The sequence below is a fragment of the Streptomyces sp. NRRL F-5630 genome, from assembly GCF_000719475.1.
GTDB lineage: Bacteria > Actinomycetota > Actinomycetes > Streptomycetales > Streptomycetaceae > Streptomyces.
Map to the genome: position 1 here is coordinate 1 of NZ_JOGO01000055.1, position 41,319 is coordinate 41,319.

Annotated in this window: 33 protein-coding genes; 24 read left to right on the forward strand and 9 right to left on the reverse strand. The window is 73.9% G+C overall.

Annotated elements, in window-relative coordinates:
• The 11 genes from panC to IF99_RS0122520 all read left to right on the forward strand — a co-directional run.
• Positions 1–924 (forward strand): pantoate--beta-alanine ligase (gene panC, locus IF99_RS0122470; RefSeq protein ID WP_051703626.1); only part of this gene is annotated, 924 nt, incomplete at its 5' end.
• Positions 921–2,693 carry an L-aspartate oxidase gene (locus IF99_RS0122475; RefSeq protein ID WP_051703627.1) on the forward strand — a complete coding sequence of 591 codons (1,773 nt, stop codon included), beginning with the start codon at positions 921–923 and terminating at the stop codon, positions 2,691–2,693. The genes panC and IF99_RS0122475, both read left to right, overlap by 4 nt.
• 326 nt (positions 2,694–3,019) lie before the next feature.
• Positions 3,020–4,072, forward strand: a complete 1,053-nt coding sequence (nadC, locus tag IF99_RS0122480; RefSeq protein ID WP_030998610.1) for a carboxylating nicotinate-nucleotide diphosphorylase — start codon at positions 3,020–3,022, stop codon at positions 4,070–4,072.
• A gap of 42 nt (positions 4,073–4,114) precedes the next feature.
• Entirely contained in the window at positions 4,115–4,912 is a 798-nt protein-coding gene (locus IF99_RS0122485; protein ID WP_030998612.1) for a type III pantothenate kinase, read from the forward strand.
• 267 nt (positions 4,913–5,179) lie between these two features.
• Positions 5,180–5,836 (forward strand): hypothetical protein, encoded by a 657-nt coding sequence (locus tag IF99_RS0122490; protein ID WP_030998614.1) that lies wholly within the window; start codon positions 5,180–5,182, stop codon positions 5,834–5,836.
• 19 nt (positions 5,837–5,855) lie between these two features.
• Positions 5,856–6,038 carry a hypothetical protein gene (locus IF99_RS0122495; RefSeq protein ID WP_030998616.1) on the forward strand — a complete coding sequence of 61 codons (183 nt, stop codon included), beginning with the start codon at positions 5,856–5,858 and terminating at the stop codon, positions 6,036–6,038.
• Positions 6,039–6,193: 155 nt separating this feature from the next.
• Positions 6,194–6,865 (forward strand): BlaI/MecI/CopY family transcriptional regulator, encoded by a 672-nt coding sequence (locus tag IF99_RS0122500; RefSeq protein WP_267882254.1) that lies wholly within the window; start codon positions 6,194–6,196, stop codon positions 6,863–6,865.
• Between the two features lie 10 nt (positions 6,866–6,875).
• A complete protein-coding gene (locus IF99_RS0122505; protein ID WP_030998618.1) occupies positions 6,876–7,424 on the forward strand; it encodes an amino-acid N-acetyltransferase in 549 nt (182 codons plus the stop codon).
• Positions 7,425–8,033: 609 nt separating this feature from the next.
• Complete coding sequence (locus IF99_RS0122510) at positions 8,034–8,366, forward strand: histone-like nucleoid-structuring protein Lsr2 (RefSeq protein ID WP_030998620.1); 333 nt, start codon at positions 8,034–8,036, stop codon at positions 8,364–8,366.
• Positions 8,367–9,035: 669 nt separating this feature from the next.
• Positions 9,036–11,561 carry an ATP-dependent Clp protease ATP-binding subunit gene (locus tag IF99_RS0122515; RefSeq protein ID WP_030998621.1) on the forward strand — a complete coding sequence of 842 codons (2,526 nt, stop codon included), beginning with the start codon at positions 9,036–9,038 and terminating at the stop codon, positions 11,559–11,561.
• Between the two features lie 1,434 nt (positions 11,562–12,995).
• On the forward strand, positions 12,996–13,667 hold the full coding sequence (locus IF99_RS0122520) for a M23 family metallopeptidase (protein WP_030998623.1): 672 nt from the start codon (positions 12,996–12,998) through the stop codon (positions 13,665–13,667).
• A gap of 182 nt (positions 13,668–13,849) precedes the next feature.
• Here the strand turns inward: IF99_RS0122520 and cseC are convergent, their stop codons facing one another.
• The 5 genes from cseC to IF99_RS0122545 all read right to left on the reverse strand — a co-directional run bounded on the left by cseC (position 13,850) and on the right by IF99_RS0122545 (position 18,907).
• A complete protein-coding gene (gene cseC / locus IF99_RS0122525; RefSeq protein ID WP_030998624.1) occupies positions 13,850–15,238 on the reverse strand; it encodes a two-component system sensor histidine kinase CseC in 1,389 nt (462 codons plus the stop codon).
• A 1-nt stretch (position 15,239) separates the two neighbouring features.
• A complete protein-coding gene (gene cseB, locus IF99_RS0122530; protein ID WP_051703628.1) occupies positions 15,240–15,956 on the reverse strand; it encodes a two-component system response regulator CseB in 717 nt (238 codons plus the stop codon).
• Positions 15,957–16,109: 153 nt separating this feature from the next.
• Positions 16,110–16,739: a hypothetical protein gene (locus tag IF99_RS0122535; RefSeq protein WP_030998629.1), complete on the reverse strand. Its 630-nt coding sequence runs from the start codon at positions 16,737–16,739 to the stop codon at positions 16,110–16,112.
• A gap of 377 nt (positions 16,740–17,116) precedes the next feature.
• Positions 17,117–17,716, reverse strand: a complete 600-nt coding sequence (locus IF99_RS0122540) for a SigE family RNA polymerase sigma factor (RefSeq protein ID WP_234340809.1) — start codon at positions 17,714–17,716, stop codon at positions 17,117–17,119.
• Between the two features lie 222 nt (positions 17,717–17,938).
• Positions 17,939–18,907, reverse strand: coding sequence for an A/G-specific adenine glycosylase (locus tag IF99_RS0122545; RefSeq protein WP_037827335.1), 969 nt, complete (start codon positions 18,905–18,907; stop codon positions 17,939–17,941).
• Positions 18,908–19,218: 311 nt separating this feature from the next.
• Here IF99_RS0122545 and IF99_RS0122550 point away from each other — a divergent pair, with 311 nt between their 5' ends.
• Positions 19,219–20,979, forward strand: a complete 1,761-nt coding sequence (locus IF99_RS0122550; protein WP_030998635.1) for a sensor histidine kinase — start codon at positions 19,219–19,221, stop codon at positions 20,977–20,979.
• Positions 20,976–21,686, forward strand: a complete 711-nt coding sequence (locus IF99_RS0122555) for a response regulator transcription factor (protein WP_199806537.1) — start codon at positions 20,976–20,978, stop codon at positions 21,684–21,686. Before IF99_RS0122550 ends, IF99_RS0122555 begins: the two co-directional genes overlap by 4 nt.
• Before the next feature lie 13 nt (positions 21,687–21,699).
• Here IF99_RS0122555 and IF99_RS0122560 read toward each other — a convergent pair whose 3' ends face one another.
• Positions 21,700–22,344 (reverse strand): phosphatase PAP2 family protein, encoded by a 645-nt coding sequence (locus tag IF99_RS0122560; RefSeq protein WP_030998639.1) that lies wholly within the window; start codon positions 22,342–22,344, stop codon positions 21,700–21,702.
• A gap of 517 nt (positions 22,345–22,861) precedes the next feature.
• On the opposite strand from IF99_RS0122560, the gene IF99_RS0122565 reads away from it, so the two are divergent.
• The gene (locus IF99_RS0122565; RefSeq protein ID WP_234340810.1) at positions 22,862–23,749 is read left to right on the forward strand and encodes a hypothetical protein; all 888 of its coding nucleotides are present in this window, start codon (positions 22,862–22,864) and stop codon (positions 23,747–23,749) included.
• 107 nt (positions 23,750–23,856) lie between these two features.
• On the opposite strand, the gene disA is transcribed toward IF99_RS0122565, so the two are convergent.
• Positions 23,857–24,981: a DNA integrity scanning diadenylate cyclase DisA gene (disA, locus tag IF99_RS0122570; protein WP_030998643.1), complete on the reverse strand. Its 1,125-nt coding sequence runs from the start codon at positions 24,979–24,981 to the stop codon at positions 23,857–23,859.
• Between the two features lie 180 nt (positions 24,982–25,161).
• Complete coding sequence (gene radA, locus IF99_RS31040) at positions 25,162–26,781, reverse strand: DNA repair protein RadA (RefSeq protein ID WP_234340811.1); 1,620 nt, start codon at positions 26,779–26,781, stop codon at positions 25,162–25,164.
• A gap of 423 nt (positions 26,782–27,204) precedes the next feature.
• On the opposite strand from radA, the gene IF99_RS0122580 reads away from it, so the two are divergent.
• Positions 27,205–28,893 carry an RNA polymerase sigma factor gene (locus IF99_RS0122580; RefSeq protein ID WP_030998645.1) on the forward strand — a complete coding sequence of 563 codons (1,689 nt, stop codon included), beginning with the start codon at positions 27,205–27,207 and terminating at the stop codon, positions 28,891–28,893.
• A 130-nt stretch (positions 28,894–29,023) separates the two neighbouring features.
• Here IF99_RS0122580 and IF99_RS0122585 read toward each other — a convergent pair whose 3' ends face one another.
• Complete coding sequence (locus IF99_RS0122585; protein WP_030998647.1) at positions 29,024–30,010, reverse strand: hypothetical protein; 987 nt, start codon at positions 30,008–30,010, stop codon at positions 29,024–29,026.
• A gap of 355 nt (positions 30,011–30,365) precedes the next feature.
• Between IF99_RS0122585 and IF99_RS0122590 the strand changes: the two genes are divergently transcribed.
• The 9 genes from IF99_RS0122590 to proC all read left to right on the forward strand — a co-directional run bounded on the left by IF99_RS0122590 (position 30,366) and on the right by proC (position 39,951).
• Positions 30,366–31,433 carry a Ppx/GppA phosphatase family protein gene (locus IF99_RS0122590; RefSeq protein WP_030998649.1) on the forward strand — a complete coding sequence of 356 codons (1,068 nt, stop codon included), beginning with the start codon at positions 30,366–30,368 and terminating at the stop codon, positions 31,431–31,433.
• 207 nt (positions 31,434–31,640) lie between these two features.
• On the forward strand, positions 31,641–32,624 hold the full coding sequence (locus IF99_RS0122595) for a sugar phosphate isomerase/epimerase family protein (protein WP_030998651.1): 984 nt from the start codon (positions 31,641–31,643) through the stop codon (positions 32,622–32,624).
• Between the two features lie 98 nt (positions 32,625–32,722).
• On the forward strand, positions 32,723–33,424 hold the full coding sequence (locus IF99_RS0122600) for a TetR family transcriptional regulator (protein ID WP_051703629.1): 702 nt from the start codon (positions 32,723–32,725) through the stop codon (positions 33,422–33,424).
• Between the two features lie 286 nt (positions 33,425–33,710).
• On the forward strand, positions 33,711–35,564 hold the full coding sequence (gene ilvD, locus IF99_RS0122605) for a dihydroxy-acid dehydratase (RefSeq protein WP_030998655.1): 1,854 nt from the start codon (positions 33,711–33,713) through the stop codon (positions 35,562–35,564).
• 90 nt (positions 35,565–35,654) lie between these two features.
• Entirely contained in the window at positions 35,655–36,218 is a 564-nt protein-coding gene (locus IF99_RS0122610; RefSeq protein WP_030998657.1) for a hypothetical protein, read from the forward strand.
• 81 nt (positions 36,219–36,299) lie between these two features.
• Entirely contained in the window at positions 36,300–37,142 is an 843-nt protein-coding gene (locus IF99_RS0122615; RefSeq protein ID WP_030998659.1) for a class I SAM-dependent methyltransferase, read from the forward strand.
• A gap of 298 nt (positions 37,143–37,440) precedes the next feature.
• A complete protein-coding gene (locus IF99_RS0122620) occupies positions 37,441–38,229 on the forward strand; it encodes an ABC transporter ATP-binding protein (RefSeq protein ID WP_030998661.1) in 789 nt (262 codons plus the stop codon).
• On the forward strand, positions 38,226–38,963 hold the full coding sequence (locus tag IF99_RS0122625) for an ABC transporter permease (protein WP_030998663.1): 738 nt from the start codon (positions 38,226–38,228) through the stop codon (positions 38,961–38,963). Before IF99_RS0122620 ends, IF99_RS0122625 begins: the two co-directional genes overlap by 4 nt.
• 181 nt (positions 38,964–39,144) lie before the next feature.
• Positions 39,145–39,951, forward strand: a complete 807-nt coding sequence (gene proC, locus IF99_RS0122630; RefSeq protein ID WP_030998666.1) for a pyrroline-5-carboxylate reductase — start codon at positions 39,145–39,147, stop codon at positions 39,949–39,951.
• The last annotated feature ends 1,368 nt before the right edge of the window (positions 39,952–41,319 follow it).

Here is a 41,319-nt window from a genome sequence, read left to right on the forward strand (position 1 = left end):
ACCCCCGACGCCCCCTCCGCACCCCCCTTCCTCCTCACCACCGCCGCGGCCCTCCACGCCCTCCCGCGCCCCGCCGGGCGCCGCGCCCTCGTCATGACGATGGGCGCGCTCCACGAAGGCCACGCGAGCCTGATCCGCGAGGCCCGCGCGCTCGCCGGGCCCGAGGGCCAGGTCGTCGTCACCGTCTTCGTCAACCCGCTGCAATTCGGCGCGGGCGAGGACCTCGACCGCTACCCGCGCACCCTCGAAGCCGACCTCGACATCGCGGGCTCCGCGGGCGCCGACCACGTCCTCGCCCCCTCCGTCGACGAGGTCTACCCCGGCGGCGCGCCCGAGGTGCGGATCAGCGCGGGCCCCATGGGCGAGCGCCTCGAAGGGGCGAGCCGTCCGGGCCACTTCGACGGGATGCTGACCGTCGTCGGCAAGATGTTCCACCTCGTACGCCCCGACGTCGCCCTCTTCGGACAGAAGGACGCCCAGCAGCTCGCGCTCGTCCGCCGCATGGTGCGCGACCTCGCCTTCGGCATCGAGATCGTCGCCGTGCCCACCGCGCGCGAGAGCGACGGACTCGCCCGCTCCAGCCGCAACCGCTACCTCTCCGAGGACGAACGCCGCAGCGCGCTCGCGCTCTCGCGAGCGCTGTACGCGGGCCAGGACGCCGCCGCGCGCGGCGAGGACCCCGCCTCCGTACGCGCCGCCGCGCGCCGGGTACTCGACGAGGCCGCGCACGGCGCGCCGCCCGTCGTCCTCGACTACCTCGCGCTCGTCGACCCCGCCGACTTCACAGAGATCACCGGCGCGTTCCCCGCGGAAGCGGTCCTCGCCGTCGCGGCCCGCGTCGGCACGACCCGCCTCATCGACAACCTCCCGCTGGCCTCCGCCCCCGGGCCCGCACCCTCTCCCGCCTCCGGAGCCAGACCATGAGCAGCGAACAGCCCCCGATACCTCCCGAGACCCTGCGCCTCCCCGCTCCCGCCCCCGGCTGGCACCGCGAGGCCGATGTCGTCGTGGTCGGCTCCGGCGTCGCCGGGCTCACCGTCGCGCTGCGCTGCCAGGCGGCCGGGCTGCGTACCGTCGTCGTCACCAAGGCGCGCCTGGACGACGGCTCGACGCGCTGGGCGCAGGGCGGGATCGCCGCCGCGCTCGGCGAGGGCGACACGCCCGAGCAGCACTTCGACGACACGCTCGTCGCCGGGGTGGGGCTGTGCGACGCCGACGCCGTGCGCCTCCTGGTCACCGAGGGGCCGGACGCCGTGCGTCGCCTCATCGGCACGGGCGCGCGCTTCGACACCGAGGACACCGAGGAGGGCGGTACGGAGATCGCCCTCACCCGTGAGGGGGGACACCACCGCCGCCGCATCGTCCACGCGGGCGGCGACGCGACCGGAGCCGAGGTCTCGCGCGCGCTCGTCGAAGCGGTACGCGCCCAGGCCATCCCGGCCATCGAGAACGCCCTCGCCCTCGACCTCCTCAAGGACGCCGGGGGCCGCACGGCGGGCATCACGCTGCACGTCATGGGCGAGGGCCAGCACGACGGCGTCGGCGCCGTCCTCGCCCCCGCCGTCGTCCTCGCGACGGGCGGCATGGGACAGGTCTTCGCCGCCACGACGAACCCGCCGGTCTCGACCGGCGACGGCGTCGCCCTCGCGCTGCGCGCGGGCGCCGAGGTCAGCGACCTGGAGTTCGTCCAGTTCCACCCCACCGTCCTCTTTCTCGGCCCCGGCGCCGAGGGCCAGCAGCCGCTGGTCTCGGAGGCGGTGCGCGGCGAGGGCGCCCACCTCGTCGACGCGGACGGCGTCCGCTTCATGACCGGGCAGCACGAACTCGGCGAACTCGCCCCCCGCGACGTCGTCGCCAAGGCCATCACCCGGCGGATGCGCGAGCAGGGCACGACGCACATGTTCCTCGACGCCAGGCACTTCGGCGCTGACATGTGGGAGAACCGTTTCCCCACGATTCTCGCCGCCTGCCGCGCCCACGGCATCGACCCCGTCACCGCGCCCATCCCCGTCTCGCCCGCCGCGCACTACGCCTCGGGCGGCGTGCGCACCGACACCGCGGGGCGTACGACCGTGCCGGGGCTCTACGCCTGCGGGGAGGTCGCCTGCACCGGCGTCCACGGCGCCAACCGGCTCGCGTCCAACTCGCTCCTCGAAGGGCTCGTCTACGCGGAACGCATCGCCGCGCACCTCATCGCGGGCCACGCCACGGCGGCGGAACGTTCCGGCGCCGCGGACGACGGACGGCAGACCCTCCGCGAGCCGGTTCGCGAGCCGGCCAGTGAACCGGTCGGCGCCCCGGTCCGCGCCGAAGTCCTGCAAGCCGCGGAGGACCGTTTCGCCGTGCAGCGCGCGATGAGCGAGGGCGCGGGCGTGCTCCGCTCGGCCGCCTCGCTCCGCGGCGCCGCCGAAGCGCTCGACGCCCTGCGCGCCCGCGCCACCGACGCCAAGCCCGCCGAACCCGGCGTCGACACCTGGCAGGCCACCAACCTCCTCACCGTCGCCCGCGTCCTCACCGAGGCCGCGCTCGCGCGCGAGGAGACCCGCGGCTGCCACTGGCGCGAGGACCACCCCGAGCGCGACGAGCCCGCGGGCGCACGGCATATCGTCGTCACCCTGGACGCCTCGACGCACACCCCGCGCCTGCGCCCCACGAGCGGCACCACCTTCCCGCCGACCCGCCCGCACGACTGACCTCACCCACTCGTACGGGTGAGACGTCCGCCCGACCCGGGCGCCCCGCCCGCCCGTACCCGGTCCCGCGTTCCGTACGACTGTCGTACGTACCGGTCCGTACGCCCGCACGAGCAGCCGCCTGTCCGTGCGAGCGCGTACTGTCCGTACGCACGCACGTACCCGTACCGCCCGACGCGCCACGCCCGGCGCTCCGGGCGGTCACACTCGTACGTACCGCACGACGCGCACCCCGGCCACCACCCGAGGCCACGCGCACCACCCGCGGGCGCGACCACGCCGCCCGCGGGACTCGTACCACCCGTACCGCACCAGGAGCCCCGACCGTGAGCACCAGCCCCGAGCAGCCCGAGCCGACCGAGCCCACCCCCGCAGCCGTGCTGCCGCTGCTGCCCGCGGACGACGCGGGCGCGAGCGGCGGCTGCGGCGCGGGCTGCGCCTGCGGCGGCCACGACGCCGAGGACCACGAGGACGACGAGGACGTCTGCGGCCTCGATCCCGCGCTCGCCGCGCTCCTCGCCGCCGGCGGCCTGGACCCCGTCCACGTCGAGGACGTCGCGTACCTGACCCTGGCCGAGGACCTGGACGGCGGCGAGGACGTCACCTCGCTCGCGACCGTCCCCGCCGACGCCGTCGCGACCGCCGACTTCACCGCGCGCGAGAACGGCGTCGTCGCCGGCCTGCACATCGCCGAGGCCGTCATCTCGCTCGTCGCGACGGAGGAGTTCGAGGTCGAGCGGCACGTCGCCGACGGCGACGCGGTGCACGCCGGGCAGAAGCTGCTCAGCGTCACGACCCGCACCCGCGACCTGCTCACCGCCGAGCGCAGCGCCCTCAACCTGCTCAACCGGCTCTCCGGCATCGCGACGGCGACCCGCGCCTGGGCCGACGCGCTCACCGGGACGAAGGCCCGCGTCCGAGACACCCGCAAGACCACGCCCGGCCTGCGCGCCCTGGAGAAGTACGCCGTGCGCTGCGGCGGCGGCGTCAACCACCGCATGTCCCTCTCGGACGCCGCGCTCGTCAAGGACAACCACGTCGTGGCCGCTGGAGGCGTCGCCGCCGCCTTCGAGGCGGTGCGGAAGATGTTCCCCGGGCTGACCGTCGAGGTCGAGGTCGACACGATCCACCAGCTCCGCGAGGTCCTCGACGCCGGCGCCGACCTCGTCCTGCTCGACAACTTCACCCCCGCCGAGACCGAGGAGGCCGTCGCCCTCACCGCCGGGCGCGCTCTGCTCGAATCCTCGGGCCGCCTCACCCTCGACAACGCCCGCGCCTACGCCGGGACCGGTGTCGACTACCTCGCCGTGGGCGCGCTCACGCACTCCGCGCCGATCCTCGACATCGGCCTCGACCTGCGCGAGCCGGCCAACGGCTGACCCCGCCCCCTTGCCCCCGCCTCCCCCCTCAGGACACTCGCGATGCTGCTGACCATCGACGTCGGGAACACCCACACCGTGCTCGGTCTCTTCGACGGTGAGGAGATCGTCGAGCACTGGCGGATCTCCACGGACCCCCGCCGCACCGCCGACGAACTGGCGGTCCTCCTCCAGGGCCTCATGGGCACCCACCCGCTGCTCGGCATGGAACTCGGCGAGGGCATCGACGGCATCGCGATCTGCTCCACGGTGCCCGCCGTGCTCCACGAACTGCGCGAGGTCAGCCGCAGGTACTACGGGGACGTCCCCGCGATCCTCGTGGAGCCCGGCGTGAAGACGGGCGTGCCGATCCTCATGGACAACCCCAAGGAGGTCGGCACGGACCGCATCATCAACGCCGTCGCCGCGCAGCACCTCTACGGAGGCCCCGCGATCGTCGTCGACTTCGGCACGGCGACGACCTTCGACGCGGTCTCCGCGCGCGGCGAGTACACCGGCGGCGTGATCGCCCCCGGCATCGAGATCTCGGTGGAGGCGCTCGGCCTGCGCGGCGCCCAGCTCCGCAAGATCGAGCTGGCCAGGCCGCGCAGCGTCATCGGCAAGAGCACCGTCGAGGCGATGCAGTCCGGCATCCTCTACGGCTTCGCCGGCCAGGTCGACGGCGTCGTCCAGCGCATGGCCCGCGAACTCGCCCCCGACCCCGCCGACGTCACCGTCATCGCCACGGGCGGCCTCGCCCCGATGGTCCTCGGCGAGGCCGCGGTCATCGACCACCACGAGCCCTGGCTGACGCTGATCGGGCTGCGGCTCGTGTACGAGAGGAACGCCGGGCGGCGGTGAGATGAGGGGGTACGGGGCGGATCGCGGGGCGTAGGGGTACGGCGAGCGGGGGACGCCGGGACGGGGCGCGGCGTCAGCTCCTCCGGCCGCGCGCGCATGGCGCCTCCGCTGGTGCGCGGCGCACGCCCCCCGCTGGCGCGTGGCGCCTCTGACCGTGGGCGGCGTCCCCCCGCCCGCGAGACGCCACCGCCCCAATAACCACATTTTCGCCCGTTATGTGCGTATCGTCCTTCCATGCCCACGCCATACGGATCTTCCCGGGGCGGCATGGTCTTCGGCGCGGACGAAGTGCGCGTCGTGCGCCGTGCCCTCGCCCTCGCCCTGCTGCCAGGACCCGCCCGTGCGGACGATGTCCGCGACTGCCTCCGCCTCTCGCAGGCGGTCGACGCCGCCGTGGACGAGGCCGCGCGGCTGCGGGCCTTCCTCGTGGCCGACCTCGCGCGCTACCGCGCCGCCCTCCCCGGCAGCCTCGCCGGATTCCTCCCGCTCCTGGCCGAGGCGCTCGACGCCGGGTACCAGCCGGGCCCCGACGACCTCGCGGCCCTGCGCGCCCTGCGCCACGAACCCGCCGCCGCGCGCCTCCTCGTGCGCTGCCAGGCCCTCGCCGAGCAGGCGGTACGGGCCCGCCTCGCGGGCCGCGCCCTCGCCCCCGGCCCGCGTACCCCGCTGCGCGCCCTTCCCGGGGGCCGCGCGGCCGACGAGCCCGCGAAGCCGGCCCCCGCCAAGCCCGCCCCCGCGAAACCGGCGACCCCCGCCCGCAAGCCCGACCAGCCCGCCCGCCGCCCCGGCGCCGTCCCCACCCCCGCCGAGGTCTTCCCGCCCAAGCGCCGCCCTTCTCCTCCCGGCTCCCGGTACGCCTTCCTGGACCCGGACCTGAATGCGGACACCGCGGACACACCACCCCAGAAGCTCGCGGCCGGTTGAGCCGGTCTACTCTGAGCCCATGGACTACGTCTCCGCACTCGTGCCGCCCGTGGTGATGGCCGTCTTCTTCATCGGTCTCGTCAGGGTCATCGTCAAGACCCAGGGCGGCGCGGCCAAGAACAAGGAGGACGCCGCCGTCGACGCGGCGTTCGCCCGCGCCGAGAGCGGCCCCCGTACGGAGCACGGCGCCGCGCGCGACTGACGCCCCGCGCCTCGCGCGGCCGCCGTCACGAGGGGTGCGTGTCCCCGGACCCGTTGACGGGTTCCCGCCGGGACACGCACCCCTTTTGCCGTGTGGCGGCGGGAATTGCCGTGAATCGACGAGATGGTGACGCTTTGTGCACGTAGAGTGCACGCGTGGTCCGTCCTTTGGGAGAACTGGAAGACGCGGTGATGACCCGCGTATGGAAGTGGAACCGTCCGGTCACGGTCCGCGAAGTCCTGGAAGACCTGAAGCTGGAGCGTTCCATCGCTTATACGACCGTCATGACGGTCATGGACAACCTCCACCAGAAAGGCTGGGTCCGCCGCGAGTCGGAGGGCCGCGCCTACCGCTACGAGGCCGTCTCCACGCGCGACGCCTATGCGGCCTCCCTCATGAACGAGGACTGGGGCCGCAGCGACAACCGCGCCGCGGCGCTCGTCGCCTTCTTCCGCATGATGAGCGCCGACCAGCAGGAGGCGCTGCGCGACGCGGTGCGGATGGTGCAGGGACCTGAAGGGACAGCGCAGCGCCCTGCCGCGGAGGCCGCGCCCACCGGTGAGTCCGCGCCTTCCGCCGCGCCCGCGCCGCCCGCCCAGCCCCAGCCCGCCGACGGGTCCCAGCCTGCCGACGGGTCCCAGCCCGCCGGGTCTCCCGCCGAGCCCGAGCCCAAGTCCTCCGCCGAGCCCGAGCCCTCCGCAGAGCCGGACCCCTCCGCAGAGCCGGACCCCTCCGTCGAGTCCGAGCCCGACTCCCAGCCCCCCGCCGAGCCCGAGCCCCCCTTTCCCTCGGCACCCGGGACCGTGGGCGGTGACGGCGAGCGGTAGCGTCGCGATCATGTCCAGCGAAGCCGTACCGCCCGTCCCAGGCCCCCACCCCGCGCCCGCCGTCTCGGTGCGCCGCGCCCGTACCGCCGACGTGGCGGCCGTGCGCGCGCTGCTCGACCCCTACACGCGGCGCGGCATCCTGCTCGACAAAGCGACCGTGACCCTTTACGAGGACATCCAGGAGTTCTGGGTCGCGGAACGCGACGACAACGCGGAGGTCGTCGGCTGCGGGGCGCTGCACATCATGTGGGAGGACCTCGCCGAAGTCCGTACGCTCGCCGTCGACCCCGCGCTCAAGGGCGCGGGAGTGGGTCATCTCCTGCTGGAGAAGCTCCTCCACACCGCGCGCTGGATCGGGGTCCGGAGAGTTTTCTGCCTCACCTTCGAAGTGAACTTCTTCGCCAAGCACGGCTTCGTCGAGATCGGCGAGACCCCCGTCGACACCGAGGTCTACAGCGAACTGCTGCGTTCCCCGGACGAGGGCGTCGCCGAGTTCCTCGACCTCGAACGAGTGAAACCCAACACCTTGGGCAACTACCGGATGCTGCTGCATCTCTGAACGCGCCGGGTCTTCCCGCCATCCTCATCCGCTGGACGTCCCGTTCTCCGCGTGCCGCGCATCCCGCGTTTTCCGTACGAACAGTGCGCGCGCGGGGACGCGGCGCAGTCGCCGCGCCCTCTGACGTGCGAGGAAGGGGGACGCCGCTGCTCGTACCCTCGCCCTTCGCGCGGGTCCTGGCGGGCACGCGATAGACGCGGCTTTGCCTGCGCCTCGGGCTTGTCTATCGGTACGCCTATCACTCCGCCTATGGCCGCGCGTATGCCCACCCCTATGCCCGGAGCTATGCCCCGCCGTAAGCCCAGCCCTATGCCCGCACGTATGCCAAAGGGAGGCGCTGGCCAAAGCTTGTCCCGCCTTCCGGCCCCTTGCCGTCCCTTCGGCGTCCGTTCCCCGGGGTCTTCCCCTCCTCTTCCCGTGCTGTTTGGGGACGGCAATCCCGGCCCATTCCGCGGCCCCGGACCTGCTGTGGCCTATGTCCGAAACGCGCATGTTTCCCGTGCGTCGGCTCTGCGCAGTCTCTCCTCAGCATCTCCGAGGGGTTTGTGTTTTCCCGGAAAAAGCGGTTTGCTTTCCGGCGTACTGCATTTAGGGATGAAAGGAAATCCAGTGGCCCAGAAGGTTCAGGTCCTTCTCGTCGACGATCTCGACGGCGGCGAGGCCGATGAGACGGTGACGTTCGCGCTCGACGGCAAGAGCTACGAAATCGACCTCACCACGGCGAACGCGGACAAGCTCCGCGGCCTGCTTGAGGACTACATCAAGAGTGGCCGCCGCACCGGCGGGCGCGGCGGCGCCCGTGCGAAGGCGCGCTCCTCCGCAGGCAGCAGCGAGGAGACCGCGGCGATCCGCGCCTGGGCCAAGGAGCAGGGCCTGGACGTCAACGACCGCGGCCGTGTGTCCCGCGCCGTCCGCCAGGCGTACGAGGACGCGCACCGCTGAGCCCCTCGCGTGCGGTACGGGAGAGGGCGCGGCCCGCGCGGTACGGGAGAGGGCGCGGCCCGCGCTGTACGGGGGCTCGCGGGCCCGACGTACGCGCCCGGCGGCGCCCCCGTACGCGTCGGCGCGCCGCCGGGACGTGAGCCGGGCCTCCGGCGGTCGTCCCTGAGCGCCCCGCCGCGCACGCCTTTCGGTCCTCCCTCTCCGCCCCGCCGGATACGCGCCCCTTTTCCCGTGCTTCGCGGGAACTACGCGGACCTCCCCGTAGTTACGGGGAGTGCGTGCGTGCGGACAGGGCGTGCGCGTGGTGGTGCGGTGACGGGAGCCGGGGGCGCGCAAGGGTGTTCGCCCGTAGCGGAGGGGGTGGGGTCGTGCCGCATGGACTGTCCCTGCTCGGGGGTAAGACATTCCTCGTAGGGAGGGGCGACGCGGCGGCCCCGGGCCCCGGCGTTCGCCATCGGCGTAGCGATGGAGCGGGTATCGGCTTGGCCCGGGGGAACATCGTCTCGCACCATCAGTGTTAGTGAGTTCGTTCAGCAGTTCAGGAAGGACGCTGGTCCCCGCGGAGGCGGGGATGGACCCGAGCGGTCCCCGCTTGCGGGACTAAGCTGCGGAAGGACAGAGAGGGGACCGACCCCTTTACTGCCTGACCGCTCTGAGGAGCGATTAACGATGTTCGAGAGGTTCACCGACCGCGCGCGGCGGGTTGTCGTCCTGGCTCAGGAAGAAGCCCGGATGCTCAACCACAACTACATCGGCACCGAGCACATCCTTCTGGGGCTGATCCACGAGGGTGAGGGTGTCGCCGCTAAGGCCCTGGAGAGCCTCGGGATCTCTCTGGAGGCGGTCCGCCAGCAGGTGGAGGAGATCATCGGCCAGGGCCAGCAGGCCCCGTCCGGGCACATCCCCTTCACCCCCCGGGCGAAGAAGGTCCTGGAGCTCTCGCTCCGCGAGGCCCTCCAGCTCGGCCACAACTACATCGGCACGGAGCACATCCTGCTCGGCCTGATCCGCGAGGGCGAGGGCGTCGCCGCCCAGGTCCTCGTGAAGCTCGGCGCCGACCTGAACCGGGTGCGTCAGCAGGTCATCCAGCTTCTCTCCGGCTACCAGACCGGCAAGGAGACGGCGACGGCCGGCGGCCCCGCCGAGGGCACGCCCTCGACCTCGCTGGTCCTCGACCAGTTCGGCCGCAACCTGACGCAGGCCGCCCGCGAATCCAAGCTCGACCCGGTCATCGGGCGCGAGAAGGAGATCGAGCGGGTCATGCAGGTGCTCTCGCGCCGCACCAAGAACAACCCGGTCCTCATCGGCGAGCCCGGCGTCGGCAAGACCGCCGTCGTCGAGGGCCTCGCGCAGGCCATCGTCAAGGGCGAGGTGCCCGAGACCCTCAAGGACAAGCACCTCTACACCCTGGACCTCGGCGCCCTGGTCGCCGGCTCCCGGTACCGCGGTGACTTCGAGGAGCGCCTGAAGAAGGTCCTCAAGGAGATCCGCACCCGTGGCGACATCATCCTGTTCATCGACGAGCTGCACACGCTCGTCGGCGCGGGTGCCGCCGAGGGCGCGATCGACGCCGCCTCGATCCTCAAGCCGATGCTCGCCCGCGGCGAGCTCCAGACGATCGGCGCGACGACCCTGGAGGAGTACCGCAAGTACCTGGAGAAGGACGCGGCCCTCGAACGCCGCTTCCAGCCGATCCAGGTCGCCGAGCCCTCCCTCGCGCACACCATCGAGATCCTCAAGGGCCTCCGCGACCGCTACGAGGCGCACCACCGGGTCTCCATCACCGACTCCGCGCTCGTCGCCGCCGCGACCCTCGCCGACCGGTACATCTCCGACCGCTTCCTTCCCGACAAGGCGATCGACCTCATCGACGAGGCCGGCTCCCGGATGCGCATCCGCCGCATGACCGCGCCGCCGGACCTCCGCGAGTTCGACGAGAAGATCGCCGGTGTCCGCCGGGACAAGGAGTCCGCGATCGACTCGCAGGACTTCGAGAAGGCGGCCTCGCTCCGCGACAAGGAGAAGCAGCTCCTCGCCGCGAAGGCGAAGCGGGAGAAGGAGTGGAAGGCCGGCGACATGGACGTCGTCGCCGAGGTCGACGAGGAGCTGATCGCCGAGGTCCTGGCCACGGCCACGGGCATCCCGGTCTTCAAGCTCACCGAGGAGGAGTCCTCGCGCCTGCTGCGCATGGAGGACGAGCTCCACAAGCGCGTCATCGGCCAGGAGGACGCCGTCAAGGCGCTCTCGCAGGCGATCCGCCGCACGCGTGCCGGGCTCAAGGACCCGAAGCGCCCCGGTGGCTCGTTCATCTTCGCCGGCCCCTCGGGCGTCGGTAAGACGGAGCTGGCCAAGACGCTCGCCGAGTTCCTCTTCGGGGACGAGGACGCGCTGATCTCCCTCGACATGTCGGAGTTCAGCGAGAAGCACACCGTCTCGCGTCTCTTCGGCTCGCCTCCCGGCTACGTCGGGTACGAGGAGGGCGGCCAGCTCACCGAGAAGGTGCGCCGCAAGCCGTTCTCCGTCGTCCTCTTCGACGAGGTCGAGAAGGCACACCCGGACATCTTCAACTCGCTGCTCCAGATCCTGGAGGACGGTCGCCTGACCGACTCCCAGGGCCGTGTCGTGGACTTCAAGAACACGGTGATCATCATGACCACCAACCTGGGGACCCGCGACATCTCCAAGGGCTTCAACCTGGGCTTCGCCGTCCAGGGCGACACGAAGACCGGCTACGAGCGCATGAAGGCCAAGGTCAACGAGGAGCTGAAGCAGCACTTCCGCCCCGAGTTCCTCAACCGTGTCGACGACACGGTGGTCTTCCCGCAGCTCACCGAGAAGGACATCACCCGCATCGTCGACCTGATGATCACCAAGGTCGACGAGCGGCTGAAGGACCGCGACATGGGCATCGAGCTCAGCCAGCCGGCCCGCAAGCTCCTCGGCAAGCGCGGTTACGACCCCGTGCTCGGTGCCCGTCCGCTGCGTCGCACGATCCAGCGCGAGATCGAGGACGTGCTCTCGGAGAAGATCCTCTTCGGCGAGCTGCGCCCCGGTCACATCGTGGTGGTCGACACGGAGGGTGAGGGCGAGAACGAGAACTTCACCTTCCGCGGCGAGGAGAAGTCCACGCTCCCCGACGCACCCCCGGTCGAGTCCGCCACCGGTGGCGGCCCCAACCTGACCAAGGAGAGCTGAGCCCCCACAGGGAGCCCGGCCCCCAGCGCGAAGGCCCCGCCTTTTCCCGTACGGGAGGAGGCGGGGCCTTCGCGCTGTGTCGTGCGCGGTGCCGCTGAGACGCGTGTCGTGCGCTGTCGCCTGTGCGGCTGGGCGTGCCGACCCGGGTGGACGACGGTGCGGGCGCTGGGGCGCGCCGCCCGGCGTGGGCCCCGGCGCCGCTCTTGTCTGTGGCCCCCGCCGCCTTCGCTCAGCCAAGGTGGCGTGCCTCCCGGGAGGTCTCCGCGCGGGCCCCGCCGCCGTCGTGCTCCTCACGGAGGAGGTGGCCTCGGGGAGTGCGGGTGACGGCCTCGTACGGGCCGGGGGCCGGTGATCGGGAGACGTACGGAGAGGCGGGCCGCCGCTCCGTCGTCCAGCCGCCCAGCCATCGACAGCGCTTCAGCGGCGATGGCGGCGCGGGAGGCGGGGCGGCAGGCCGCCTCGTAGCCCGTAGTGCGGACAGAGAGCCGCCCGAGGTGCCCAACGCCCTCGTCACAGGGGGCGAGTGGGCCGTACACGTCGGTGAGCGGGGCGTACGGCCCGGCGGTTCGCCCCCGTCCAGACGCCGCAGACCAGCGCGCCACGCGAGGCCGCCTCCCGCATCGGCCAGTGCACACCGTGCACCCGCCACACGGCGAGGAAGCGCGCCATGCACCCGCCGCCCCCCGGCGAGGACGTCCGCGCGAGGACCTGTCCCCGCAGGGCCGCCGCGCCTGGTCCCGCCCGAAGACCGAGAGCGCACCCGGCTCTCGGCCGAGGCGCCCGACGGCCGTACGCAAGGCGCCCGCGTACGCCACGGCCCCGCCGCTCGCGGTCGGGCACGAAGCAGCCCCCGGGCGGGTGCTTCCCGCGCGCCCCGAGCCGCCAGCCCGTCGAACGCCGTGTCCCCGCCACGGAGCAGTCCCCGAGCACGGCCGTACGGACTGTCGAGAGGGGGCCTTCTGACCTCACCGCGTGACCGTAGCTTCACTCTCGGCCGCCCGCGTAGAGGCGTCCGAGGGCCTTTCCGGCGTCTTGGACGTGGTCGCGGTCACTCCCGCAGGGAGTGGAGAAGGCCCGGAAAAGGGGCTGCGCGTGACGTGAGGCACAGGACCTGCGTCACGTACTACGTGTATTAGTGGATAAATGCGGACAAAGCACCTCAATTGGTTCCGGGGGTATTCCGGGCGGCAGTCGGCGTTTCCATCGCGCATCCTGTCCCATACCGCCGTTCACCTGCGCTTTCTCCTTGTGGGCGGCGTCACGTAAGCCAGCTCACAGGCGCGAGAAGGGGCTGTTCCGGCGCCGAGAAAGAGTCTGAGGGCTACGTAATTTCGTAGTAGATGCCCTGTTTTGGATGCTCTGGGGGGCTTGTTACCAATGGGGTTGTCGCCCCGGCAATCCGCCGGAATCCCCCCACTCGGAGGTACTCACCCCATGCCGAAGAGCACCACGTCCTCGAACGCCCGCACCACTGCCCGTCTCCGCAACCGCGCCGCCTTCATGGCCGCCGGTGTGGGTGCCGTCGCGGTGCTCGGGGCGGGGGCCGCGGTCGCCGCCGACACGGGCACGCAGACCACCAAGGTCATCCCGACTGTCAGCGCGGCCGGCGTCACCGCCCAGGCCGACGCGCAGTCGAAGGCCGCCGAGCACACCGTCAAGACCAAGGCCGCCGGTGCCAAGACCGCCAAGTCCTGGATCGACCCGGTCAAGAAGTACGAGCTCTCCGCGAGCTACGGCAACGGCGGCTCCCGCTGGGCGCACAAGCACTCCGGCCAGGACTTCGCCGTGCCCACCGGCACCAACGTGATGGCCGCGCACTCCGGCACCGTCGTCAAGGCCGGCCCGATCGGCGCCGGTGACGGCCCCGCCTACGGCAACGCCATCGTCATCAAGCACGGCTACAAGCTGTACTCGCAGTACGCGCACCTCTCGAAGATCGACGTGAAGGTCGGCCAGACCGTCAAGACCGGCCAGCACCTCGCGAAGTCCGGCAGCACCGGTAACTCCAGTGGGCCGCACCTCCACTTCGAGATCCGCACCACGCCGAACTACGGCTCGGCCGTCAACCCGGTCAACTTCCTCCACAAGATGGGCGTGACGGTCTGACCGGACCCCCTGAGCACCACCCAGGGAGCAGTACCGCGGAGCGGCACCACGGAACCACACACCGCACCGCACCACGGGAGCGCCGCACCACCGCTCCCCAGGGCCCCGGCCCGGCGACACACCGTGTCGACCGGGCCGGGGCCCTTCCCGTCCACTGGGCCGGATCCCTTCCGTGGACGGGATCAGCCTGCGTCGGGCGCCCCACCGCCGTCCGTCGGGGCGTGCTCGGGCAGCCACAGGACCGCCACCGCTCCCTCGGCCGGGGCGTCCGGCCCGGCGCCGGGCGGCAGCAGGTTGCGGAAGGTGAGCCGCGCCCCGAGCACCCGCGCCTGCCCCGCCGCGATCGTCAGCCCCAGACCGTGCCCGCCCCCGGAGCGGTCCGCGCTGCCGGTACGGAACCGGCTCGGGCCCTGCAGCAGAAGCTCGGTGGGGAACCCGGGACCGTGATCGCGCACCCGCACCACCCGGCCCTCCACCATCACCTCGACGGGGCCCTGGCCGTGCCGCCCGGCGTTGGCGAGCAGATTGCCGAGGATGCGCTCCAGGCGCCGCGGATCGGTCACCACCTCCGATTCCCGCAGCACCCGCACGGAGACGCCCGCGTCGAAGGTGCGGACCCGCCGTTCCACGAACTCCCCGAGCATCAGTTCTTGCAGCTCGGCCCGCTCCGCCGCGCTGTCCAGCCTTGCCACCTCCAGGACGTCCTCGACGAGCGTGCGCAGCAACTGCGCCCTGTCCTTGACCAGCTCGGTGGGCCGCCCCGGTGGCAGCAGCTCCGCCGCCGTGAGCAGCCCGGTCACCGGGGTCCGCAGCTCGTGCGCGATGTCCGCCGTGACCCGCCGCTCCGCCTCAAGACGCTGCCGCAGGGCGTCCGCCATGGCGTCCACGGCCCGGGCCAGGTCGTCCGTCTCGTCCCGTACGATCCCCCCGATCGCCTGCCGCACCTGCACGTCCCGCCGCCCGCGCGCCACCTCGCGCGCCGCTGCCGCCGCCTTGCGCAGCCGCCGCGAGAGCTGCCCGCCGATGAGCACCCCGAGCGCGCTGCCCCCGAGCACCACCGAGATCGAACCGATCACGAGAGCCTGGTCGAGGTCCCGCATGATCCGCTGTTTCCGCGGCGACCAGCGGGTGTGCAGGGACAGGACGTGCCCGTTGCTGAGCGGGAGCGCCGCCCAGATGTCGGGCCGTCCGCCGGGCCCGGAGGCGAGGTAGGTCGCCCGCCGGTTCTTCGCCACCCGCTCGCGCAGCTCCTTCGGCAGCCCCGGGTCGTCGAGGGTGGCGCCGAACTGGAGCCGCCCGGTCGTCTCGTAGATGCGCTGCGCGAACTGCACCCGCTGGTCCTGCACGTCACGAGCGCTGTCGAGCATCGAGAGCTGCGCCGCGTTGTGCACGACGAGGCTCAGCGCGATCGCCACGAGCGCTCCGACGAGGGCGATCGCCGCGCTCAGCTTCCAGCGCAGACCGGTATGGAACACGCTGCGCAGGCGCTCCCGCCACGGCGCCTTCGCCCGCCCCGCCGCGGTGTCCTCCGGCCGCTGCTCCTTGTCGGGGTGCCGCTCCGTCTCCGTCACGCTAGGCCCGCAGTTTGTAGCCGAAGCCGCGGACCGTCTCGATCCGGTCCTGGCCGATCTTGGCGCGCAGCCGCTGCACATGGACGTCCACGACCCGTGTGTCCCCGCCCCAGCCGTAGTCCCAGACCCGCTCCAGGAGCCGGTCCCTGCTGAGCACGGTGCCCGGGGCCGCCGAGAATTCGAGGAGCAGCCGCATCTCGGTGGGGGTGAGCGCGATCCGTTCCCCGCCGCGCCGGACCTCCATGCCCTCGGTGTCCACCTCCAGGTCCCCGAAGCGCAGCAGCCCCGTGGTCTCCGGCTCCTCCGGCTGCCCGAGACCGCCCCCGGCGTGCCCGAAGCGGCGCATCACCGCGCGCAGCCGTGCCACCAGGACGGACACGTCGAAGGGCTTCGTCACGTAGTCGTCCGCCCCGGCCTCCAGGCCGAGCACGACATCGATGCTGTCCGCGCGCGCCGACAGCATGATGACCGGCACCGTGGACTCGTCCCGGATGCGCCGGCAGAGGCTCACCCCGTCCATGCCGGGCACCATCACGTCCAGCAGCGCGATGTCCGGCGCCCCCGCGCGGAAGGACTCCAGGCCCTGGAGGCCGTCCGGGACCGCCGTCACCCGGAAGCCCACCCGCTCCAGCGCGAGCTGTGTCGCCTCCCGGATCACGTCGTCGTCCTCCACGAAGAGGACGCGCGCCCCCGCACGCCGTGGTGTCTGCTCTTCCATGTCCGTCTGCTCGTCTTCCCGTCGTTCCCCGCCCACTCGCCCGGCCCCGCCTGCGCCCGGCCCGGCACCGCGGGACCCCGCAGCAGGGGCCCGGCGCCGCGGGCTCCCGCCCTCCACCGCCCGCGCCCAGCGGTTCCCGGGCGGTGCGTGCCGTCACCCCGGGGGAGTGGTGGGGACGGCGACGCCGTCGTCCTCCCCGGTCCCGTTGTCCCCGTTGTCTCCGCCGACCGCCTTGCTGTAGTCGTTCCGCATCCGGTACGACTCCGAGAACTCGCCCCCGTGCCAGCCGTACGTGATGACCTCCTCGCTCGACGGGTACGAGACCGGGTCACCCTTCTTGTACAGCTGCCGGGTCACCACCAGATCACCCCGGTCGATCTCCGCGTAGACCGGGGGGTCCTCCGCCCGGAAGACGCTCACGTACCCCGACTTCTCCTTGCGGTAGACGTAACTCGCCACGCCCACCGCGTCCCCGCAGGTCATGACGTTGACCAGGAGGTCGGGTGCGCCGGCCCCCGTGAGGTCGCCCGAGGAGACGTCCACCGGGTATTCGTGCCCGCCGCACGGCTTGAGGTCCTTCTTGGTCTCCGCGCTCACCGAGGCGTCCGAGAGCAGCAGCCGGACCACCGTCTGCTGGCTCATGACCGGCACCGAGGCGCGCTCCGAGGCGCTCGGCGCCGGACTGACCCGCGCCGCCGACTCCGGCCGGGCGGGCCCCTCGTCCCGCGTACCGGTGCCCCCGACGGCGCAGCCACCGGCCGCGAGCAGCGCGGTGGCTCCCACGCCGAGCCCGCGCCACCGCGCCGCCGCACGTGTACGAGCCCCCCGGCCCCGGCGGCTTCCCGGCTCCCGCCCGGCGGCGACCGGTAGTGCCGGGTCCGCGGCGGATACGGCGTTCGTCCGCCGTGGTGCGAGCGCCCCGGCGGACGCGCCCCGCGCCCCGCCCGCCCCCGCGGCGACGAGACGAACCCGGGCACGCCCGGACCGCCGGGGGACGAGAACGTGTCCGCGAAGTCCCGCACAGCGTCCCCGGCGCCCGGCACGCCCTCTCGCCGCACCGGCCACGGACCCGAGTACGTCCCGTACGAGGATCCGGAGCCAACGCGTCGAGAGCACGTACCGCACACCGCGGGCACCGCGCAGGACTTCGCGGACAAGCCCTAGGCCACGCACCGCTCCAGCTCCTCACGTTCCTGCGCCCGCGCTTCACGCGCCCGGCTCTCCAGCTCTTCCCGGAGCCGGGCCAGAGCACGGTGCAGGGTGCTCTTGACGGTGCCGGGCGACATGCCGAGCGCCGCCGCCGTCTCCTCGGTCGACATCTGCTCCCAGTGTCGCAGGACGACGACACTGCGCTGCTTGGGAGCGAGGACGGAGAGCACGTCCATGAGCAGTGAGCGGTCGGCGTACTGCTCGGTCGGGTCCGGCACCGCGTCGACGCTGTCCTCGGGAAGCTGGGCGCTCGGCACCTCTTCGAGACGGCGCGCGCGCCACCACTCGGTCCGCGTGTTGATCATGACGCGACGCAGGTAGGCGTCGGCAAGGCGCTTGTCGGCGATGCCCTGCCAGCGGCGGTAGGTGCGCGCGAGAGCGGTCTGGAGCAGGTCCTGCGCGTCCACCGGATCCGGCACGAGGCGCCGGGCGCTGCGCAGCAGGGCGTCCTGCCGCGCCCGTACGTACTCCTCGAAACCGAGGATCTCCTCGGGCAGCCCGTCCCCCGCCGCCTCGTCCCGCACTCCGTCGCCGACTGTCGCCTGCGCCATCTCATCCGCCTCCGTGTCCCCGTGATCCCCGTATCCCCGTGTGCTCTGGTCGAAGCACGGCGCTGACGCTACGGAGGGGGTGTAACGGAGCCTTCCGAGGAGGCGGTCGATGGAGGCACAGCTACCCATCGGTTGTGTAACAGCCCGCCGAAGTGCGGGAGTCGCGCACCCTTACGGGTTCTTTGCCGGTTTTGCGGGGTGGGGAGGCGGGGCGGCGGGAGGTCAGCGGGGCTGGTGCGGCGGGTAGGGGCGGTGTCCCGGCAGCCGGTAGCGGCCGTTCTCCAGGGGCTCCACGAGGCCGTCGGCGACGAGTCCGTCGAGCGCCCTGGCCCGTTGCGCCGGGTCGTGCCACACGCGGTCGAGCGCCGCCTGCGGCACCGGCTCCAGGGCTTCGCGCAGCACCGCGAGGAGCTTTCCGCGCACCTGCCGGTCGGTGCCCGCGTACGTCTGCGCGCGGCGCGGCGGGCCGGTGTGCTCGGGCTTGCCGGCGAGCCGCCAGGCGCAGCGGTCGCGGAGCGGGCACGGCTCGCACCGCTCGCCCTTCGCCGTGCACAGGAGCGCGCCGAGTTCCATCGACGCCGCCGCCCAGCGCGCCGCCGTGTCCTCGTCCTCGGGCAGCACGGAACGCGCGAGGCGCCGTTCCGCGGCCGTGGTCGCGTTCGGCGGGAACTGCTCGCCGCTCACCGCCCGCGCGAGTACGCGCCGCACATTGGTGTCGAGCACCGCGTGCCGCTGCCCGTAAGCGAAGGAGGCGACGGCCGCCGCCGTGTACTCGCCGATGCCGGGCAGCGCGAGAAGCTGGGCGTGGTGTTCGGGCACGTCGCCGCCGTGCCGTTCCGTTATGGCGACGGCCGCGCCGTGCAGCCGCAGGGCGCGCCGCGGGTAGCCGAGGCGGCCCCAGGCGCGGACGGCCTCGCCCGAGGGTTCCTTGGCGAGGTCGGCCGGACGCGGCCAGCGCCGCATCCATTCCTCGTAGACGGGCAGGACCCGGGCCACCGGGGTCTGCTGGAGCATGAACTCGCTGACCATCACCCCCCAGGCACCGGCCTCGGGCCGCCGCCACGGCAGATCCCTGGCGTTCGCCTCGTACCAGGCGATCACGGGGCCGTGCAGCGATGCGCCCTCCCGTTCGGGAGGCGCCGAGGGCGAGGGGGAGGGGACGGACGCGGCGGAGTGCGTGGGCAAAGTCATGGCGCTCGAATCCTGCCACGTGCACACCTCCCGGCCACTCGCCGCGCCTCTCGCGGGAGGGTGACGACGGGGAGGGTGGAGCACAAAGGGGGCGCACGCCCGGCGCACGCGCGGCCGGGCCAACAGAGGGGTGCACAGGGCGTGCTGACCGGGGGACTCGCGGGGCGACCGGGCGCCGAGGCTGCTCGCCGCGGACCGCGAACGGAGGGCGGGCGGGCGCCGTCTCGGGCGTACGCCGATGACCTGCCATGACGCACAGTATCCGGACGGTCACGGAACTGTTGTCAGAGGTGCCCCGTACCGTGAGGAGCATGGCAGCGTCCACGCTCTCGCGCGGCGTCCGGGCCCTCGGGCTCTGGGCGGTCCTCGCCGTGCCCGTCGTCCTGGCACGCCTGCTCGGTCTCGTCGCACACGTGCCCTGGGGGGCCACGGCCCTCGGACTCGGGGTGCTCGCCCTCGCCGCCGTCTGCGCGCGGCGCCACCCGGCGACGGCGCTGCTGCTCGCCGCGGCCCCCGGGCTCGCCTTCGGCACCGCGCTCTTCACCGCGGACTACGGCCTCGCGCTGCCCGTCCTCGCCTACCTCCTCGGCCTGCGCGGCGGGGCCCGGCAGACCACTGCCGCGTGCGCGGCACTCCTGCTCGCCGGCTCGGCGCGGGTGCTGTGGGGTGCCGAGGACCCGGTCACGGCATGGCTGCTGCTCCTCGCCGTGCTCCTCTTCCTCGTCGTCTTCCCCTGGCTCGCCGGGAGGTACCGGCTCCAGCGCCGGGCGCTCGCCGAGGCGGGCTGGGCGCGGGCGGCCCGCCTCGAAGCGGAGCAGCGGGCCGTCGCCGAGCGCGCGGCACTGCGCGAACGGGCGAGGATCGCGGGCGAGATGCACGACGCGCTGGGCCACGAGCTGAGCCTCCTCGCGCTGCGCGCCGGCACGCTCCAGGTCGCCGCCGACCTGCCGGAGCGGCATCGCGAGGCGGCGGCGGGGCTGCGCGCCGCGACGGCGGACGCGGTGGACCGGCTGCACGAGATCGTGGGGGTGCTGCGCGCGGAAGAACCGGGCCCGGCGCCGAGCGATCCCCCACCCGAGCCTCCTCGCGCCCCCGACCTGGACCGCCTTCTCGGCCGCACGGTGGCCTCGGGCCTGGCGGTACGGGTCACGGCCTGGCCCGAGCGGCCCGACGCGCACACGGGGTTGCGCCACCGCGTCGTGCGGGAGTCGCTCACCAACGCCGCGCGGTACGCGCCGGACGCCGAGGTGACGGTCGCCTGCGCCCCGGGGGACGGAGGCACCCACCTCCGGATCGCGAGCGGACCGGTGGGCGGGCCGGGGCGCGGGGGCCCGGCGGAGGGATCGGACACGGGGCGGGTGGGCGGGCTGCCGGGCGCCGCTTCCTCGGGCGGACCGGCCACGGAGGCCGCTGGGGGGACCGGCCGTCCGGCGACCCGGCCATCCGGGCCACTCCGGCCGCTCGCTCCGAAAGGCGGCGGCTCGGGGCTGCGCGCGCTCGCGGGCGCGGTCCGTGCGGCGGGCGGGCGCTTCGACGCGGGTCCTCGGGAGGACGGCGGCCACCTCGTGGAGGTGTGGCTGCCCGCGCGGGGGCCGGAGGTGGCCGGGGCGAACGCACCGCTCGGCATGGGGTCGGTGCCCGGTGCGGCAGGGGCGTTCGGTGCCTCCGGTGCGGGACCGGTGTTCGGGCCGGGGCGGTTGCGGCGGCTCTTCGTCGCGGGTGTCGTGGCCGGAGCGGTACTGCTCGGCGGCGGGTTCGGCTGGTACGCGTACAGCCGAGGCCACTCCGTGCTCGACGGGCGGGTCTACGCGAGCGCCCGCCTGGGCACGTCGTACGCGGACCTCGCGCCGAGGCTCCCCGCGCGCACCGTCGGCGACGTGCCGGTCGAGCGGGAGCCCGCGCGACCGGCCGGGGCCGCCTGCCGCTACTACCGGGCGGTGCCGGATCTCTTCGTGAGCATGGACCACTACCGGCTGTGCTTCAAGAACGGACGCCTCGTGGACAAGACCGTCGTGCCGGGAGCGGGCGTGGCCGGGGACGCGCGCAGGGAACTCGGGGAGCTGGGCGGATGAGAGGGGAGCGCGGGACGGAAGCGGAGCCGCCCGGGGCCGGGGACCCGGTGCGGGTGCTGCTCGCGGACGACGAACGGCTCGTGCGCGAGGGCGTGGCGGCGATCCTGGCGAGCGCCCCGGGCATCGAGGTCGTCGGGCAGGCGGGCGACGGGCGCGAGGCGGTCGCCGAGGGCCTGCGGCTGCGCCCCGGCGTGGCGCTGCTCGACGTGCGGATGCCGGTGCTCGACGGGCTCGGGGCGGCGGAGGAGTTCGCCCGCCTGCTGCCGGACACGGCGGTCGGGATGCTCACGACGTTCTCGGAGGGGGAGTACGTGGAGCGGGCGCTCGCCGGGGGCGCGGCGGGCTTCCTGCTCAAGTCCGGTGACCCCTACGAACTCATCGCCGGGGTGAGGGCGCTGGCGGCGGGCGGCGCCTTCCTCGCGCCCCGGGTGACCCGGCACGTCCTGGACGGGCTCGGCGGGCGGCGCCTGGAGCGGGCCGCCGGGGCGCGGCGGGCGGTGGCCCGGCTCACGCCCCGGGAGCGCGAGGTGCTCGTCCTGCTCACGGACGGGCTGTCCAACGCGGGGATCGCGGAACGGCTCGGCCTGAGCGAGGGGACGGTGAAGGCGTACGTGAGCGTCGTCCTCGACCGGCTCGGCGTCCCCAACCGGGTCCGCGCCGCCGTGCTCGCGCACGAGGCGGGGCTGCCGGTGGGGGAGGAGGGGTGAGAAAGGAGGCGGATCAGCGGACGTAAGGCGCGGCGTGCGCGGCGCGGCGCTGCCCCGGGCCCGCGAGCCAGGCGAGGAGTCCGATCGAGGAACCCCGCATGGTGGTGGCGAGCGCGGCGAGCGGGCGGGTGCCGAGCCTGACGACGACGAGCGAGACGAGGGCGCCGAGGACGAGTCCGGTGGCGACGTCGTGCGGGTAGTGGACGCCGACGAAGACCCGCGAGAACGCCATGAGGAGCGCCATGGGCAGGGTGAGCCAGGCGATCACGCGCCAGGCGAGCATGAGGCCCACGGCCGCGCCGGCGGCGATCGTCGCGTGGTTGCTGGGGAAGGACCAGTCACCGTGCGGGGGGCAGTCGATCAGGGGCTGGGCGCCCTTGACGGCACGGCAGGGACGCTCCTCGGTGATCGAGGACTTGGCGACCTCGCTGATCACGTAGGCGACGGCGGTCCCCAGCGGGGCGAGGACCGCGACGGCCAGCGCGCCCGGTTCACCGCGCCGGGCGCGCCACCAGGCGACGACGAAGAGCGCCGCGAAGAGCAGCAGCCCCAGTTCCGTCCAGATCTCGGCGAGCTTCTGGAACCACTCCGGCGTGCTGTGCCCGAAGTCGAGGATGTCGAGATAGAGGTCAGAGTCGACGCTGGTCATGCCTTCCATGGTCGGGGACGCTACGGGCTGCTCCTGACCACCACATCCCCCGGCGGGACCGTTCCCGCCCCTGCCGATCGGCAGGGGCGGTGGGTGAACCGGCGGAGGACACGGTACGGCGGAGGGGTGAACCGGGCCGTCCGTGGCGTCGGCCCCACGGTGGCGCGGGGGCGGAAGGGGTATGCGCGGACAAGCCGGGCGGAACGCGGGCCCGTGCCGGGAGCGGAGCGCGGGCGAAGGCGTGGATGCGTGGCAATTGCACCCGCACCGGAAAAGGAAGGAAACAAAAGAGACACGAATAGGGAACGGAATGATCACGGCCCCGGCCGGGGCTGGTGAGGCGGCACCGAGGTGCGGCCGGGGGGTGCGCGGGGTGGAGCGGAACGGCCCGTACCGCCGCGAAACCGGCAGCCGGGAAGCGGGCTGCCGCTCGTGTGAAGACCAGCCGGAATGATGATCCGGGAAAGTTGACGGTGGGGCGGCGGGTGGCGCCGGGAGTGGCGAGGATCTCTCGTAGAGTTGCGCCGTGGGATCTATGCGCAATCCGGTCGGTCCGCTTCCCTCCAGCATCTACTGGCGACGGAGGGCGATTCTCGGCGCCGTCCTGGTGCTGGTCGCTCTGCTCGTCGTCTGGCTGGTGAATCTCACGAGCGGAGGCGGGGGCGGCAAGAAGGACGGCGCGCACGGTTCCGGCGGCTCCTCGGGGCCCGCGCCCTCCATCACCCCCGGCCCCAGCGACTCGGGACCGGCGATCAGTCAACAGCCGGGCGGCCGCGACGAGTCGGGCGGCTCCGGCAAGGACGACGACACGGCCACGCCGGGTGACGGCGCCTCAAGCGGGGCGGCAGGTGGCGGCTCCGGCGAGGACGGGGCCGGCAAGGGCGGTTCGGGAGACGGGGCGGACGGCACCGGCGGCTCCGACGAGGCGGGTGGCGACGGCGGTTCGGGCGCCTCCGGCGAGGGCGCCGGGTCCGGCAGCAGCGACGCGCAGCGCGTCCCCGCCGGGTCGAGTCTGCCCGACTGCACGTCGGATGTCGCCGAACTCTCGCTGCGCAGCGCGCACAACACGTACGCGCCCGGCAAGAAGCCGAAGCTCGAACTGTCCGTCAAGAACAGTTCGGCCGCCGCGTGCAAGGTGGACCTCGGCGCGGCGCACACCGTCGTGACGATCACGCTGACCGGCGAGGACGACCCGTACTGGTCCTCCAAGGACTGCCCCGCGACCGAGAGCCTGTGGCTGCGGGTACCGGCGAAGGAGACGATCCGGTACGAGATCGAGTGGAACCGCAAGGCGAGCCGCGCCGCGTGCGCGAAGCCGCCGAGCGGCTCGGCGAAGCCGGGCACCTACCTGGTGGAGGCGAAGGCGCCGGGGCTGAAGAAGGCCCGCGCGTCGTTCCGCCTCGACAAGGACTGAGGAACCGAAGGGGGCGGGGCACCGCCCGGGCCCGCGCGCCGGCCGCGTCGCGTCCGGGCCGCCCCGCTTCCGGCTGCCGCGCCCCGGCCTTCCCGCCCCCGTACTTCTCAGACGTACCGTTCCAGGATCGACGACTCCGCCAGGCGCGACAGCCCCTCGCGCACGCTCCGGGCGCGGGCCTCGCCCACCCCGTCGACCGTCTGGAGGTCGTCGACGCTCGCGGCGAGCAGCTTCTGCAAGCCGCTGAAGTGCTCGACGAGGCGGTCGATGATGGCTCCGGGCAGCCGCGGGACCTTCGCGAGGAGCCGGTAGCCGCGCGGCGAGACCGCCGAGTCGAGCGCCTCGGGGGAGCCCGTGTAGCCGAGGGCGCGGGCCACGACGGGGAGTTCGAGCAGCTCGGTGTGCGTGAGCGCGTTCAGCTCCGTGAGCGCTTCCTCGACGGTACGGGCCCGGCGCGCGGTCGGCTCGGGCACGTAGTCGCGGGCGACGAGCTCACGCTCCGGCTCGACACCGGCGATCAGCTCGTCGAGCTGGAGCGCGAGGAGGCGCCCGTCGGTGCCCAGCTCCACCACGTACTCGGCGATCTCCGTCGCGATCCGCCGCACCATCTCCAGGCGCTGCGCGACCGCGCACACGTCCCGCACCGTGACGAGGTCCTCGATCTCCAGCGCGGAGAGCGTCCCCGCCACCTCGTCGAGGCGCAGCTTGTACCGCTCCAGGGTCGCGAGCGCCTGGTTGGCGCGCGAGAGGATCGCTGCGGAGTCCTCCATGACCCGGCGCTGCCCGTCCACGTACAGCGCGATGAGCCGCATCGACTGGCTCACCGAGACGACGGGGAAACCCACCTGCTTGGAGACGCGGTCGGCGGTGCGGTGCCGTGTGCCGGTCTCCTCGGTCGGGATCGTCGGATCGGGCACGAACTGCACGCCCGCCCGCAGGATCTTGGTGAGGTCCTTGTCGAGCACGATGCCGCCGTCGAGCTTGCACAGCTCCCGCAGCCGGGTCGCGCTGAACTCCACGTCGAGGTTGAACCCGCCCGTGCACAGGGACTCGACCGTCTTGTCCCAGCCGAGGACGATGAGCCCGCCCGTGTTCCCGCGCAGGACCCGTTCGAGTCCGTCCCGCAGGGCCGTGCCCGGCGCGACCGCGCTCAGTGAGGCGCGCATCAGCGCATCGGCACGGGCAACACCGCCCGACTTGCCGGGAGTCGCTCCCCGGTCGCCTGCTGCCACTGCATTCCTCCGGTCGCAGATCTACGGTGCCCGGCCGCCGCCCCGCCCGGCCCTCCCCGGGCCCAGGCGGCCCGTGGCCCACCGTACGGACGGGCGAGACCGGGGCAAAGTCTACCGGCGCCGCCCCGGCGTGCCGGGGCGCAGGCGGACGCGTCCGGACGCGGGACGCGCGCGAGCGGCTCAGAACGGGGCCGCCGTGCCCTCCGCCCAGAGATCCGGCGCCTCTTCCTCGCGGGGCGCCGGGGCGGTGGGGGAGTCCTTCGCGGGGGAGGTGCGCGCGGTGCGGCGCGTGGCCGGCGCACGGCCCTCACCGCGCCCCGCCGCCGTACGGGCCGCGCCCCGCGCCCGCCCTTCGGCGCCGCGCCCCTCCTCCGTACGCCCCTCGCCTTCGGCGCCCTGGCCGCCTGTCCTCCCGCCGCGCCCGGCGCTCCGGCCGCGCGGGAGGACGAGGAGGGCGTCGCTGATGTCGGCGACCTCGGTGACGCGCATCCCCGCGGGGACGCGCCCGGGATCGGCGGGGACGAGCGCGTGGGTGAAGCCGAGGCGGTGGGCCTCGGCGAGACGGCGCTGCACCCCCGTGACACGCCGCACCTCGCCCGCGAGACCCACCTCGCCGATCGCCACGAGGTTCTTCGGCAGCGGGGTGTCGCTCGCCGCGCTCGCGAGGGCGAGAGCGATGGCGAGGTCGGCGGCCGGTTCGGAGAGCTTCACGCCGCCGACCGTCGCGCTGTAGATGTCGCGCTTGCCGAGCGCGCTGATGCGCCCGCGCTGTTCGAGGACGGCGAGCATCATCGAGACGCGCGAGGTCTCCAGGCCGGAGGTGGTGCGACGCGGCGAGGGGATCTGGGAGTCGACGGTGAGCGCCTGCACCTCGGCGACGAGGGGCCGGCGACCCTCCAGCGTGACGGTGAGGCAGGTGCCGGGGACGGGCTCGTCGCGGCGGGTGAGGAAGAGGCCGGAGGGGTCGGTGACCCCGGTGATGCCCTCGTCGTGCAGCTCGAAGCAGCCCACCTCGTCGGTCGCGCCGAAGCGGTTCTTGACGCCGCGCACGAGGCGCAGGCGCGCGTGCCGGTCGCCCTCGAAGCTGAGGACGACGTCGACGAGGTGTTCCAGGAGGCGGGGCCCGGCGATGGCGCCGTCCTTCGTGACATGGCCGACGAGCAGGGTCGCCATGCCGCGCTCCTTCGACGCGCGGATGAGGGCCCCCGCCACCTCGCGCACCTGCGCCATGCCGCCGGGCGCGCCGTCGATCTCGGGCGAGGCGACGGTCTGCACGGAGTCGACGACGAGCAGCGAGGGCTTCACCGCGTCGAGGTGGCCGAGGACGGCGGAGAGGTCGGTCTCGGCCGCCAGGTACAGCTCGTCGTCGAGCGCGTCGATGCGGTCCGCGCGGAGCCGGACCTGCGAGGCCGACTCCTCGCCCGTCACGTACAGCGTGCGGTGGCCGGGACCCGCGGCCTTCGCGGCCACGTCGAGGAGCAGCGTGGACTTGCCGACCCCCGGCTCCCCCGCGAGGAGGACGACGGCGCCAGGCACGAGCCCGCCGCCGAGCACCCGGTCCAGCTCGGGCACCCCGGTCGAACGCGCCGTGGCCTGCCGCCCGTCGACCTGCGCGATGGGAAGGGCGGAGGTGGTGACCCGGCCCGGCGCCGTGGTGCGCACCGCGGGAGCGCCGTACTCCTCGATCGTCCCCCACGCCTGGCATTCCGGGCAGCGCCCCAGCCACTTGGCCGTCTGCCAGCCGCACTCGGTGCAGCGGTAGGAGGGGCGTTCTTTGGCGGACTTGGTGCGGGTGGGCATGCGGCCACCGTAGCGGGAGGGACTGACAGGGGAAGGCGGGGCGAGTGGCGCGGGCGGAAGGTCCGGGTTTTCCGGGGGATGTCCCTGAGGGGGAGGGGCGGGGGGTCGGGGATGTCCCCTAGGGGATGCGTGGCCCCCCGACGGGCCACAACGGTCGGGGGGTGGCGGGGAGTTCCCCGGGGCGGGGGCGGAGTGGGGTGAAGTGGGCGCGGGGTGGGGGAGTGTGGGGGGCCGGGTGGGGCGTGGAGGTGCGGGTGGCCGCGCGGAAGTGCTTCTTACGCCCCCGCGTGGGCTCGTACGCCCCCGCATGAAGCCGTACGCGTCCTCCGCTGTCCCCTTTCGAGCGATCTGTTCACCCGTAAGGAGTAAATCGGCTCAAGGAGGGGCGAGTGAGGGCGCGGGGGCGCCTACGGTCGCCGGGTGATGAGCAGCAGGACCGAGCACTCCACCTCCCGGGACGGCACGGGCTCCTCCGGCGTGCCCGGCGCGGCCGCGGCGCGGCCCGGCGAGGCCATCGACGAGCGGTTCGACGGGTACCTCGACGGCCTCTTCACGTACTGCCTCTCCGTCCTGTGCGCGCACGACGCGGCGGTCGGTGTGGTCGGCGAGGTCCTCGCACTCGCCGCGCGCAAGCAGAGCCGCGCCCCGCAGGACGAGGAGGACCGGCAGGCGTGGCTCTACGCGCTGGCCCGCTGGGTGTGCCTGCGGCGGCTCACCGAGACGCGCGGACGCCCCGAGGAGGAAGCGCGCGAGGAGTCCGCGGAGGGGCGCGAGCGGCGCAGGGAACTGGCCCGGCTCGCCTGGCCCGAGGCGGCCGGGACGAGCCCCGAGCAGCGCGAGGCGCTGGAACTCGCGGTACGGCACGGGCTGACCCCGCTCCAGGTGGCCTCGGTGATCGGCCTGGAGGCGAGCGCGGCGCGGGAACTGCTCGCGGCGGCGGCGTGCGAGGTGGAGCGGACGCGGGTCGCGCTGGGGGTCGCGGCGAGCGGGGGCTGCCCCGTCGCGGCGCGGTACGCGGGGGACCGGCGCATTCCGCTGGGCTCCGCGCTGCGCGGTGAGCTGGTGCGCCACGTCGACGAGTGCCCGCGCTGCCGCCGTACCGCCGAACGCGCCGGTGCCGCCGAACCGTGGCCGGGCACGGCCGTCACCCCGGACGCGCTGCCCGTCCTCACCGCCCCCCGCGCCGAGATCCTCGCGCACGCCACCGCTCCGCAGTCCAAGCGCCGCAAAGACGCCACGCAGTTGCGCCTCGACCGCAAGGGCTTCCCGATGGACGCGCGGGAGCGCGCGGCCCGGCGCGAACGCCTGCGCTCGCGCGCCGTGACGACGACGGTCGTGGCGACCGTCGTCGCCGCGCCGCTCCTCGCCCTGTGGACCTCGTACGGGGGCGGGCTGCCGTTCTTCGACGACGGCCCCGACGGCGGTCGCTCGGTGAGCGCGCGGGACGGCGAGGGCAAGGACGGAGCGGGAGCGGAGCCGTACGAGAACGCGGGCAGCGCCCAGGACGCGGGCGAACCGCTCTCGGCGACCGTCCTCGACCCGGAGGGCAAGCACCGCGCGGGCGCCTCCGGGCTCGCCGTCACCGTCCGCACGCGCGGCGACACCAGCCTGATCACGCTGCGCGCCACCGGCCGCGCTCCGCTCGACTGGGGACTCGCGACGGAGGCCGACTGGGTGCGGCTGAGCAAGCACGCCGGGCGGCTCGAACCGGGCGAGTCGGTGACAGTGCGGGCGCACGTGGTGCCCGGCCGCTCGCCGGAGCACGGCTGGCGGGCGGAGATCCGGGTGAGCCCGGTGGACGCGGTGATCGTGCTCAGCGGCAGCGGCACCCGCGGCCGTACGCACGAGAAGGGCACCGGAGGCGGCCGGGAGAGCGCCGAGCCGCCCACCGGATCGCGGCCGAGCGCCGGGCCGAGCCACAGCCAGGCGCCCCCGACCGACACCGGTCCGAGCGAGAACCCGCCACCCACCGACACAGGGCCGAGCGAGCCGCCCGCGAGCCAGCCGCCCGAACCACCCGAGAGCACCCCGCCGACCTCGGGACCCACGAGCCCGGAGGAACCGGCGGAGGGCGAGCCGGGCACGGAGGGGCAGCCACTACGGAGGCACTAGGCAGGCCCGGCCTCCGCCCCCGGCCGGTAGGCACGATCCCCCCGCCCGCAGACGCTCGGCCAGGGCCCCGGCGCCCCGGCGCACGGGCCGGTCCCGCCCGGCCCGGCTCCCGTACGGCCGCCCGCCCCCGTCACCCCACCTGGTCCGCCGGGTGCGGGGCCACCAGCGGAAGCTGCGAGGCGAGCCGCGCCTCGCACAGCTCCACCAGTCGCGCGTACGCCTTCTCGCCCATCAGCTCCGTCAGCTCGGGCCGGTACGAGACGTAGACGGGTTCGCCCGCGCCGTGCGCCGAGGTCGCCGAGGTGCACCACCAGTGCAGGTCGTGGCCGCCCGGACCCCAGCCCCTGCGGTCGTACTCGCCGATCGAGACCTGGAGGATCTGCGTACCGTCCGGCCGCTCCACCCAGTCGTACGTCCGGCGCACCGGCAGCTGCCAGCACACGTCCGGCTTCGTCTCCAGCGGCTCGCGGCCCTCGCGCAGCGCCAGGATGTGCAGGGCGCAGCCCGCGCCGCCCGCGAAGCCGGGCCGGTTCTGGAACACGCACGAACCCTGCCAGCGCCGCGTCTGCCGCTCCCCGTCGTTCTCGTCGAGCTGCACCCAGCCCGTCGAGGTGCCCACGTCGTGGTGCTGCCAGATGTCCGGCGTGAGGCGCTCGACGAAACCGGCGACCCGCTCCTCGTCCTCCTCGTCCGAGAAGTGCGCGCCCAGCGTGCAGCAGCCGTCGGCCGCGCGCCCCGCCTGAATGCCCTGGCAGCCGCTGCCGAAGACGCAGCTCCAGCGCGAGGTGAGCCACGTCAGGTCGCAGCGGAAGACCTGCTCCTCGTCCTCCGGGTCGGGGAACTCCACCCACGCCCGCGCGAAATCGAGCCCCTTCTCGTCGTCCTCGGGAAGGGGGTACGCGCCCGGCTCGGTCGCCACCGCGACGACCACCTCGCCCGCACCGTCCTCCGCCGGAGCGGTCCGCAGCTCGCGCGCGAGCGACGCGGCCCGCTCGGCGCTCCGCTTCGCGCGCGACGTCGTGCTCCGCTTGTCCGCCTGCTTCTCGCCCTGCTCGCGCTTCCGCTTGTCCTGCTTCTGCTGCTGCGGCACCTCGGGGGCCCCTTCGGACGGCGGCATTTCCGGGGACTTCGCCTTTTTCGTCTTCGGCACGCGCCCAGCGTAAGCGCGTCGCCCCGCCGACCGGGAACGTCACGCCCGCGCCTCGCCCACCAGGTCACGCCGGTTCTTTGCCCCCCAGGTCACGGCGCGTACGCCACCAGGGTCACGGCGCGTCCCTTTACACGTGGCGGTACGGGGCTGACCCGGTGGCGCTCCTTCGTGCCGCCACGCCGCGCGCTCTCGCGAGGCCGCTCCCGCACCGCCCCGCGCGCGGCGTCCGCTTCCGCCTGCGGCCGGCCGCGCCCCGTACGCCCCGGTACACCGTCCGGTACTCCGCCCGCGCGCCCGGACCGGCGCAGTAGCGTGTGCGGTCATGAGGCTCGGAGTACTCGACGTCGGCTCGAACACGGTGCATCTGCTTGTCGTCGACGCCCACCACGGCGCGCGGCCGTTGCCCGCGCACTCGCACAAGGCCGAACTGCGCCTGGCCCAGTTGCTCGACGCGGACGGCGCGATCGGTGAACGCGGCGTGACCGCGCTCATCGCGACCCTCCGCGAAGCGCTCCAGGCCGCCGAGGACAAGGGCGTCGAGGAACTGCTCCCCTTCGCGACCTCCGCCGTGCGCGACGCCGTCAACGCCGACGAGGTGCTGCGCCGCGTCCGCGAGGAGACGGGCGTGCGGCTCGACGTGCTCAGCGGCCCGGAGGAGGCGCGGCTCACGTTCCTCGCCGCGCGCCGCTGGTTCGGCTGGTCGGCGGGCAGGCTGCTGCTGCTCGACATCGGCGGCGGCTCGCTGGAGATCGCCTTCGGCCTCGACGAGGAACCCGACGCGGCCGTCTCGCTGCCGCTCGGCGCCGGCCGCCTCACGCACACGCGCCTGCCCGGCGACCCGCCCCCGCCCGAGGACGTCAGGGAGCTGCGCAAGTACGTGCGGGCCACGATCGCCCGCGTCGTCGGCGAGTTCAGCCGCTTCGGGCCGCCCGACCACGTCGTCGCGACGTCCAAGACCTTCCGCCGCCTCGCCCGCGTCGGCGGCGCGGCACGCTCCTCCGAGGGGCTGTACGTGACGCGCGAGCTCAAGCGCCGCTCCCTGGAGGAGTGGGTGCCGCGTGTCGCCGCGATGACCGCCGCCGAACGCGCCGAACTCCCCGGCATCCCCGGGGACCGCGCCGACCAGCTTCTCGCGGGCGCGATCGTCGCCGAGGGCGCCTTCGACCTCTTCGGCGTCGAACGCGCCGAGATCTGCCCGTGGGCACTCCGCGAAGGCGTCATCCTCCGCCGCCTCGACCGGCTGGACCGCCTGGACCGTGCTGATCGGCTCGACCGCGCTGACCGGTTCGACCGCGCTGACCGGTTCGACCGCGCTGACCGGCTCGATCGCGCCGAGGGCGGGAGCGGACCCGTGGCGGAGGCGGTCGCGCCACGGACACCCCGGGTCTGAGGGGGCGCGCCGACCGCCCCCTTCCCTCTCGCCCCGCACGCTCCCGCTCCGCCCCTCCTGACGAAGCGCCCGCTCCCGCTCCCGCCTCGTGGCGAACCGCACACTCCGCGCCACCGCGCAGGTCGCGCCGGGCGGGACCGCGGCCCGCGCGCCCCGGCGGGGCTTCCGCCCGGACACCGGCGCGCTACCGCCCCGTAGGCTGGGGGGGTGGTTGAAGCAGCGGTCCGCGTTCCGGGTGCGAAGGTCGCCCTGTCGACGGCCTCGGTCTATCCGGAGTCGACGGCGACGGCCTTCGAGATCGCCGCGCGCCTCGGTTACGACGGCGTCGAGGTCATGGTGTGGACCGACCCGGTCAGCCAGGACATCGAGGCCCTGCGCAGGCTCTCCGACTTCCACCGCGTCCCCGTCCTCGCCATCCACGCCCCTTGTCTGCTCATCACCCAGCGGGTGTGGACCACGGACCCCTGGACGAAGCTCCAGCGTGCCCGCAGCGCCGCCGAACGCCTCGGCGCGTCGACCGTCGTCGTCCACCCTCCCTTCCGCTGGCAGCGCCAGTACGCGCGCGACTTCGTCGACGGCGTATGGCGCATGGCGAACGAGACGGACGTGCGCTTCGCCGTCGAGAACATGTACCCGTGGCGCTACCGCGAGCGGGAACTCCTCGCCTACGCCCCCGACTGGGACGTCTCGCACGACGACTACCGGCACTTCACCGTCGACCTCTCGCACACCGCGACGGCCCGCACCGACGCGACCGCGATGATCGACCGCATGGGCGACCGCCTCGCCCACGTGCACCTCGCCGACGGCTCGGGGTCCGGCAAAGACGAGCACCTCGTGCCGGGGCGGGGCACCCAGCCGTGCGCCGAGACGCTGGAACGCCTCGCCGCGAGCGGCTTCACGGGGCACGTGGTCATCGAGGTCAACACGCGGCGCGCGATGTCCAGCGCCGAACGCGAGGCGGACCTCGCCGAAGCCCTCGCCTACACGCGCCTCCACCTGACCGCCCCCCTCTCCCCGCCGCGCACCGAAGACCCCGAGGCGACCGGCACCACGGAGGCGACCGGCGCCACGGAGGCGACCGGCGCCACGGAGGCGACCGGCGCCACCGGATCGACCGATGCCACCGATGCCCCGCGCACCGGTCCCGACCTCACCACCCCCTCGCCCGCGAAGTCCCCCCGCCCCTGACCCACCGGGCGGACGGAAGGCCCGGCCACGGGAGCGCGAAACGGGCGGCCGGTACGGGCGCGGCACGGGCACAGAACGGCACGCAGGAGGCGGTACGGATGGCGGACGACGAGACGACGCGGGAACCCCGCCGACGTCGCGGCCGGCCCCCCAAGGCCCTCACCGCGACCGGTCCCGGCGCCAGGGAACGCATCCTCGAAGCCGCCAGGACCGCCTTCGCCGCACACGGCTACGACCGCACCCCGGTACGCGCCGTCGCACAACTCGCCGGGGTCGACGCCTCCCTCGTGCACCACTACTTCGGCACGAAGGACGCCCTCTTCGCCGCCGCCGTGGAAGCGCACTTCGCCCCGACCGACGGGCTCGCCGACGTGATCGGCGCGGGCGCCGAAGGCGTCGGCGAACGCCTCGCCACGTACTTCTTCGGCGTCTGGGAGAACCCCGTCACCCGCGCCCCGCTGCTCGCCCTCGTCCGCTCCGCGCTCACCCACGAGGCCGCCGCCGGGGTCCTGCGCTCGCTCGTCCTCAGCCGCCTCCTCGAACGCATCGCCCAGCGACTCGACGTCCCCGACCCCCGCCTGCGCGCCGAGCTCGCCGCCTCGCACCTCGTCGGCATCGCGCTGCTGCGGTACGTGCTCGGGGTCGAGCCCCTCGCCTCCGAACCGGCCCCCCGCCTCGTCGCCGCCGTCGCCCCCACCCTCCAGCGCTACCTGACCGACCCGGACCCGGGCGCCACCGGAGCCCCCACACCCGGCCACCCCCACCCCTCGGCGGAAGACCCCCCACCCGGCCACGCCTAGCCCGGCGGGGGTGCCCCGCGACCGGCCGTCCCCTCGCCCGGCGGGGCCCGCGACCGGCGGCCTCCTCGCCCGGGGGAGAGCCCGCCCCCGCCGCCCCGCCGGGACGCCCGCCCGACGCCGTCCGACCACCGCCGCGCCGAGCACGGGCGTCCCGTAGTCCGGACACCCTGTCCAGATCTTGGAGCACGGGCGTACGCTCGACCGCAAGCCTTACGCGTCGAGGGCGGCCCCCGTGGCCGCGCCCGGCGCGCATCACCACCCCGTACGACGCGAGGAGCGAGCGACGATGCCCGAGCTGAGGTCCCGCACTGTCACCCACGGCCGCAACATGGCGGGCGCCCGCGCCCTTATGCGCGCCTCGGGCGTAGCGAGCGCGGACATCGGCAAGCCGATCGTCGCCATCGCGAACTCGTTCACCGAGTTCGTGCCCGGCCACACCCACCTCCAGCCGGTCGGCCGGATCGTCTCCGAGGCGGTCAAGGCGGCGGGCGCCGTTCCCCGCGAGTTCAACACGATCGCCGTCGACGACGGCATCGCGATGGGCCACGGCGGGATGCTCTACTCGCTGCCCTCGCGCGACCTGATCGCCGACTCCGTCGAGTACATGGTCGAGGCGCACTGCGCCGACGCGCTCATCTGCATCTCCAACTGCGACAAGATCACGCCCGGCATGCTGATGGCCGCCCTGCGCCTCAACATCCCGACCGTCTTCGTCTCCGGCGGCCCGATGGAGGCCGGCAAGGCGACGCTGGTCGACGGCACGGTCCGCAAGCTCGACCTGGTCAACGCGATCAGCGACGCGGTCAACGAGTCGGTCTCGGACGAGGACATCCTCCGCATCGAGGAGAACGCCTGTCCCACCTGCGGCTCCTGCTCCGGCATGTTCACCGCCAACTCGATGAACTGCCTCACCGAGGCGATCGGCCTCTCGCTCCCGGGCAACGGCTCGGTCCTCGCGACGCACACGGCCCGCCGCGCGCTCTACGAGAAGGCGGGCGAGACGGTCGTCGAGCTGACCCGCCGCTACTACGAGCAGGACGACGACAGCGTCCTGCCGCGCAACATCGCCACGCACGCGGCCTTCGAGAACGCCATGGCGCTCGACATCGCCATGGGCGGCTCCACGAACACGATCCTGCACCTGCTCGCGGCCGCCCAGGAGGCGGGCGCGGACTACGACCTGCACGACATCGACGACGTCTCCCGCCGCGTCCCCTGCCTGGCGAAGGTCGCGCCGAACGTGGCCGGCTCGACCACGTACTACATGGAGGACGTGCACCGCGCGGGCGGCATCCCGGCGCTCCTGGGCGAGCTGTACCGGGGCGGGCTGCTCAACGAGGACGTGCACACGATCCACTCGGCCTCCGTCAAGGACTGGCTGGAGACGTGGGACGTGCGCGGCGGCACGGCGAGCGGTGAGGCCGTCGAGCTGTGGCACGCGGCGCCCGGTTGCCGCCGCAGCGCGGAGGCGTTCTCGCAGTCGGAGCGCTGGGACTCGCTCGACTCGGACGCGGCGGGCGGCTGCATCCGCGACGTCGCGCACGCCTACTCGGCGGACGGCGGCCTCGCGGTGCTGCGCGGCAACCTCGCTGTAGACGGCGCCGTCGTGAAGACCGCGGGCGTCGACGAGTCGATCTGGACCTTCGAGGGCCCCGCCGTCGTCTGCGAGTCGCAGGAAGAGGCCGTCGAGAAGATCCTCACGAAGAAGGTCGCGCCCGGCGACGTCGTCGTCATCCGCTACGAGGGCCCCAAGGGCGGCCCAGGGATGCAGGAGATGCTCTACCCGACGTCCTTCCTCAAGGGCCGCGGGCTCGGCAAGGTCTGCGCGCTCGTCACCGACGGCCGCTTCTCCGGCGGCACCTCCGGCCTCTCCATCGGCCACGCCTCGCCCGAGGCCGCGGCCGGCGGCGCGATCGCGCTCGTCGAGGACGGCGACCGCATCCGCATCGACATCCCCCACCGCTCGATGGAACTGCTCGTCGACGAGGAGACCCTCGCCGCGCGCCGCGAAGCGCTCGGCGGGGTGTACGCGCCGAAGAAGCGCGAGCGGGCCGTCTCGGCCGCGCTGCGGGCGTACGCGGCGATGGCGACCAGCGCCGACAAGGGCGCCGTGCGCGACGTGACCCTGCTCGGGGGCTGAGCCCCCGCCGCGGCCCGCGCCCGGGATGTGGCCCGCGCCCGGGATGTGGCCCGCCCCCCGGATGCGGCCCGCGCCCGGGATAATCGCCGGGTGACCGAGAACGCGCGCGAGACGCCCGACCGCCCCCCGGCCCCCCGGGAGCCGGCCCCCAGGACACCGGCCCCCGGGGCGGCGAGCGAGCCGGGGCCCCGCCCCGAACCGCTGCGCTTCTTCGGCACGACGTGGCTCGCCCACGACGGCGGCTACGGCGCCCGCCGCGCCGCCGTCGGCCTCGGCTCGCTGCTCTGCGCGGCGGCCGGGGCCTTCGTGCTGAAATTCGCCTACGAGGGCATCGCGCTCGCCGACGTGGGCGGTCTCGTGAACATCCTGCTTGTCGTGATGTTCACGCTGTGCACGGCGATGGCCTTCGCCCGGACGTGGCAGGGCTTCACCCGCCGCCCCGACCCCGAGGCCCAGCAGTCCCTGCGCGGCCTCCTGGCCATCGGTTTCCTCGGCACCCTCCTCGCCCACGCGGTCCGCTGCCTCAGCGAGGCCCCCGGCGAGTCCCTCGCGCGGAGGGAGTACGAGGAGGCGCGGAGGCGGTACGAGAAGCGCCGCGCCAAGGGCGGCCCGAAGCCCGGCGCGAAGGGCCGCGGGAAGCCGAAGCGCCGCTGACCGGAGGCGGACGGGGTCGCGCACGGGCCCCGGTCCGGCGGCGCTTGACCGGGCGCCCGGCGGTCCGCGCAGGATGACTCCATGGACGCTGCCACGCACACCCGCAGAGCGCACTCCTTCAACGCCGCCGCAGGCGCCTACGCCGCCTACCGCCCCTCCTACCCGGACGCGCTCTTCGACGCCGTCGAGGACCTCGCCGGGCACCCCCTCGACGGCGCCCGCGTGATCGACGTCGGCGCCGGGACCGGCATCGCGAGCGCCCGGCTCGCCGCCCGCGGCGCCCACGTCCTCGGCGTCGAACCCGGCGCGGGCATGGCCGCCCAGTACCGCATCGACCATCCCGGGCTCCCCGTCGTGCGCGGCGACGGCAACGCGCTCCCGCTCCGCGACGCCTGCGCCGACTTCGTCACCTACGCCCAGTCCTGGCACTGGACCGAGCCCGAGCGCGCGCTCCCCGAGGCCCTGCGCGTCCTGCGCCCCGGCGGCGCGCTCGCCGCGTGGTGGAACATCGCCGACCCCGAGGTGGAGTGGGTCGCCGCCCAAGGCGCCCGCCTGCGCGAGTGGTTCGGCCCCGGGGCCCAGGCGCACGGCGCCCCCGGGGCACCGCGCCCGCACGAGCCCCAGCGGACATCCGAGCGCGCCACGGAGCCCGCCCCGGACCCGCGCTACGCCTCCCCGAGGAGCCGCGCGCTCGCCGAGGAGACCGAATCCGTCTCGCGCACCGTCCGGTGGAGCCGCAGCGTCCCGCTCGACCACCACCTCGCGAACCTCGCAAGCCACTCCATCCTCCTCATCCGTGACGCATCAACCCGGAACGCCTTCTTGGCAGCCGAACGCGCGGCGCTTCTGGCGACGTTCCCGGACGCCACGATCGAGGAGAAATACATCGTCGAGCTGACGCTGACGCGCCGCCCCACCGACTGAGCCCACCGGATGCCCCGTCACCCCTGACCAGCGCCAACGCCCCTCCCGCACCACCGAAGGCCCCCGCACCCCGGGGGCCTTCGCGCGTCAACACGGTGACGCGGCCCCGGCCCCCCGGCGCCCGTCCCCCACGGACCCTTGACGCCCCGGTCCCTTGACGCCCCGGTCCCGGCCGCCCGAGAATTAATCGTGCAATGAATTAATCGCCGCGCCGACCCGCACACCCCTGCCACGACACCCAGCCCCCAGCGCCCCCGCGCCCACAGCCCGGCTCCCGCCCGGAGACCACGGAGACCCCATGCCCCCCAGCCTTCCCACCGCGCCGCACACCGGTCCGGCGGCCTCCGCCGCTGTCCGAGCCGCCCGCCTCACCGTCCACCGCGGCCGCCGCGCCGTCTTCGACGACCTCGCCTTCACCGTCCCCACCGGCCGCGTCACCGGCCTGCTCGGCCCCTCCGGCTGCGGGAAATCCACCCTCGTGCGCGCCGTCGTCGGCACCCAGCGCGCGGTCACGGGCGAGCTGACCGTCCTCGGCGCGCCCGCGGGCACCCCGGCCCTGCGTCCCCGTGTCGGCTACGTGACGCAGGCCCCCTCCGTCTACGACGACCTGAGCGTGCGCCGGAACCTCGCCTACTTCGCCGCCGTGCTCGACCCGGGACGCCGCGCCGCACCCCGTCGCACCGCGGCGGTCGACGCCGCTCTCGACGCGGTCGGCCTCACCCCCCACGCCGATGCCCGCGCGGGCGCGCTCTCCGGCGGCCAGCGCAGCCGCGTCTCGCTCGCCGTCGCCCTCCTCGGCAGCCCCGAACTCCTCGTACTCGACGAGCCCACGGTCGGTCTCGACCCCGTCCTCCGCCGCGACCTGTGGGCCCTCTTCCACCGCCTCGCCCGCGAGAACGGCACGAGCCTGCTCATCTCCTCGCACGTCATGGACGAGGCGGAACGCTGCGACCACCTCCTCCTGCTCCGCGCGGGCACCCTCCTCGCCGTGGGCACCCCCGAGGACCTGCGCGCCCGCACCGCGACCGACTCCGTCGAGGCCGCCTTCCTGGCCCTCGTCGACACCGCCGCCCAGGAGACCCGATGAGCCCCGCCCGCACCCTCGCCACCGCCGCGCGCGTCCTGCGCCAGCTCCGCAACGACCCCCGGACCGTCGCGCTGCTTCTCGTCGTCCCCTGCCTGATGATCTTCCTGCTGCGGTACGTGTTCGACGGGAGCCCGCGCACCTTCGACCAGATCGGCGCCTCGCTCCTCGGGATCTTCCCGCTCATCACGATGTTCCTGGTCGCCTCGATCTCGACGCTGCGCGAACGCACCTCGGGCACCCTCGAACGCCTCCTGGCCCTCCCCCTCGCGAAGGCCGACCTCATCGGCGGCTACGCCCTCGCCTTCGGCGCCCTCGCCGTCCTCCAGGCGGCCCTCGCCACCGGTCTCTCCGTCTGGGCGCTCGGCCTCGACGTGACCGGCTCCCCGTGGCTCCTGCTCCTGGTCGCGCTCCTCGACGCCCTCCTCGGCACCGCGCTCGGCCTCTTCGTCTCGGCCTTCGCCGCCTCCGAGTTCCAGGCCGTCCAGTTCATGCCTGCGGTGATCTTCCCGCAGCTCCTCCTGTGCGGCCTCTTCACCCCGCGCGACCACATGCAGCCCGTCCTGGAAGCGCTCTCGAACGTCCTCCCCATGTCCTACGCGGTCGACGCCATGAACGAGCTCCAGCGCCACCCGGGCGTCACGGGCGACTTCGTCCGCGACATCCTTGTCGTCACCGGCTGCGCCCTCCTCGTCCTGTCCCTCGGAGCGGCGACACTGCGCCGCCGCACGAACTGACGGCAGGTACGAACTGACGGGAGGTACGAACGGGCGGGCCGAAAGCCGCACGGGCCGACGCACCACCCGGCCGTACACGCCCGGCACTGCCCCGTACCGCCCACCGGACACCCCCGCCGCCGCACGCCGCCCGGTGCGAGACTGACCGGCGGACGACGAACCCGCCCGGAGGGTGAACACGATGACGCTCAAAGTCGCCGTACTCGGCACCGGAAAGATCGGTGAGGCGCTGCTCAGCGGCATGCTGCGGGCAGGCTGGGCTCCGGAGGACCTGCTCGTGACCGCGCGCCGCCCCGAGCGCGCCGAGGAGCTGCGCGCGCGCCACGGCGTGCGCCCCGTGGGCAACGCGGAGGCGGCGAAGCGCGCGGACATCCTCATCCTCACGGTGAAGCCGCAGGACATGGGCGCGCTGCTCGACGAACTCGCCCCCCACCTGCCCGCGGACCGTCTCGTGATCAGCGGCGCCGCGGGCATCCCCACCGCCTTCTTCGAGGACCGCCTCGCTCCCGGTACCCCGGTGGTACGGGTCATGACGAACACCCCGGCGCTCGTCGACGAGGCGATGTCGGTCATCTCGGCGGGCACGCACGCCACGGAGGAACACCTCGCCCACGCGGAGACGATCTTCGGAGGTGTCGGCAAGACGCTGCGGGTCCCGGAGGGCCAGCAGGACGCCGCGACCGCGCTCTCGGGCTCGGGCCCGGCGTACTTCTACTTCCTCGTCGAGGCGATGACGGACGCGGGCATCCTGCTCGGCCTGCCGCGCGACAAGGCGCACGAGCTGATCGTGCAGGCCGCGATCGGGGCCGCCGTCATGCTCCGCGACTCGGGCGAGCACCCGGTCAAGCTCCGTGAGAACGTCACATCCCCGGCCGGCACGACGATCAACGCGATCCGCGAGCTGGAGAACCACGGCGTCCGCGCCGCCCTGATCGCCGCCCTCGAAGCCGCCCGCGACCGCAGCCGCGAACTGGCGGCCGGAGCCTGAGACCCGTCCGGCCCTCAGCCGCTCGGGACAGCACGCGGATCGTCTCCCCGCTCCGGATGCCGACCCGCGTGCGCGGCCCCTCCCTCGGCTCACGGAGGTCCCGCCGGAGCGGAAGAGCAGGGCACCGGTGCCCTCGCCGGTCGTGGCGCAAAGGTCCGCACGGCCGTTCCCGGTGGGAGTCGGACGCGAGACGGGTGCGGAGTCGCAAGGGGATGCCACCGAGGTACCTCCTTGTCGACGCGCGCCACGACGCCCTCCAGGCCGTAACCGCTCCGTCGACGCTGTGCCTCGCGGAGGCGCTGGCCGCCGGTGCCGGTGAGGGCGAGTGCTTCGAGGACGGGCCGGCGCGGGACGAGATCTTGGCACCCACGGACATCGACCCCTCGGCAGGCAACGGCCGTGCACCGGACGGGCGGGCTGGGCACGCTGACGCCCGCAGGATTGGGGGGAAAGGGCTCTCGTGCGTCTCCGTGGGAAGAGATGCCGCAGACGGTGGGCGGATTCCCGGGGATTCCGCCCGCCAGCGAACCCGGGCATACGCTCCCGCGTCCGGATCAGCCTGGGGGAGTGCCGTCCGCACTCTTCTGATCGGGCCGTGCGACGGGCGCCAGCGCGAACGGCAGCCCGCCCAGCCCGCATGCGCTACTCATGGGCACCGGGGGTCCGTCGCACGTCTCCTGAAGCAGAACCGCGTGCGAGCCCTTCGCCGGGACGAGCCGCGCGCTCTCTCCGGTCTTCCGCTTTGGCTCGTCCCGGTGCGAGCTGTACCCCGCCGCACCCCTCACCGCACCTGCTCCGCAAAACGGCGGTAAGGCCCTGCGGCGCCGCGTCCGGCGGTGACCCGGGCCCTGCCTGTCCGGAGCCGACCCCCACGGAAAGCCCACGTCAGAGGCATGTCCACCCGCTGAGCACCTGCGGCCCCCTCCTGAGCCCGTCCCCACGCGACACAGGACCGTCCCCGCACCGCGCGGTCCAGCGGCATGCACGGTGATCACAGCCTGAGCGCGGGCCGTCCCTCCCTCGTTTGACACGGACGCGGCCCGTCCGTATGGTTCTCCGAGTTGCCGCGAAGCCGCAGAGGCTTCCAGCGACCTTCTCGCCGCGAAAGCGGCACCCCCTCAGCAGTACGGCTTATCCCCGCGGAAGAGCATTCGACAGCTTTGTGCTGTCCACATCTTTTCCGGTCGGCTCGATTATGAGCTCGGGTGAGAATCCACTACTGTTCAGGACGTCGGAACGGACCGGAAACGGCCGGAAAGACAACCCCGACTGGCAGGGAATCGGAACCGCGAGGGTCTGATAGAGTCGGAAACGCCGAAAGGGAAACGGAAAGGCCGGAAGGCCGGAACGGGAACCGGAAAGGCGCCG

Excerpts from the sequence above, each read along its gene's own strand:
- IF99_RS0122475 (WP_051703627.1), top strand. The coding sequence starts at position 921 with ATGAGCAGCGAACAGCCCCCGATACCTCCCGAGACCCTGCGCCTCCCC.
- IF99_RS0122485 (WP_030998612.1), top strand. The coding sequence starts at position 4,115 with ATGCTGCTGACCATCGACGTCGGGAACACCCACACCGTGCTCGGTCTC.
- IF99_RS0122490 (WP_030998614.1), top strand. The coding sequence starts at position 5,180 with ATGGTCTTCGGCGCGGACGAAGTGCGCGTCGTGCGCCGTGCCCTCGCC.
- IF99_RS0122495 (WP_030998616.1), top strand. The coding sequence starts at position 5,856 with ATGGACTACGTCTCCGCACTCGTGCCGCCCGTGGTGATGGCCGTCTTC.
- IF99_RS0122505 (WP_030998618.1), top strand. The coding sequence starts at position 6,876 with ATGTCCAGCGAAGCCGTACCGCCCGTCCCAGGCCCCCACCCCGCGCCC.
- IF99_RS0122515 (WP_030998621.1), top strand. The coding sequence starts at position 9,036 with ATGTTCGAGAGGTTCACCGACCGCGCGCGGCGGGTTGTCGTCCTGGCT.
- IF99_RS0122520 (WP_030998623.1), top strand. The coding sequence starts at position 12,996 with ATGCCGAAGAGCACCACGTCCTCGAACGCCCGCACCACTGCCCGTCTC.
- cseB (WP_051703628.1), bottom strand. The coding sequence starts at position 15,956 with ATGGAAGAGCAGACACCACGGCGTGCGGGGGCGCGCGTCCTCTTCGTG.
- IF99_RS0122540 (WP_234340809.1), bottom strand. The coding sequence starts at position 17,716 with ATGGCGCAGGCGACAGTCGGCGACGGAGTGCGGGACGAGGCGGCGGGG.
- IF99_RS0122545 (WP_037827335.1), bottom strand. The coding sequence starts at position 18,907 with ATGACTTTGCCCACGCACTCCGCCGCGTCCGTCCCCTCCCCCTCGCCC.
- IF99_RS0122550 (WP_030998635.1), top strand. The coding sequence starts at position 19,219 with ATGGCAGCGTCCACGCTCTCGCGCGGCGTCCGGGCCCTCGGGCTCTGG.
- IF99_RS0122555 (WP_199806537.1), top strand. The coding sequence starts at position 20,976 with ATGAGAGGGGAGCGCGGGACGGAAGCGGAGCCGCCCGGGGCCGGGGAC.
- IF99_RS0122560 (WP_030998639.1), bottom strand. The coding sequence starts at position 22,344 with ATGGAAGGCATGACCAGCGTCGACTCTGACCTCTATCTCGACATCCTC.
- radA (WP_234340811.1), bottom strand. The coding sequence starts at position 26,781 with ATGCCCACCCGCACCAAGTCCGCCAAAGAACGCCCCTCCTACCGCTGC.
- IF99_RS0122580 (WP_030998645.1), top strand. The coding sequence starts at position 27,205 with ATGAGCAGCAGGACCGAGCACTCCACCTCCCGGGACGGCACGGGCTCC.
- IF99_RS0122585 (WP_030998647.1), bottom strand. The coding sequence starts at position 30,010 with ATGCCGCCGTCCGAAGGGGCCCCCGAGGTGCCGCAGCAGCAGAAGCAG.
- IF99_RS0122590 (WP_030998649.1), top strand. The coding sequence starts at position 30,366 with ATGAGGCTCGGAGTACTCGACGTCGGCTCGAACACGGTGCATCTGCTT.
- IF99_RS0122600 (WP_051703629.1), top strand. The coding sequence starts at position 32,723 with ATGGCGGACGACGAGACGACGCGGGAACCCCGCCGACGTCGCGGCCGG.
- ilvD (WP_030998655.1), top strand. The coding sequence starts at position 33,711 with ATGCCCGAGCTGAGGTCCCGCACTGTCACCCACGGCCGCAACATGGCG.
- IF99_RS0122615 (WP_030998659.1), top strand. The coding sequence starts at position 36,300 with ATGGACGCTGCCACGCACACCCGCAGAGCGCACTCCTTCAACGCCGCC.
- IF99_RS0122620 (WP_030998661.1), top strand. The coding sequence starts at position 37,441 with ATGCCCCCCAGCCTTCCCACCGCGCCGCACACCGGTCCGGCGGCCTCC.
- IF99_RS0122625 (WP_030998663.1), top strand. The coding sequence starts at position 38,226 with ATGAGCCCCGCCCGCACCCTCGCCACCGCCGCGCGCGTCCTGCGCCAG.
- proC (WP_030998666.1), top strand. The coding sequence starts at position 39,145 with ATGACGCTCAAAGTCGCCGTACTCGGCACCGGAAAGATCGGTGAGGCG.